Annotated in this window: 47 protein-coding genes and 9 pseudogenes (1 of these 56 only partly in view); 20 read left to right on the forward strand and 36 right to left on the reverse strand. The window is 57.7% G+C overall.

The features are described 5' to 3' along the window. On the reverse strand, positions 1–2,717 hold a 2,717-nt coding region (locus JFT80_RS10995; RefSeq protein ID WP_201147881.1), incomplete at its 3' end, for a multidrug efflux RND transporter permease subunit. A 15-nt stretch (positions 2,718–2,732) separates the two neighbouring features. Further along, entirely contained in the window at positions 2,733–3,890 is a 1,158-nt protein-coding gene (locus JFT80_RS11000; RefSeq protein ID WP_201147882.1) for an efflux RND transporter periplasmic adaptor subunit, read from the reverse strand. 291 nt (positions 3,891–4,181) lie between these two features. Between JFT80_RS11000 and JFT80_RS11005 the strand changes: the two genes are divergently transcribed. Next, positions 4,182–4,883 carry a response regulator transcription factor gene (locus tag JFT80_RS11005; RefSeq protein ID WP_187678934.1) on the forward strand — a complete coding sequence of 234 codons (702 nt, stop codon included), beginning with the start codon at positions 4,182–4,184 and terminating at the stop codon, positions 4,881–4,883. A gap of 4 nt (positions 4,884–4,887) precedes the next feature. After that, the gene (locus tag JFT80_RS11010) at positions 4,888–6,189 is read left to right on the forward strand and encodes an ATP-binding protein (RefSeq protein WP_201147883.1); all 1,302 of its coding nucleotides are present in this window, start codon (positions 4,888–4,890) and stop codon (positions 6,187–6,189) included. A gap of 67 nt (positions 6,190–6,256) precedes the next feature. On the opposite strand, the gene JFT80_RS11015 is transcribed toward JFT80_RS11010, so the two are convergent. The 5 genes and pseudogenes from JFT80_RS11015 to JFT80_RS11035 all read right to left on the reverse strand — a co-directional run bounded on the left by JFT80_RS11015 (position 6,257) and on the right by JFT80_RS11035 (position 9,861). Continuing rightward, entirely contained in the window at positions 6,257–6,790 is a 534-nt protein-coding gene (locus tag JFT80_RS11015; RefSeq protein ID WP_201147884.1) for a tetratricopeptide repeat protein, read from the reverse strand. Between the two features lie 115 nt (positions 6,791–6,905). After that, positions 6,906–7,860: pseudogene (locus JFT80_RS11020) on the reverse strand (D-2-hydroxyacid dehydrogenase family protein). A gap of 13 nt (positions 7,861–7,873) precedes the next feature. Next, a complete protein-coding gene (locus JFT80_RS11025; RefSeq protein ID WP_201147885.1) occupies positions 7,874–8,899 on the reverse strand; it encodes an alpha/beta fold hydrolase in 1,026 nt (341 codons plus the stop codon). Between the two features lie 82 nt (positions 8,900–8,981). Next, positions 8,982–9,416: a YqaA family protein gene (locus tag JFT80_RS11030; RefSeq protein WP_122840692.1), complete on the reverse strand. Its 435-nt coding sequence runs from the start codon at positions 9,414–9,416 to the stop codon at positions 8,982–8,984. Beyond that, positions 9,416–9,861 (reverse strand): annotated as a pseudogene (locus tag JFT80_RS11035) (DUF411 domain-containing protein). The gene JFT80_RS11030 and the pseudogene JFT80_RS11035 overlap by 1 nt, the downstream one beginning before the upstream one ends. A gap of 251 nt (positions 9,862–10,112) precedes the next feature. On the opposite strand from JFT80_RS11035, the gene JFT80_RS11040 reads away from it, so the two are divergent. After that, on the forward strand, positions 10,113–10,301 hold the full coding sequence (locus JFT80_RS11040; protein ID WP_045058337.1) for a hypothetical protein: 189 nt from the start codon (positions 10,113–10,115) through the stop codon (positions 10,299–10,301). 18 nt (positions 10,302–10,319) lie between these two features. Here JFT80_RS11040 and JFT80_RS11045 read toward each other — a convergent pair whose 3' ends face one another. Further along, positions 10,320–10,691: a fe2+ zn2+ uptake regulation protein gene (locus tag JFT80_RS11045; RefSeq protein ID WP_122840585.1), complete on the reverse strand. Its 372-nt coding sequence runs from the start codon at positions 10,689–10,691 to the stop codon at positions 10,320–10,322. A gap of 243 nt (positions 10,692–10,934) precedes the next feature. Here JFT80_RS11045 and JFT80_RS11050 point away from each other — a divergent pair, with 243 nt between their 5' ends. Next, positions 10,935–13,283, forward strand: coding sequence for an acylase (locus tag JFT80_RS11050; RefSeq protein ID WP_201147886.1), 2,349 nt, complete (start codon positions 10,935–10,937; stop codon positions 13,281–13,283). A gap of 29 nt (positions 13,284–13,312) precedes the next feature. On the opposite strand, the pseudogene JFT80_RS11055 reads toward JFT80_RS11050, so the two are convergent. Next, positions 13,313–14,316, reverse strand: a pseudogene (locus tag JFT80_RS11055) (FecR domain-containing protein). Positions 14,317–14,598: 282 nt separating this feature from the next. On the opposite strand from JFT80_RS11055, the gene JFT80_RS11060 reads away from it, so the two are divergent. After that, on the forward strand, positions 14,599–15,648 hold the full coding sequence (locus JFT80_RS11060) for an Ldh family oxidoreductase (RefSeq protein ID WP_201147887.1): 1,050 nt from the start codon (positions 14,599–14,601) through the stop codon (positions 15,646–15,648). Between the two features lie 55 nt (positions 15,649–15,703). Here JFT80_RS11060 and JFT80_RS11065 read toward each other — a convergent pair whose 3' ends face one another. After that, positions 15,704–16,021: a YqjD family protein gene (locus JFT80_RS11065; protein WP_201147888.1), complete on the reverse strand. Its 318-nt coding sequence runs from the start codon at positions 16,019–16,021 to the stop codon at positions 15,704–15,706. Positions 16,022–16,175: 154 nt separating this feature from the next. Here JFT80_RS11065 and JFT80_RS11070 point away from each other — a divergent pair, with 154 nt between their 5' ends. Continuing rightward, on the forward strand, positions 16,176–16,430 hold the full coding sequence (locus JFT80_RS11070; protein WP_201147889.1) for a hypothetical protein: 255 nt from the start codon (positions 16,176–16,178) through the stop codon (positions 16,428–16,430). A 75-nt stretch (positions 16,431–16,505) separates the two neighbouring features. On the opposite strand, the gene JFT80_RS11075 is transcribed toward JFT80_RS11070, so the two are convergent. The 6 genes from JFT80_RS11075 to JFT80_RS11100 all read right to left on the reverse strand — a co-directional run bounded on the left by JFT80_RS11075 (position 16,506) and on the right by JFT80_RS11100 (position 22,385). Next, positions 16,506–16,865 carry a response regulator gene (locus JFT80_RS11075; protein WP_122840581.1) on the reverse strand — a complete coding sequence of 120 codons (360 nt, stop codon included), beginning with the start codon at positions 16,863–16,865 and terminating at the stop codon, positions 16,506–16,508. 23 nt (positions 16,866–16,888) lie between these two features. Further along, complete coding sequence (locus JFT80_RS11080) at positions 16,889–18,331, reverse strand: ATPase domain-containing protein (protein ID WP_201147909.1); 1,443 nt, start codon at positions 18,329–18,331, stop codon at positions 16,889–16,891. Positions 18,332–18,493: 162 nt separating this feature from the next. Further along, positions 18,494–20,659, reverse strand: coding sequence for a TonB-dependent siderophore receptor (locus JFT80_RS11085; RefSeq protein WP_242482883.1), 2,166 nt, complete (start codon positions 20,657–20,659; stop codon positions 18,494–18,496). 209 nt (positions 20,660–20,868) lie between these two features. Next, positions 20,869–21,150, reverse strand: coding sequence for a DUF2946 family protein (locus JFT80_RS11090; RefSeq protein ID WP_307833072.1), 282 nt, complete (start codon positions 21,148–21,150; stop codon positions 20,869–20,871). Between the two features lie 141 nt (positions 21,151–21,291). Then, complete coding sequence (locus JFT80_RS11095) at positions 21,292–21,780, reverse strand: copper chaperone PCu(A)C (protein ID WP_122840578.1); 489 nt, start codon at positions 21,778–21,780, stop codon at positions 21,292–21,294. Beyond that, the gene (locus JFT80_RS11100; protein WP_163019502.1) at positions 21,780–22,385 is read right to left on the reverse strand and encodes an SCO family protein; all 606 of its coding nucleotides are present in this window, start codon (positions 22,383–22,385) and stop codon (positions 21,780–21,782) included. The genes JFT80_RS11095 and JFT80_RS11100 overlap by 1 nt, the downstream gene beginning before the upstream one ends. Before the next feature lie 253 nt (positions 22,386–22,638). Between JFT80_RS11100 and JFT80_RS11105 the strand changes: the two are divergent. After that, positions 22,639–22,995, forward strand: a pseudogene (locus JFT80_RS11105) (response regulator transcription factor); the annotation flags it as partial. An 87-nt stretch (positions 22,996–23,082) separates the two neighbouring features. Here the strand turns inward: JFT80_RS11105 and JFT80_RS11110 are convergent. Both JFT80_RS11110 and JFT80_RS11115 read right to left on the reverse strand, forming a co-directional pair. Continuing rightward, on the reverse strand, positions 23,083–23,532 hold the full coding sequence (locus tag JFT80_RS11110) for a PTS sugar transporter subunit IIA (RefSeq protein ID WP_201147890.1): 450 nt from the start codon (positions 23,530–23,532) through the stop codon (positions 23,083–23,085). Positions 23,533–24,086: 554 nt separating this feature from the next. Beyond that, on the reverse strand, positions 24,087–24,701 hold the full coding sequence (locus tag JFT80_RS11115) for an NADPH-dependent F420 reductase (RefSeq protein WP_242482884.1): 615 nt from the start codon (positions 24,699–24,701) through the stop codon (positions 24,087–24,089). Positions 24,702–24,823: 122 nt separating this feature from the next. On the opposite strand from JFT80_RS11115, the gene JFT80_RS11120 reads away from it, so the two are divergent. Next, positions 24,824–25,723, forward strand: coding sequence for a LysR family transcriptional regulator (locus JFT80_RS11120; RefSeq protein WP_201147891.1), 900 nt, complete (start codon positions 24,824–24,826; stop codon positions 25,721–25,723). Positions 25,724–25,773: 50 nt separating this feature from the next. Here JFT80_RS11120 and JFT80_RS11125 read toward each other — a convergent pair whose 3' ends face one another. Beyond that, positions 25,774–26,850 (reverse strand): LysR family transcriptional regulator, encoded by a 1,077-nt coding sequence (locus tag JFT80_RS11125; RefSeq protein ID WP_242482885.1) that lies wholly within the window; start codon positions 26,848–26,850, stop codon positions 25,774–25,776. On the opposite strand from JFT80_RS11125, the gene JFT80_RS11130 reads away from it, so the two are divergent. Next, a complete protein-coding gene (locus JFT80_RS11130) occupies positions 26,849–27,865 on the forward strand; it encodes an aldo/keto reductase (RefSeq protein ID WP_201147892.1) in 1,017 nt (338 codons plus the stop codon). The genes JFT80_RS11125 and JFT80_RS11130 overlap by 2 nt on opposite strands. 69 nt (positions 27,866–27,934) lie before the next feature. Here the strand turns inward: JFT80_RS11130 and JFT80_RS11135 are convergent, their stop codons facing one another. From JFT80_RS11135 to JFT80_RS11155, 5 genes and pseudogenes are all read right to left on the reverse strand, one after another. Continuing rightward, positions 27,935–28,381, reverse strand: coding sequence for a PAS sensor domain-containing protein (locus tag JFT80_RS11135; protein WP_045058345.1), 447 nt, complete (start codon positions 28,379–28,381; stop codon positions 27,935–27,937). 144 nt (positions 28,382–28,525) lie between these two features. Continuing rightward, positions 28,526–29,086, reverse strand: coding sequence for a GTP cyclohydrolase I FolE (folE, locus tag JFT80_RS11140; RefSeq protein ID WP_122840571.1), 561 nt, complete (start codon positions 29,084–29,086; stop codon positions 28,526–28,528). A 91-nt stretch (positions 29,087–29,177) separates the two neighbouring features. Then, the gene (locus tag JFT80_RS11145) at positions 29,178–29,642 is read right to left on the reverse strand and encodes a thiol-disulfide oxidoreductase DCC family protein (RefSeq protein ID WP_201147893.1); all 465 of its coding nucleotides are present in this window, start codon (positions 29,640–29,642) and stop codon (positions 29,178–29,180) included. Between the two features lie 194 nt (positions 29,643–29,836). Beyond that, on the reverse strand, positions 29,837–30,748 hold the full coding sequence (locus JFT80_RS11150; RefSeq protein WP_201147894.1) for a magnesium transporter CorA family protein: 912 nt from the start codon (positions 30,746–30,748) through the stop codon (positions 29,837–29,839). A 3-nt stretch (positions 30,749–30,751) separates the two neighbouring features. Next, positions 30,752–32,331, reverse strand: a pseudogene (locus JFT80_RS11155) (RimK family protein). A 94-nt stretch (positions 32,332–32,425) separates the two neighbouring features. Between JFT80_RS11155 and JFT80_RS11160 the strand changes: the two are divergent. Further along, on the forward strand, positions 32,426–33,520 hold the full coding sequence (locus JFT80_RS11160) for a GNAT family N-acetyltransferase/peptidase C39 family protein (RefSeq protein WP_122840567.1): 1,095 nt from the start codon (positions 32,426–32,428) through the stop codon (positions 33,518–33,520). 118 nt (positions 33,521–33,638) lie between these two features. Here JFT80_RS11160 and JFT80_RS11165 read toward each other — a convergent pair whose 3' ends face one another. Genes JFT80_RS11165 through JFT80_RS11175 form a run of 3 tightly spaced genes read right to left on the reverse strand, consistent with a single transcriptional unit; the run spans position 33,639 to position 36,668 of the window. Beyond that, positions 33,639–34,439 (reverse strand): ABC transporter ATP-binding protein, encoded by an 801-nt coding sequence (locus JFT80_RS11165; RefSeq protein ID WP_225570062.1) that lies wholly within the window; start codon positions 34,437–34,439, stop codon positions 33,639–33,641. Continuing rightward, on the reverse strand, positions 34,436–35,512 hold the full coding sequence (locus JFT80_RS11170) for an iron ABC transporter permease (RefSeq protein ID WP_201147896.1): 1,077 nt from the start codon (positions 35,510–35,512) through the stop codon (positions 34,436–34,438). The genes JFT80_RS11165 and JFT80_RS11170 overlap by 4 nt, the downstream gene beginning before the upstream one ends. 13 nt (positions 35,513–35,525) lie before the next feature. Then, positions 35,526–36,668, reverse strand: coding sequence for an ABC transporter substrate-binding protein (locus JFT80_RS11175; RefSeq protein ID WP_122840564.1), 1,143 nt, complete (start codon positions 36,666–36,668; stop codon positions 35,526–35,528). 307 nt (positions 36,669–36,975) lie between these two features. Here JFT80_RS11175 and JFT80_RS11180 point away from each other — a divergent pair. The 4 genes and pseudogenes from JFT80_RS11180 to JFT80_RS11195 all read left to right on the forward strand — a co-directional run bounded on the left by JFT80_RS11180 (position 36,976) and on the right by JFT80_RS11195 (position 41,048). Beyond that, positions 36,976–38,179 (forward strand): annotated as a pseudogene (locus JFT80_RS11180) (GGDEF domain-containing protein). Between the two features lie 277 nt (positions 38,180–38,456). After that, complete coding sequence (locus JFT80_RS11185) at positions 38,457–39,236, forward strand: EAL domain-containing protein (protein ID WP_201147897.1); 780 nt, start codon at positions 38,457–38,459, stop codon at positions 39,234–39,236. Positions 39,237–39,396: 160 nt separating this feature from the next. Beyond that, positions 39,397–39,762, forward strand: coding sequence for a PAS domain-containing protein (locus JFT80_RS11190; protein WP_122840561.1), 366 nt, complete (start codon positions 39,397–39,399; stop codon positions 39,760–39,762). Then, on the forward strand, positions 39,759–41,048 hold the full coding sequence (locus tag JFT80_RS11195; protein WP_163019499.1) for a sensor domain-containing diguanylate cyclase: 1,290 nt from the start codon (positions 39,759–39,761) through the stop codon (positions 41,046–41,048). The genes JFT80_RS11190 and JFT80_RS11195 overlap by 4 nt, the downstream gene beginning before the upstream one ends. Positions 41,049–41,137: 89 nt before the next feature. Here JFT80_RS11195 and JFT80_RS11200 read toward each other — a convergent pair whose 3' ends face one another. From JFT80_RS11200 to JFT80_RS11215, 4 genes and pseudogenes are all read right to left on the reverse strand, one after another. Further along, complete coding sequence (locus tag JFT80_RS11200) at positions 41,138–41,683, reverse strand: GNAT family N-acetyltransferase (RefSeq protein ID WP_201147898.1); 546 nt, start codon at positions 41,681–41,683, stop codon at positions 41,138–41,140. A gap of 24 nt (positions 41,684–41,707) precedes the next feature. Beyond that, positions 41,708–42,181, reverse strand: a complete 474-nt coding sequence (locus JFT80_RS11205) for an LEA type 2 family protein (protein WP_201147899.1) — start codon at positions 42,179–42,181, stop codon at positions 41,708–41,710. Between the two features lie 66 nt (positions 42,182–42,247). Further along, positions 42,248–43,713, reverse strand: a pseudogene (locus JFT80_RS11210) (nucleobase:cation symporter-2 family protein). Positions 43,714–43,831: 118 nt separating this feature from the next. Then, positions 43,832–44,734: a LysR family transcriptional regulator gene (locus JFT80_RS11215; RefSeq protein WP_201147900.1), complete on the reverse strand. Its 903-nt coding sequence runs from the start codon at positions 44,732–44,734 to the stop codon at positions 43,832–43,834. A 108-nt stretch (positions 44,735–44,842) separates the two neighbouring features. Here JFT80_RS11215 and speB point away from each other — a divergent pair, with 108 nt between their 5' ends. Continuing rightward, the gene (gene speB / locus JFT80_RS11220; protein ID WP_201147901.1) at positions 44,843–45,802 is read left to right on the forward strand and encodes an agmatinase; all 960 of its coding nucleotides are present in this window, start codon (positions 44,843–44,845) and stop codon (positions 45,800–45,802) included. Positions 45,803–45,892: 90 nt separating this feature from the next. Here speB and JFT80_RS11225 read toward each other — a convergent pair whose 3' ends face one another. Then, on the reverse strand, positions 45,893–46,945 hold the full coding sequence (locus tag JFT80_RS11225) for an aldo/keto reductase (RefSeq protein ID WP_201147902.1): 1,053 nt from the start codon (positions 46,943–46,945) through the stop codon (positions 45,893–45,895). Between the two features lie 145 nt (positions 46,946–47,090). Between JFT80_RS11225 and zapE the strand changes: the two are divergent. From zapE to JFT80_RS11240, 3 genes and pseudogenes are all read left to right on the forward strand, one after another. Then, positions 47,091–48,210, forward strand: a pseudogene (gene zapE / locus JFT80_RS11230) (cell division protein ZapE). A gap of 17 nt (positions 48,211–48,227) precedes the next feature. Next, positions 48,228–48,809 (forward strand): annotated as a pseudogene (locus JFT80_RS11235) (DinB family protein). Positions 48,810–48,922: 113 nt separating this feature from the next. Then, the gene (locus tag JFT80_RS11240) at positions 48,923–49,414 is read left to right on the forward strand and encodes a GNAT family N-acetyltransferase (protein ID WP_045061112.1); all 492 of its coding nucleotides are present in this window, start codon (positions 48,923–48,925) and stop codon (positions 49,412–49,414) included. 54 nt (positions 49,415–49,468) lie between these two features. On the opposite strand, the gene JFT80_RS11245 is transcribed toward JFT80_RS11240, so the two are convergent. The 4 genes from JFT80_RS11245 to JFT80_RS11260 form a co-directional block, all read right to left on the reverse strand. Beyond that, the gene (locus JFT80_RS11245; RefSeq protein ID WP_045061113.1) at positions 49,469–49,669 is read right to left on the reverse strand and encodes a hypothetical protein; all 201 of its coding nucleotides are present in this window, start codon (positions 49,667–49,669) and stop codon (positions 49,469–49,471) included. A 99-nt stretch (positions 49,670–49,768) separates the two neighbouring features. Continuing rightward, positions 49,769–52,006, reverse strand: a complete 2,238-nt coding sequence (locus JFT80_RS11250; protein ID WP_201147903.1) for a TonB-dependent siderophore receptor — start codon at positions 52,004–52,006, stop codon at positions 49,769–49,771. Positions 52,007–52,122: 116 nt separating this feature from the next. After that, on the reverse strand, positions 52,123–53,856 hold the full coding sequence (locus JFT80_RS11255; RefSeq protein WP_201147904.1) for a phosphoethanolamine transferase CptA: 1,734 nt from the start codon (positions 53,854–53,856) through the stop codon (positions 52,123–52,125). A gap of 236 nt (positions 53,857–54,092) precedes the next feature. Then, positions 54,093–54,266, reverse strand: a complete 174-nt coding sequence (locus tag JFT80_RS11260) for a DUF6026 family protein (protein ID WP_201147905.1) — start codon at positions 54,264–54,266, stop codon at positions 54,093–54,095. Positions 54,267–54,538: 272 nt separating this feature from the next. Between JFT80_RS11260 and gnd the strand changes: the two genes are divergently transcribed. Both gnd and zwf read left to right on the forward strand, forming a co-directional pair. Next, on the forward strand, positions 54,539–55,519 hold the full coding sequence (gene gnd / locus JFT80_RS11265) for a phosphogluconate dehydrogenase (NAD(+)-dependent, decarboxylating) (RefSeq protein ID WP_201147906.1): 981 nt from the start codon (positions 54,539–54,541) through the stop codon (positions 55,517–55,519). Next, positions 55,516–56,850 carry the 5' portion of a glucose-6-phosphate dehydrogenase gene (gene zwf / locus JFT80_RS11270; protein ID WP_201147907.1) on the forward strand. The gene runs 189 nt beyond the window's last position, so only the first 1,335 of its 1,524 coding nucleotides appear in the window; it begins with the start codon at positions 55,516–55,518; its stop codon lies off the right edge, out of view. Before gnd ends, zwf begins: the two co-directional genes overlap by 4 nt.

Here is a 56,850-nt window from a genome sequence, read left to right on the forward strand (position 1 = left end):
GCGCCCAGCACGCCGAGCGGTACGACCAGGAGCACTGAAGTCGGGATCGACCAGCTCTCGTACAAGGCCGCCAGGCACAGGAACACGATCAGCAAGGACAATCCTAAAAGGATCGGCGCCTGGCTTCCGGACAGCCGTTCCTGCAGCGACAAACCGGTCCATTCCTGGCCCAGACCCGCAGGTCCCAGCGCAACCAGGCGCTCGATCTCGGCCATGGCTTCGCCGGTGCTGTGCCCCGGCTTCGGTTCACCGGAAATGCTGATCGCCGGGTAGCCGTTGTAACGGGTCAGTTGCGCCGGGCCCTGGGTCCATTTGGCCTCGACGAAGGCCGACAGCGGCACCATTTTCCCGGCGTTGTTGCGCACGTGCATTTGCAACAGGTCCGCCACCTGGCTGCGCTGATCGCCTTCGGCCTGGACCACCACCCGTTGCATGCGCCCCTGATTGGGGAAGTCGTTGACGTAGCTGGAGCCGACGGCGGTGGACAGTACATTGCCGATTTCGGCGAACGACACGCCCAAGGCGTTGGCCTGCTTGCGGTCGACGATCAATTGTACCTGCGGTGCCTCGGCCAGGGCGCTTTCGCGCACGTTCATCAGGATCGGGCTTTTGTCTGCTGCCTCCAGCAACTCGGTGCGTGCCTGCATCAGCGTGGCATGACCGAGGCCGCCACGATCCTGCAGGCGGAACTCGAAACCACTGGAAGTGCCCAGGCCGTCCACCGGTGGCGGCAGCACCGAGAACGCCACGGCGTCCTTGATCTGGCTCAGGGCGATGTTGGCCCGGTCGGCAATCGAGCTCGCCGAATCGTCGCTGCCGCGTTCGGACCAGTCTTTCAACGTGGTGAATGCCAGCGCCGCGTTCTGCCCGCTGCCGGAAAAACTGAAGCCGAGGATCACCGTACTGTCGCCCACTCCCGGCTCCTTGGCGTTATGCGCTTCGATCTGCTCGACCACTGCGACTGTACGGTTCTTGCTCGCACCCGGCGGCAGTTGTACGTCGGTGATGGTGTAGCCCTGGTCCTCCACCGGGAGGAACGAGGAGGGCAGGCGTACGAAGCAAATACCCAGGGCGATCAGCAGCACGCCGTAGATCAGCAGATAGCGCCCCGTACGTTTGAGCGCGTAAGCGACCCAGGCTTGATAACGTTCGGTCAGTTGCTCGAAACGTCGATTGAACCAGCCGAAGAAACCGCGCTTTTCATGATGTTCACCCTTGGCGATCGGTTTGAGCAAGGTCGCGCACAGGGCCGGGGTCAAGGTCAGGGCGAGGAACGCCGAGAACAGGATCGAGGTGGCCATCGACAGGGAGAACTGCCGGTAGATCACCCCGACCGAGCCCTGCATGAACGCCATGGGAATGAACACGGCCACCAGCACCAGGGTGATGCCGATGATCGCCCCGGTGATCTGCTGCATCGCCTTGCGCGTCGCTTCCTTGGGCGACAGGCCCTCGGTGACCATGATGCGCTCGACGTTCTCCACCACTACGATGGCGTCATCGACCAGGATGCCAATGGCCAGAACCATGCCGAACATGGTCAGCACGTTGATCGAAAAGCCCAGCGCCAGCATGGTCGCGAAAGTGCCCATCAGCGCCACTGGCACCACCAGCGTAGGGATCAGCGTGTAGCGCACGTTCTGCAGGAACAGGAACATCACCGCAAACACCAGCAACATTGCCTCGCCGAGGGTGTAGACGACCTTGGTGATCGAGACCTTGACGAAGGGCGAGGTGTCGTAAGGGATCTTGTATTCGACGCCTGCCGGGAAATACCGCGCCAGCTCGTCCATCTTGGCCCGCACCAGGGTCGCGGTTTTCAGGGCGTTGGCGCTCGGTGCCAGCTGCACGCTGACGGCGGTCGACGGCTTGCCGTTCAGGCGGGTGCCGAACTGGTATTCCTGACTGCCAACCTCGACCCGTGCGACGTCACCGATGCGCACGGTGGAACCGTCGGGATTGGCCTTGAGCACGATGTCGGCGAATTCTTCCGGGGTCGAGAGCTGGCCTTTGACCAGAATGGTTGCAGTGATTTCCTGGGTGCTGCGGGTCGGCAAGTCGCCGATGCTGCCGGCCGAGACCTGGGCATTCTGTGCAACGATGGCAGCGTTGACGTCAGCTGGGGTCAGGTTGAAACCGATCAGCTTCTGCGGGTCGATCCAGATACGCATGGCCCGCTCGGCACCGTATAACTGCGCCTTGCCGACGCCGTCCAGGCGCTTGATTTCGTTCATCACGTTGCGCGCCAGGTAATCGCTGAGCGCAGTCTCGTCGAGCTTGCCGTCGCTGGAGGTCAGGGTGATCAACAGCAAAAAGCCGGAGGACACTTTTTCCACCTGCAAACCCTGCTGGTTCACCGCCTGGGGCAGTCGAGATTCGACTACTTTAAAGCGGTTCTGCACGTCGACCTGGGCCAGCTCCGGGTTGGTGCCGGGCTGGAAAGTGGCCTTGATCGTCGCGCTGCCCAGGCTGCTCTGGGACTCGAAATACAGCAGATTGTCAGCGCCGTTGAGCTCTTCCTCGATCAGGCTGACCACGCTCTCGTCGATGGTCTGCGCCGATGCACCGGGGTACACGGCATAGATTTCGATCTGCGGCGGCGCGACATCGGGGTATTGCGCCACCGGCAATTGCGGGATGGCGAGCGCACCGGCCAACAGGATGAACAACGCAACGACCCAGGCAAATACCGGGCGGTCGATAAAGAACTGCGGCATAGAAAAGCGTCCTGCTTACTGGCCAGAAACCTGGGCAAGTGGAAGAGGGGTGTCGTCGATCTGCACTTTCTCGCCGGGACGGGCGTGTTGCAGGCCTTCGATGACAATGCGGTCGCCGGGCTTGAGGCCGCCAGTGACGATCCAGCGATCGTTTTGCACCGCGCCCAGTTGCACCGGTTGCTGGGCAATGCGCATTTGCTCATCGACCGTCAGCACCTGCGCAATACCGGCGCTGTCACGCTGTACCGCGCGTTGCGGCACGGTAATGCCATCTTTGATGGTTGCCTGCTCAAGTCGCACGCGCACGAAACTGCCCGGAAGCAGATCGAGGTCCGGGTTGGGGAACTCGCTGCGCAGAATGATCTGCCCGGTGCCCGGATCAACCGTGATATCCGCGAAGAGCAACTTGCCCGGCAGCGGGTAAAGACTGCCGTCGTCCTGAATCAGTGTGGCTTTGACTTGATCCTGGCCAACCTGCTGCAACTGACCGGAGCGGAACGCGCGGCGCAGTTCGTTCAGCTCACGGGTCGACTGGGTGACGTCGGCGTGGATCGGATTGAGCTGCTGAATCAGCGCCAATGGTGTGGTTTCGTTTTGCCCGACCAGCGCGCCTTCGGTGACCAGCGCACGCCCGACACGCCCGGAGATTGGCGCGGTGACCGTGGCGTAACCCAGATTGAGGCGGGCGCGCTCGACCGCGGCCTTGTTGCCGGCGACGTCGGCGGCAGTTTGCCGCACGGCGGCCCGGGCGTTGTCGTAATCCTGGCCGCTGATGGCGTTGCCTTCCACCAGCTGGGCGTAGCGCTGCTCCTGCAAGCGCGCCTGGAACGCGTTGGCCTCGGCCTTGCGCAGCGCAGCCTCGGCGCTATCGAGGTCAGCCTTGAACGGCGCCGGGTCGATACGAAACAGTACGTCCCCCTGCTTGACGTCGCTGCCTTCGCGAAAGGTCCGTTGTAACACCACGCCAGGGACCCTGGCGCGGACCTCGGCCATGCGCGGCGCGGCAATCCGCCCGCTCAGTTCGCTGGTAATCGACAGCGGCCGCGCCTCGATGGTTTCGATGCGCACGGTAGCCAGTGGCGCGGTCTCCTCGGCGATCGACGACTTGTCACAGGCGCTCAGCGTCAGCGCAAGTGCAATCAGACTGAGCCTGGCGAGCAGTTTCTTCGACATGTATTACCCCAATAGTGACCCCCGGCATCCTACGGGGAGGGGGCGAGAGTAGAGGTGAAGCTTTGTAGGCGCTGTGTGAAATTGTGTAAGGGTTTTACTCAGGGACGGGTGAGGGCGTATATCCTTTACGCCTTGAAATTTATTGCGACAGTTGCATCGCCATCGCGGGCAAGCCCGCTCCCACGGGGATCGGTTGTGGACACGAATCATGTGAACACCCGAGAACACTGTGGGAGCGGGCCTGCCCGCGATGAGGCCTTCAATGTTGCCACTGCACTTTCTGGATCACCCATGCCCAACATCCTCCTGGTCGAAGACGACACCGCCCTCGCCGAACTGATTTCCAGCTACCTGGAGCGCAACGGCTATTCCGTCAGCGTCATCGGCCGTGGCGATCACGTACGTGAGCGGGCGCGGGTCAATCCGCCGGATCTGGTGATTCTCGACCTGATGCTGCCGGGCCTCGACGGCTTGCAGGTGTGCCGCTTGCTGCGTGCCGACTCGGCAACGCTGCCGATCCTGATGCTCACCGCCCGCGATGACAGCCACGACCAGGTGCTGGGCCTGGAAATGGGCGCCGACGATTACGTGACCAAGCCGTGCGAGCCCCGAGTACTGCTGGCGCGGGTGCGTACCTTGCTGCGCCGCAGCAGTCTCGGCGAGCCGTTGACGGTCAACGATCGCATCGTCATGGGCAATCTGTGCATTGATCTGTCCGAGCGTACCGTGAGCTGGCGCGATCAACCGGTGGAACTGTCCAGCGGTGAGTACAACCTGCTGGTGGTACTGGCCCGGCATGCCGGCGAAGTGCTGAGCCGAGACCAGATTCTGCAACGTTTGCGCGGCATCGAATTCAACGGCACCGACCGCTCGGTGGACGTCGCGATCTCCAAGCTGCGGCGCAAGTTCGACGACCACGCCGGCGAAGCACGCAAGATCAAGACCGTGTGGGGCAAGGGTTATCTATTCAGCCGCTCCGAGTGGGAATGCTGAGCTGATGTTTCGCATCCTCTTTCGTCTGTACCTGGTGACGATTGTCTCGTACAGCGCGGCGATCTATCTGGTGCCTGATCTGGTGGTCATGGCGTTCCGCGATCGATTCGTCACCTATAACCTGGATTATTCGCGCGGCCTGCAATCGCTGATCACCAAGCAGTTTCATGCTGCGCCGCACGATCAGTGGCCTGGCCTGGCCGAGCAGATGGACAAGGAGTTCGCGCCGCTGCACATCGTGCTGTCACCCATCGACGACGCTGATTTCTCTCCGGCTGAGAGCCAGCGCCTGCAGCGCGGCGAGAAAGTGGTGCGCATCGGTGACTGGGGCTGGCGCACCCTGGCGGTGGCGCCTCTGAACGAGCAAACCGTGGTCAAGATGGTGGTGCCGCCGGATCCGCTGGACGTCAACCTGTTGTACTGGAGCATTAACCTGCTGATTGGCGCGACCATGCTCGCCTGCCTGTTACTGTGGCTGCGCGCGCACTGGCGTGATCTGGAGCGCCTCAAGGGTACCGCCGAACGTTTCGGCAAAGGGCAACTGAGTGAGCGCACGAATATTTCGCCGCGCTCCAATATCGGCAGCCTGGCGAACGTGTTTGACACCATGGCCAGTGACATCGAAAGCCTGCTCAACCAGCAGCGAGACCTGCTCAATGCCGTCTCTCACGAACTGCGCACGCCTCTCACACGCCTGGATTTCGGCCTGGCGCTGGCACTCTCCGATGACTTGCCAGCGGCCACTCGCGAGCGCTTGCAAGGCTTGGTGGCACACATTCGCGAACTGGATGAACTGGTGCTGGAGTTGCTGTCCTACAGCCGCCTGCAAAATCCTGCGCGTCTGCCTGAGCAAGTCGAGGTCTCGCTGGATGAGTTCATCGACAGCGTGCTGGGCAGTGTCGACGAAGAGCTGGAGTCGCCGGACATCGTCATCGACGTGTGGCTGCATGGCCAGCTTGAGCGCTTCAGCCTCGACCCACGCCTCACCGCGCGGGCGCTGCAGAACCTATTGCGCAATGCCATGCGCTACTGCGAGAAACGTATCCAGGTCAGCGTGCAGGTGCTGGCGCACGGCTGCGAAATCTGGGTGGATGACGACGGGATCGGAATCCCTGACGACGAACGTGAGCGAATTTTCGAACCCTTCTACCGGCTTGATCGCAGCCGCGATCGCGCCACCGGAGGCTTTGGGCTGGGCCTGGCCATCAGCCGTCGAGCCCTGGAGGCCCAAAGCGGCACACTTACGGTGGAGGCTTCGCCCCTGGGCGGCGCCCGGTTCAGGTTGTGGTTGCCGAATGCGGCCTGAGATGGACAAACGACCCCGCCAGCGCCCAGGGCCTGGTGCGGATTCAGCCTGCGGCGTCGCTGTCGTTTCAGGTTTTCGATGAGGCGTTGATCGCCTCGGCCAGATCCTTATAAGCCTCGCAGCGGGTGTCGCCGCAGATGGACTTGATCTGCTGCAACTGCTCCTGTGCCAGGTCGACGCGGCCTTTGATCACATAGGCTTCGCCGAGGTATTCGCGCACCTGTGCATACTGCGGATCGAGTTTGACCGACTGCAGGTAATAGCCGATGCCTTCGTCGGTGCGCCCCAGTTTGCGCGTGGCGTACCCGCGATAGTTCAGTGCCTTGGCGGTGTGGGGTTGTTTCAGCGTGTCGAGCAGCGCCAGGGCTTCTTCGTAGCGGCCATCCTTGGCCAGGCGATAGGCGTAAGTGGTGCGGTCGGCGTCAGGCAGCAGGCTGCTGTCTTGCATCAGGCATTTTTGCTGCTTGCTGTCCCAGACCTGGTCTTTGGGACAATTGGGCTTGGCCGGCTCCTCTTCTTCGTCGGCGTTGGCGAAGGCAAGGGAGCTGGATAGCGCAGCGGCCAGCAGCAGGGGGGAGCACCAGGCAAGACGAGTATTCATGAGCCAATCCTCAGGGGTGATACTTATAGAACATCGCCGCGCCGGCAAATGTTCATTTCTTTGCAGCGCTCCCTGTAAGCAAAGCTCAAATGATGGTGTCCTGCCTGACTGCTGATCAGGTCAGCAGGCGGATCGGTGCTCCCGTTGACCAGGCCTGGATGTCTTCAATCATCTGCGAAAAGAACAGCTGATAGTTCTGCCGGCTCACGTAGCCCACATGCGGTGTTGCCAACACAGTGTCGAGTGTTCGGAACGGGTGATGGGCTGGCAAGGGTTCTTGTTCGAACACATCGAGTGCCGCGCCGCCCAATTGCTGTTTTTGCAACGCCTTGATCAGCGCCGCCTCGTCCACGATCGGTCCGCGTGCGGTGTTGACCAGCAGCGCGTGGGGCTTCATCCACCCTAGCGCCTCGGCGTCCACCAGCCCACGGCTGCGCTCGCTGAGTACCAGATGCACCGATAGTACGTCGGCCTGCTCGAACAACTGCCTGCTTGCTGACATAGGTCACGCCAGCCTGTTCGGCCCGCTCAGCCGTGAGGTTTTCACTCCAGGCGATCACCCGCATGCCGAAGACCTGCCCGAACTGTGCGACTTTCTGGCCGATGCTGCCAAGGCCAAGGATGCCCAGCGTCCGCCCATGCAGATCAGCGCCCAGACCTTGCTGCCATTGACCCGCGCGCAAGGCATTGGCCTCGTTCACCAGATTGCGTGTGGCGGCCATGATCAGTGCCCAGGTCAGTTCCGGCGCGGCGTGCTTGTAGCTGTCAGTGCCGCAGACCTGAATGCCGAGCGCTGCCGCCGCTTGCATGTCCAGCGCCGCGTTACGCATGCCACCCGTGACCAGCAGCTTGAGGTTGGGCAATCGCTTGAGCAGGTCTTCATCGAACTGCGTGCGTTCACGCATCACGCAAATCACCTGGAAGGCCTGCAGGCGCTGGGCGAGGGTGGCGTTATCGGCCGGGAAGTCGTGAAGGAAACTCACCTGGCCAATGGCGTCCAGTGCTGTCCAGTCCACCACGTCGCGCGCCACGTCCTGCCAGTCATCGAGCACCGCAATTCGCACAGCCATTGGCCTTACCTCATCAAGGAACGGAGTTGGTCTTGCTCAACCAGGCGAGCAAGGCCTGGTGAAATTTTTCCGGTTCTTCCATTTGCGGTGCATGGCCCATGCCGGGGAACTCCACCAGGGTCGACTGTGGAATCAGTTTGGCCACTTGTTTACCCAGCACTTCGTAATGGCCGATTTTCGCCTTGACCTGCGGCGGTGCGATGTCCTTGCCGATGGCCGTGGTATCGGACGTGCCTATCAGCAACAGCGTGGGCACTTTCAGGTCCTTGAATTCGTAGTACACCGGCTGGGTGAAGATCATGTCGTAGATCAACGCCGAATTCCACGCCACCTGGGTCTTGCCCGGCCCTTTGGCCAGGCCTGCATACATGTCGACCCAACGGTCGTATTCAGGCTTCCAGCGCCCGTCATAGTAGGTGCTGCGCTCGTAGTCGCGGATGCCTTGTGCGGTTACTTTCAGCTCACGCTCATACCATTGGTCCACGGTGCGATAGGGCACGCCGAGGGCTTTCCAGTCTTCAAGGCCAATGGGGTTCACCATGGCCAGTTGGTCGACTTGTTCGGGGTATTGCAGCGCGTAGCGGGTGGCGAGCATGCCGCCGGTGGAATGCCCCAGCAGGGTGGCCTTCTGGATGCCCAGGGCCTTGAGCAGTTGCTGGGTATTGGTCGCCAGTTGCTGGAAGCTGTACTGGTAATGTGCTGGCTTGCTCGAGGTGCAGAAACCGATCTGATCCGGCGCGATCACCCGGTAGCCCGCTTCGCTCAAAGCCTCGATCGAACTGTCCCAGGTTGCTGCGCAAAAATTCTTGCCATGCATCAGCACCACGGTGCGACCGTTGGCCTTGCCGTGCGCCGCGACGTCCATGTAACCCATCTGCAGGGATTTACCCTGGGATTGAAAGGCGAAGTGTTTAAGGGTGTAAGGGTATTCGAAGCCTTGCAGTTCCGGGCCATATTCCGGACCTTCGGCGTAGGCAAGAGCAGGCAGCGCAGCGCTCAACATCAGGCCGGGCAGCCAGCGGGAAAAGGCGAGGGGCATGGGTGAACTCCTTGGTAATCGACCAATCCTGGGACGGCCTCATTAGGGCAACATTAAACAGGCAATACGCGGGGCTGATCGTTCAACCGGCCCAGCCCAGGGTCGCTGCGGCCAGTACACCGTAACGCGCGCCCTTGGCGAAAGTGACAATCAGCAGGAATCGTCCCAATGGCTCACGCATGACGCCAGCCACCAGGGTCAGCGGGTCGCCAATAATCGGCAGCCAACTGAGCAGCAGCGACCAATGGCCATAACGCTGGTAGTGCACCCGGGCTTTTTCCAGGTGTCGGGGGCTCACCGGAAACCAGCGACGATCACGAAAGCGCTCGATACCGCGCCCCAGCCACCAGTTCACCAGTGACCCCAGGACGTTGCCAAGTGTCGCCACCGCCAGCAGTGCCCAGAGCCAGTACTTGCCACTGAGCAGCAAACCCACCAGCAGGGCTTCCGATTGCAACGGCAGCAAGGTGGCGGCGCCGAACGCGGCGAGGAAAAGCCCCAGGTAGGCCCCAACAATCACTTGGCCGGATAGTCCGCCACCACCACGTCAGCGCCAGCCTTGTTCAGGCCGATCACCTGATAGGCGTCGCTCATGCCGTCCATTTCCATTCCGGGCGAACCCATGGGCATGCCGGGGCGGCCACGCCCAGCAAATCGTCGCGCTTGCTCAAGGCCAGCACCTGATCGGCGGGAACGTGGCCTTCGACAAATTTGCCATTGATCAGGCCGGTGTGGCAGGACGCCAGGCGCGGCGGTACGCCATGTTGTTGCTTGAAGCTGCTCATGTCGGCTTCGACGTGGTCTTCGACTTTGAAACCGTTGGCTTCGAGGTGGCTGATCCACTTTTTGCAGCAACCGCAATTGGCATCGCGGTGGACTTCGATGGGGATCAGGTCGGCCGCTTGAGCCAGGGAGGAGATGAACAGGGCGCTCAGGGCGACCAGACGCAAATGGATTCGCATGGGGAGTCTCGTCTCGAATTGCGGCCGGAAACGTGCATTTTGACCTTTTTCGACGGCCAGGCCTTCAAGGAGTGTTTCCAAGTACTACAAAAATGCGCAGGAAGGATCAAGGCGGATCCATCCTGAGGCAAAGCTTGGGGTGCAACTGCACCGCAAACCATCGGTGCCGGCTGGAATCGAGTCCTGTAACATGATGAGCCGCCTGCGCCCCGACAGGCAGGCGGCTATATTTTCACGTTCAGGAATGACCCATGACCCAGTCACAACGTTTGAAGTATTCGATTTTGATCTCGCTGGTAGTGCTGGCGATCATGTTTGGCTTGTCTTATCTGCAGAACACCGGCGTCATCGGCGAAAAAACCTTCCAGTACATCGCCATTGGCGTGGCGGTGCTGGTGGTCGTGATCAACGGCGTCATGCGCCGCAAGGTCAAGCCCTGAACGACGCACACTGGATGATTATTCGCCGTGCAATGCGGCGAATGCCTGGGGATTGAGGCTGTAGCTCTTGTCCGGGTTGAGGCTGATCACCCCTTCGCTGCACAAGCGTTTCAACACTTCGCGCACGCTGAGAAAGGACAGGGGGATATCCAGGTCCAGCAGTTGGCTGTGCACCCCGCGCACGCCCAGCGAACGCTCCTGTTCGGCGGCGCTCAACAGGGCGTCGATGACTTTGAGGCGGATCAGGCTGGTGCGCAGGCCGAAGCTCTTGAGCAGGACCCTGATGCGTTCGTTGCCATGGCGATCGGTACGTTGATCGAAAACGCCGGCACCAATGGATGTTCCCATTGGCGCAATGCTACCGTCCGTTGGCAGTTGCGAGTTGTACATGCAAAAACTCCTTTTCCGAGCTTTGTCCGGTAAATGATGGGTGCTCTCATTTAATAAGACGGATGAGAGGGGCAAATCATGAAGGCTCAAATGTAGAAATTTTGTCGACGCCATGTCGGCAAGGTGTGAGCGGCCTTGCAGACCGTGTTGCAGGCGCTAAATTTTTGCCCGGGATTTTCGTTCTTGGGGAAGGCCAGTCGCGTACGTACAGCCAATGACTGGCATTTTCGATCAGGAGCGAGCGTGATTATTTCCAGGCAGTTGACCCGATTGAGCCTTGCGGGTGTATTGGCAGCGGTGAACGTTGCGGCAAGCGCGCAGCCGACCGAGGCCTTTGCAGATATCCGGCGTACCAGTTTTGGCGTACCGCACATCCGCGCCGACAACGAGCGCGGCCTGGGCTACGGGATCGGTTACGCCTATGCGCAAGATAATCTGTGCTTGCTGGCGAACGAGATTGTCACGGTCAATGGCGAGCGCTCGCGCTACTTCGGTCCGACCCAGTTGACCGTGGAAGAGCGGGAGAACCAGGTCAGCGACGTGTTTTTCACCTGGCTCAACACGCCCCAGGCGGTTGCCGCATTCTGGCAGGCGCAAACGCCCCCGGTGCGCGACCTGATGGAAGGTTATGTGGCGGGTTTCAATCGCTCCCTGAAAGAAAACCGGGCCAAGGGCCTGCCCCCGCAGTGCCAGGGCGAATGGGTGCGCGACATCACCGCGCAGGATCTGGTCAAGCTGACCCGGCGCTTGCTGGTCGAGGGAGGGGTCGGTCAGTTTGCCGAAGCACTGGCGGGTGCCTCGCCGCCCCAGGCAGGCGCTGCACAGGCCGGTCCGCCGGCTTCGTTCCAGGTGGCGTCCACGCGCCAGCAACGCTTTGCCCTGGATCGCGGCAGCAATGCGGTGGCCGTGGGCAGCGAGCGCTCGTTCAATGGCCGTGGCATGTTGTTGGCAAACCCGCACTTTCCGTGGGTGGGCGGTATGCGTTTCTATCAGATGCATCTGACCATTCCCGGCAAACTCGACGTCATGGGCGCCGCCTTGCCTGGCCTGCCAATGATCAATATCGGTTTCAACCAGCATGTCGCCTGGACTCACACCGTCGATTCGTCGAAGCACTTCACGTTGTATCGCTTGCAGCTTGATCCGAAGGATCCGACGCATTACCTGCTTGACGGCAAATCGTTGCCGATGAGCAAGCAGACCGTGATGGTAAAGGCAAAAACTGCGGACGGTCAGGTGCAGCCGATGACACGCGAAGTCTACAGCTCGCGATTCGGCCCCGTGGTGCAATGGCCCGGCAAGCTGGACTGGGATTCGCAGTTCGCCTACAGCCTGCGCGATGCCAATCTGGAAAACGATCGGGTGCTACAGCAGTGGTACTCGATGAACCGCGCAACCAGCCTTGGCCAGTTGCAAGCGTCGGTGCACAAGATCCAGGGTATCCCCTGGGTCAACACCCTGGCCGCCGATGATCAGGGCCAGACGCTCTACATGAACCTTTCGGTCGTGCCCAACGTGAATGCCGCGAAACTGGCGGCGTGCAGCGACCCGCGCGCCGGCCTGCAGATGATCGTGCTCGATGGTTCTCGCAGCGAATGCGCGTGGGACGTCGATCCCCAGGCTGTGCAACCCGGTATTTATGCCGCTGCCGACTTACCGCAACTGCTGCGCAAGGACTTCGTGCAGCACTCCAACGACTCGGCGTGGATGGTCAACCCTGCGCAACCGCTGACTGGATTCTCACCGTTGATCAGCCAGCAGGAGCAGCCGCTGGGGCTGCGTTCGCGCTTCGCGCTGCAGCGCCTGCAGGCCTTGGCAAAGGGGCGTATTGGCGCCGCCGACCTGCAACGCATGGTGCTGGATGATGAGGTCTACCTCGCTGGCCTGGTGATGCCGGATATGCTGCTGCTATGCGCTTCAGGCCAAGGGGCTGATGCGCAGCAACTCGCTGCGGTATGCAATAGCCTCAAAGCCTGGGACCGCAGGGCGAATCTGGACAGTGGTATCGGATTTGTGCACTTCCAGAACATCATGCAGGCGCTGCAGGAGTCGCCTGATGCATGGCGTGTGGGTTTCGATCCACAAGACCCGCAGCACACGCCGCGCGGGCTGCGGGTGGATGAGCCGCAGGTTGCCGAAACGATTCGTGGAGCAATGTTGGCGTCGTTGGAGAAGGCGGCCAAAATGGGCTTGAACGAGCACAGTCGCTGGGGCGACATCCAGGTGGCCAGCAGTGGCGGGCAGCAAACGCCGATCCATGGCGGGCCAGGCACCTTGGGTGTGTACAACGCGATACAGAGCGTGCCCAGGAGTGACGGCCGGCTCGAGGTGGTCAGCGGCACCAGTTACCTGCAGGTGGTGACCTTCGATGAAAAGGGGCCACACGCCCAGGGGCTGCTGGCGTTTTCGCTGTCGAGCGATCCCCAGTCAAAGCATTCGCGGGATCAGACCGAGGCGTTTTCCCGGAAGAAGCTCAGCGTCTTGCCGTTTACCCAACAGCAGATCGAGGCAGATCCGCAGTACCGGGTCGAGCGGATCAGCGAGGGGATGGCCGCTAGGCGCGACCCTGCGAGAGCAAGTCTTTGCACATGAGCCTGTGATAACAACTTTGTGGGCGAGTATCAGATTTTTGGGGCCTGTTGCGGCATGGCGTTGAGCACCGGGTTACCATCCTTGTTGCGGGTCACGTACACCGGCAGCACCTTGGGCAGCGAGGCCACCAAAGAATTGAGCTCCTTGATGTTGTAGATTCCGCCGATCCGCAGCGCACCGGTGTTGTGGTCGGCGACCGCCAGGGGTTTGCTTAGATAGCGGTTGATCAGGGGCAGGGCGTTGCTCAGCGTCAGGTCATCGAGTACCAGCTTGCCGCTGCGCCAGGCCAGCGAATTGTCGTTGTCGTAGGTCTGGCTGATGCGCGCAGTGTAGTCTCCGCGACCATAGCTGGCCTGCATGGCAGGACCCAGGCGCAGGCCATCACCTGGAAGGTCATCGTTACTGCTGACCAGCACCGAACCCTCGATCAGGTTGACCCGTACCTGATCCTCATACATCCAGACATTGAATTGAGTCCCGGTGACCCGAATCCGGCCGTCAGCGGCCTTCACGATGAACGGGTGGCTCGTGTCGTGGCTGACTTTGAAAAAGGCTTCACCCTTGTTCAAGGTAACGCGGCGCTGATCCTTGTAGTTGGTAAACGTCAGGTTACTGCCCAGGTTCAGCTCGACTTCGCTGCCATCACTGAGGGTCACATGGCGCACCGTATCGCCCGCTTCAATGTGCTCGTAGGCATTGGGCAGCCAACCCAGGTTCCAGCCGCTGTAGGCGGCCAGCGGTAGCGCCAGCCCACAGACCGCGGCTGCAATACCGAAGGTTCGCCAAGGGGAGGCAGGCTTGAAGGGAGGACGGCCGCACCTTCGGTGGCCGGACGCGGCAGGTCGCCAGCGACTTCCCAGATCTCCAGCATCGCTTCGTACTCAAATGCGTGCAGCGGATGAGCATCCAGCCACTGCTCAAACGCCAGGCGCTCTTGCGCGGTGCAGTCGATGGCATGCAGACGCATGCACCAATGCGCAGCGGCATCGGTAATGGCGTCATATTCGGCTTCCGAGAGAGTGTCTTGGGTCATTGACTCGTCCTGATTTCGCACATTCTAACCTTGAGGGGAAGTTGCCGAGAACATCCGTCATGGCAATTACCCATCAAACAGCAATGTTTTTCATTTAAACCTGCCGTTCAAAGGGCCGCCTGGTAAATAGTTATCGCCAAATTTCCCGCCGGGTCGGTTACATTGATCCGGTTGAACGCCGCCCGGTCGAAAGATTGACAGGCCGTGCAGCTCACTTTGTTTAATCGGTTTGTTTGTCATTACACGCTGTTGTTCCCTCCAATAATTAATCTGGAGCTTCAGATGTCTGCGCCACACGAACTTGCCACGCCCACGGCTTCGCAAAATCTGTCTTTTGATGAATTGACCCAGTTACTGGAAAAGATCTTCCTGCGCCATGGCACCAGCGCCGAAGTCGCCCGCACCCTGGCCCTCAACTGCGCGGGCGCCGAGCGAGACGGTGCCCACAGCCATGGCGTGTTCCGTATTCCCGGGTATGTATCGACCCTGCAAAGTGGCTGGGTCAACGGCCAGGCCATCCCGCTGGTAGAAGACGTGGCCTCAGGCTTCGTCCGGGTCGATGCCGGCAACGGGTTTGCCCAGCCTGCGCTGGCGGCAGCGCGCGCTTTGCTGGTGGAGAAGGCTCGCAGTGCGGGCATCGCAGTGCTGGCAATCCGCAACTCCCATCACTTCGCCGCGTTGTGGCCCGATGTTGAACCCTTTGCCTACGAAGGGCTGGTGGCTTTGAGCGTGGTCAACAGCATGACCTGCGTGGTGCCGCACGGTGCCGACCGGCCGCTGTTTGGCACTAACCCGATTGCCTTTGCCGCACCACGCGCCGACGGCGATCCCATCGTCTTTGATCTGGCCACCAGCGCGATTGCCCATGGCGACGTACAGATCGCCGCGCGCAAGGGCGAGCGTCTGCCAGCGGGCATGGGCGTCGACAGCCTTGGCCAGCCGACCCAGGACCCAAAGGCCATCCTTGAGGGCGGCGCTTTGCTGCCGTTTGGCGGGCACAAGGGCTCAGCACTGTCGATGATGGTGGAGTTGCTGGCGGCAGCGTTGACAGGTGGGAATTTTTCTTTCGAGTTCGACTGGTCCAACCACCCGGGAGCCAAGACCCCGTGGACCGGACAGTTGCTGATTGTGATCGACCCGAGCAAGGCCGCCGGGCAGAGTTTTGCCGAGCGCAGCCAGGAGCTGGTGCGGCAGATGCATGGTGCAGGGCTTAAACGTTTGCCGGGGGACCGCCGTCATCAACAACGGACCAAGTCAGCGGCTGGAGGTATCGAGCTGGATGCGCAGACCTTGGACAATCTGCGGGCGCTTGCGGGGGCTAGACCTGCCTGAGGCTGAAACGCCGAAGCAGCTGGCAACGCCAGCCGCTTCGGAGGTTGCGGTTGTATCAGCGGCGGCCGAGCAACAACCCCACCACCAGACCAAAACCGGCGGAAATAGCCACGGTCTGCCATGGATGGCCGCCGATGTAGCTCTCGGTGGCCTCGACTGCAGGTTTGGTGCGTTCGCGTACGTTCGACACCGATTCCAGGGCTTGCTCCAACTTCAGGGCTATTTGCCCGCGCAGGGTTTCCGCTTCCTCGCCAACCAGTGAGGCACTGTTCTTCAGCAGTTTGTCGGATTCTTCGATCAATGCCTGAAGCTCGCTGAAGGCTTGATCCTTGATTTGATCCTGGGCGGCTTGCACGGCGGATTTCCGGGCCATTGGGTGACTCCTTGCAGTTGAATGGACAGTGATCAATGGAGTGTGGCGCATCGCGAAAAGTTGCACTGAATTTAGGTCAGAAAGAAAAACCTGCGCGGGAGATTTCTGTCGAGCGTGTAAGATGTCGCCATTTTACGCAGCAGGATAATTCCCCATGAGTTTCAATCTGGCCGACAAATCCCTCGCAGAGCGCGCCGCTCTGGAAGACGAGAAATCCCGTCTGTTCGAACTCTGGCAGAACAATCTGGGCAAAGCCAAAGGTGAAGCTGCGCGGTTGTTCGGCGAGCGCGCCAAGCGCAAAGGCAAATGGGCGGAATGGGTTCGCGCGGAGCTGGATACCATGTCACCGCCTGAGTTCGCCAACATGGTGCGCAGTGAAGTCAACCGCTTGATGGCCGCGAGCAAGTAACCAAGCGGGCTCCCTGGCGTCGCTGATCGCCGCGCACTTGGGCGGCTCTCATTGCCCTTGGGCGGTTGCGGGCTGCTACGACCCCAAGAGTTTTCTGACTTCGGCAATGATCAAGTCGATGTTGAATGGCTTCGCCAATACAGCATCAAACAAATCCGACCTGTGCATTCCGATATGTGCCTGAGCACCGCTCATCAGGATGATCGGCAACCGATCAGCGCAAGGAAGGCCCCGGACGGCTGTGGCGAATTCCAGGCCGTCCATGACCGGCATCATAAAGTCGGTGATGATCAGGGCAGGCTGTTCTCTACCAAGAACCTCGAGCCCTTTTCGACCATTGCTGGCCGTTACCACCATGAACCCCTCATCCTCAAGTGCGATGCTGAGAATGTCGGCGATCAAATACTCGTCGTCGACGACCAGGATGGTGGTCATGTCAATTCAACCCGCTCATAAGCTTAAGACGTTGAACCGGGAGATGACTCAGTAGGTACTGATGGTTCATGTCTTGAAGCCTTTTTCAGGAAAACATCATGATCACGGATGACGACTTCAAATCGAGAGGGATCGTAAGAGCTGTCTCTTACTTTAAGAATGGATAGCGTCCTGCTTAGTTCAGAGTGATTCTCAGAGAACCTCATCAGCATCAGGTTGTCGACGATGCTGGACAGGTCAGAGTTTGGTGCGCTGACCTCGGAGCCAAAAAGATCGCGCATTTCCCAGGAGGCAAATACCGTAACGCCCCTGGATCGCAGCTCGTTCATCAAGGCGCTCAAGAAGTCAGTAATCCGCGCCGGATTTGTCGAGACTCTTGTCATGCCGTTAAGGCTATCGATGAACACGCGCTTGATGCCCTTTTCTTCAACCAGACTCAGCAGTCGTGCGCCCAGTCCATCCAGCAGGCCTTCAGTAGTAGGCTGCCAGGCAATGCTCAGGGCGCCGCTGTCTTCCATACCTTTGATATCGATACCCAGTGATTGGCCTTTGAGTCGCAACCGTTGTGGGCTTTCGTAGAAACCAAAATGCAGGCCCGGGTTTTCCACGGTCGACTCTGCCAAAAATTTGAGACCAAGGGTTGTTTTACCAATCCCCGAGGGGCCCATGACCAGAGACACACTCGAACTGTAAAGACCTCCGCCCAATATGCCGTCCAGCGACTCGATGCCACTGGCAATACGCGTCATGTCGGCGCTGTCGGGGGCGGACGGGTGGCTGTAGAGACTTTCGAGTCGGGGGTATACCACTAATCCGTTGTCGGTAATCTCACACTCATGAAGCCCTGTCATTGCTCCACTGCCGCGAGTTTTACGCAGTTGGATACGACGCACTGAGCGAGTGCCATAGAGCTCCTCACCCATCTCAATCACGCCATCAACCATGGTGTGCTCAGGGCTGCCGTCATCGAGTCGGGAGCTGGTAAGAAACAGTACGGTGCAACCGGCGAAAGCAGCGTGGCCTTGCAACTCCGAAATGAATTTCTTGGTGTCGATGTGTGAATCGGCTTTTGAGCGTGCGTTGAGCAAGCCGTCTACCACCATCACCGTGGCTTTCTGGCGGCTTATCTCGCGCCGCAGCAGCTTTACTACCTCACCCAGACCTTCGTTTTCCAGGGTGTCAAACGCGCTGACAAACTGAATGTCGGCGCCGACTTTGGAAGAGTCGAAAAAGCTCAGGGTAGAAAGAAACTGAAAAAGGCGGTCATGTGACTCGGCCAGCAGGGTGGCGACCAGAACCCGGCCTCCATTACTCGCGTGATGGAACCCGAGTTGGTTGGCCAGGATCGTTTTTCCAGACCCAGGGCGCCCCTGGATTATGTACGAAGCGCCTGCGACCAGCCCTCCCTTGAGCAGCGCGTCGAGACCTTCTATTCCACTTTGGAGGCGTTTTAGCTTTTCCACGATGCGACCCTGATCTGAAAAAACGGGCTGTTTAAGCCGAGTGGACTCAATGCTAACGCCATTTTAGCTCTGGAGCCATTTACGCCTGGAGCATGGTTGGCTAGCCGGCATGGAGCAACATTACCCCGACGCCAACCACAGCGCCATAACATCGCTGCACCTCGCTTAGAAGCGTGTATCCACTGCTATTTCGAAAGTTCGGGGTGCGCCCTGGTAATACAGGGTGCCGTACGCCTGCTTGGCATAGATTTCATCGGTCAGGTTGCGCGCGCGGGCGGTAACCGCCGTCTGTTCATCAACTTTGAAGCGGGCGAATGCGCCGTACAAAGTGTAAGAGGGCGCTTTCAACGTATTGGCGTTGTCGGCATAGACCGACGCCACGTAGCGCGCATCCATCCCTACCTGCCACGCCGGCACAATTTCGTAGGTCAGCCAGAGGTTTCCAACATGATTGGGCACGTTAGTCGGGGTGTTGCCTTTACGTGATACCGCCTGGCCGCCCACGTTCTCGGTAAACTCGTCGTACTGGGCATCGACGTAGGCGAAGTTAGCTTCCGCCATCAGCCTGGAGGTGACTTGCAGCTTGCCCGCCAGCTCGATTCCCTTTGAAGTCTGCTGACCGGCCTGCGTTGTATTGTTGATGTTGTCAGGGTCAGTGACCGAAAAGTCTTTACGAACGATTTGGTAAGCGGCGAGTGTTGCCGCGCCACGACCATCGAGGAAGTCGAACTTGCTGCCGACCTCAATCTGTTCGCCGGTGGTCAGGTCGGCGTTCTGCGCCTGGGAAAAGGTCGCCGAGGCCAGGTTGCCTCGCCGGCGGATCAGCGGCTGTGCTGTATTGCACGTAGACATTGAGTGCTGGAGTGAAGGCATAGACCAGACCGACCCGCCCGGTGACGGGTTCCCAAGTGCGCTCAAAAACGCCGGGCTGGTGGGAGTGACCGCGCCGTAGTTGTTCACCTCCATATGCAAGTGGTCGTAGCGCAGGCCGGTCAGGAGAGCCAGTTTATCCGTCAGTCCAAGGCGGTTTTCCAGAAAGCCAGCCAAGGTAGTGACCTGGTGCTTGCGCACTTTTTGTAAGCCGTTGTTGACGCCAGAGATGTCGTAAAAACTGCCGGGATCGAAGTTGTCCGGATCAACCGTATCGTATGGCGAACTCGAAAACTTGCTATTGGGGTACAACTTCTGCTGGTTTATCGAGTAGTCGAAGCCGGCAGACCACTGGCTGGTCATGCCGAACAAGGCGTTGTCGTGGCGCAATTCGAAGCGGTTACCGTCGACCTGTTGTTCATGCCGTTGCAGATAGGCAGAGCCGCGTCTCACCAAACTGTTATCGGTATTGTAGCGATAGTTCTCCAGGTTTCGATAATCACGCTGAGCGTCGTAGTGGTAGAGCGTATTTTGCAGGCTGGTGCTGTCGTTGACCTGATAATCGATGATCGAACGCACCCAGCGGACGCGCTGCTCGTAACGTCCATCGCCCACGTTATAGTTTTCAAAGCGTCGACTTTTGTCGATCTTCATGGTGTCGCCGACCGGGTTCAGAATCGGCGACCCCCAGTAGGGGCTCTCTTCTTTGTCTTCCTGGTATTCAAGCGCAAGGGTGTGACTGAGCTGCGGCGTCAGGTCACTGAGGATGGAGAACGCGGTGCTTGTGGAGTCGCGTTTATTGCGATCCATGTAGCCATTACTGCCGGTACGGCTGACATCCAGGCGAGCAAAGTGATGCGGATCCGCGCCGCTACTCAGGGCATGGTTGACCCCAAGCGAAAGCTCTGAGGAGTCATGGCTGCCATAGCGCACGCGGCCTTCGACTGCCTGTTCTTCCCGGCTGGCCAACTTGGTGATGTAGTTGATCGAACCACCCACAGCCCCGGCACCGTAGAGGAATGTAGACGGCCCCCCGATGAGTTCCACCCGATCATAAATCCAGGCATCCACCGGGCGTGTGGCACTGCTGTAGCTCATTCCGATGCCGTTGTAGAGCTGGGTGATTTGATTCTGAGTAAAACCACGGTAAGACACAAAGCCGCCGAAGCCCGGGTTTGCCGATGCATTGATCCCGGTCATGGAATTAATGACATCCTGAGTGTCCTTGGCGCCGCGTTCCTCAATGATCGAACGGTCTGCAACACTCACCGATGCGGGCGTTTCGCGGGCAGTCAGACCGAGGCGTGAACCGGTCTTGATTGGCTGGTCGAGAATTACGCCTGAGGGCTGTTCCTGGCGAGCGGAGATAGTAGTGGCCGGCAAGTCGAGGGCATTTTCTTCGGCCCAGGCCAGATTGCAGGCACCGATCATCAGCACCAACGAAGTGTTTCTTGTGTTCATGGACAACTTCCACGCAAAAGTGTGAGGGTCGTACCTGAAAACCCCTAAGGCTGCGCAAATGCACAGGCAGGCAATATCAGGCCGAGAGAGTCACTGCGAGTGAAGCGTCGGGAGATGCTCGAGGGTTGAGCGCAGGCCACACATAGCGTGGTGGTGGCTGCGCCAGGCTGCTTACGACTATCGGTCGCAGGGTGCCGCCTGGCACATAGTCAAGCGCCGAGGCCAAGGTGTTGATGGCCAGCGCGGCGGCAAAGGACGAACACAGGGGGCAGGGAAAACTGGGTCGCCAGATGTGGCGCAGGATCATCTGGATCGCTGGCATCCATATAGGGGCCGTGTTCGTTGCTGACAGAGCAAAAGCCGCCGTTCAATCCGCTCAAGCTCAGGGCGCCCATCTGCCCGTGATGAATTGCGCAGGCGAGCAGACTGAACAGGAGGCTGGCGTACAGCACCCATGCAATAGACGACAGGTCTTTGCGGGCAGTTTTCATGGGGGCGACTCTGGCACCGAGTTTTTTCAGGGGGAACAGTCGCCGGGGAGACGAATCGCCGCAGCTCGTTCCATGGCGCAACGTAACTTGGATCAGTGACGTTTTCCGGGTCAAACGTCACTGATTTTATTCTTCAGCTCATCAATTCATCTTGCTGTGATCGGGCATATTCAGTGCCCGTGCCGTTGCCTCAACCTTGATCGACTCCTTGGCGCCTGTGGCATTCTCAACCGTCAGCGTCAGCGGTACCTTGTCGCCTTCTTTGACCTGTTCAACCAGATCAATAAGCATAATGTGGTAGTTGTGGGGATCCAGTGTGACGGCTTTGCCAGCAGGCAACGCGACGAACTCAACTGGTTGCATGCTCATCACGTCGTTCTTCATGGTCGACTGGTGAATTTGCACGGTTTTAGCCACAGGTGACTGCGCACTGAGCAGCTTGCTGTCGCTGCCTGCCGTGATAGTCATGAACGCCCCAGTCGCCTGCTGCCCTGCGACTGTGGCGCGAACCCAAGCGTCGCCTACCTGCGTCTGGGCCGATACCTGACAAGCCAGGCCGAGGAGAGACAACCCGAGTACGACCTGTCTGACGCGTTGAGCAATGCTGGCTTGATTGAGAGTCGAGTTCATTAGCAGACCTCCATGACGGTGAGCAAATCTTCCGCACACTCTTGTGCAGAAAGCGAGTGAGACAATCCAAGGCGTAGCGTTCCCCTGGAGTCATAAACATAGCTCGTCGCGGTATGGGACAGGGTATATGTTGATCCGCTCGGGACTTTTTCGTAAAACACGCCGAACTCTTTGGCCGTAGCAGCCGTTTCTTCCAGTGTTCCGTAAAGTGCGACAAATGAAGGGTCGAAGGTTTTGACGTAGGCGTCGAGTACGGCAGGTGTATCCCGTTCGGGATCCAGTGTGATGAAGATGACCTGGAGGCGGTCACCATCCTTGCCCATCAGTTTCTTGATTTTTACTGCGCGAGCCAGGGCGGTGGGACAGATCGCCGGGCATTGGGTAAATCCGAAAAACACCATCGGCATCATGCCTCGATAACTCGAGAGCATTCTCACCTCGCCGTCAGTATCCTTTAACTTGAATGTGCGCCCAAGGATCTGATTGCTCAGATCTTTGCCGTATTTGTACGACAGCTCTCCTCTGGAATCGCAGCCGGTCAGGATGCCCAGACCGAGCAACCCCATACCAGCAACCACCTTGCGGCGAGTCAACAAAACACTCATGGATTAAGGCCTTTTGGATCGTCCAGCAGTTCAGTGAACCCTGTGGACGTATCATCTAAAAAATCCCATGGTATCAAAATGACGGTGATTGATACCGCCTGACTGGACGTTAGGTCATGCGTAGCCCAAATATGATGATTGAGCGCATGTGTCCTGCCAACCGAAGGTGAGTTGAAGAGTCTACCAATGCCTGTCGCCTTGTTAGTCTGCGACATTTTGGCGCAGGCGATGCCTTAAGCACATCCCCATGTAGGTGAGAGCCATGAAGGCGGGCGCTCTAGAGTTTTTGACGAAGCCGTTTCGCGAGCAGGACCTTCTCGACGCCATTGAACGAGGCCTGCGCCATGACCGCGAAAGGCGTGAGGCGGCCGCGGCTTTGAATGATTTGCAGGGTCGTCATGCCTGTCTCTCAGAAGGAGAGCGTGATGTCATGAACCTGGTGGTCACCGGGCTGTTGAATAAACAGATCGCCGCAAGGCTGGGCGTCAGCGAAGTCACTGTGAAGGTACGGCGCGGCGCCTTGATGCGCAAGATGAAAGCCGACTCCCTCGCCGAACTGGTCAAGTTGTCCGAACGTCTTAAGGAGGGCGGTCGCCAGAAAAATTTTTAGGCAGCGATGGGAAAAAAGAACTGCAACGCCTTATTCCCCACCGACTCATAATCTCTTGAGCCTTAAGTTGCGAGGGTTTTATGCTGATCAACTACGATCAAGAAGACTCATGATTTCCTGTTCATTTTCACACTGATCAAGCTCTTCGCGAAAATTATGATCGGAGAACAAACGTGCGATTTCTGCAAGCAGATCGAGATGCAGAGGCGCTGCGGGGGCGGGCACGAGAAGCACAACAATATCGGAAACCGGCTTTCTGTCGGAAGCATTAAAAGCCATAGGGCCCCTCGGCCGTAGATAAAGTGCATGAATCGTATCAAGTTCACTCAACCTCGCATGAGGTACCGCCACTCCATCCCCTAAGCCGGTGCTGCCCGCCTGCTCTCGTCGTAAAAGACTGGTCGTAACGCAGTGCCGAGGCAATTTATGTGTCTGTTCCATATGCTGGCCAACAAGTTCAAACAGTCCTGACTTATTAGGTACATCTACTCCGAGCAGGATGTCATTAACAGAGAGGTGTTCGGCGAGCTTAACCATTTGCGTGTCTCCCACTTAATAATTCCCATCGTTTTTTGTGAATTTAGATCGTCTCCGGCGTGGAGCCGCGCGCCAGGCCCACCCGGCTGAACAATAGCGCTCCGAGTACTAAAAAGATGAAGTCCATGGCATTCTCCCCAGCAATGAAGGTAGCCTGTCTCGATAGATGGTAAATTGTCAAAAGCATTGGCAGCGAAAGAATAAAGATCTTATAAAGATTAAAGTGGCGTGGTTAAATCAGGGTAATTTTTTAGTAATGGATATTTTTCTTTGACCGGGCTTCACGTTGTCGCTTTTCCATCGGGGATTTCTGATAGTTAGTTTTGGTTGAGCGGTTACGGCTCAAATGCTCAAAAACAAAAGATGCCAATCCGAACAATCCAATAATTGAAATGATCATGATTCCCAAGTCTGAGCTGCTCATAATGTTCTTCCGTCGAAATGTATTCCGGAGGATAAAATATCTATGGCGGAACTCAAGGCGATCTACGATTTCTTTACGATTTTTTTGCTACTGCGCAGCCATCGCCAAAGAGGGTCACTCAGCTGTCCGATTATTGATATTTGACGATATTTTGAAGGATGAGCGCGCCGCCTAGCCCTAACAGTTTTCCTCCTTCATCGATCGTACCAAGCGATATCGGGGCGAAGCCCAACTGATCGACCAGTTCGGTAACGATAATGTTGGCATCTTGATCTCGGCTCCAAACAAACATCACTCTGCGCCCTCCATCCTGCGTAGGGTGTTCGGCTAATCGTGCGGCAGGAAGCTGATTGAAGGTTTTGACTACCCGGGCTCCCACGAATGAGGTGGCGACAACGTCGGTTGATGCTCGATCACCGAGTTCCTGGGGCGGCACTCCATATGTATTCATCGCATCGATGACGATCTTATCGCCCCAGCAAGCCATCTTCCGACCGATGTCCCGATGAGCGCTGAAAGGGATGGCCAGAATCACAATGTCCGCGCTCAAGGCCTGTTCGAGGGGCTGCGCAACGATGCTGTCGCCCAGCTCGAGGGTGAGGGCTGCAAGGCTGAGTGGACCTCTTGTGTTGGCAATCCCGACCGGGATGCCGCTTCGGGCGAACTGGCGGGCGAGGGCGCTGCCCACTTTGCCGGAACCAATGATGGAGTAAGTCATGCTCGAATCGAGGTGGAGGATTTGCATGATGAAGTCACCAGGGTCGTGTGAATGAAAAGCTCACGGACAAGATGACCTTGTTGGTTGAATCTTAAAAGACGGTATATTGAGATACGATGTATCTCTTTTAGAGATGGTCCGGAGGAAAAATGCTCGACGGCGTATCGCTTGATCAGCTAAGAACCTTCATCGCTGCGGTGGATGAAGGGAGTTTTTCGGCCGCCGCCAGAAAACTCAACAGAGTGCAGTCGGCTGTCAGTGGCTGGGTCGGCAGTCTGGAGGATCAAATCGGCGTGGTGCTTTTCGACCGCTCGGGACGTTTCCCCAAGCTGACGCCGCAAGGGGCACTGTTGCTTATAGATGCGCGCAATATCGTTTCCGGCGTGGATATTCTGAAAGCGCGGGCCAAACTCATGGCGTCCGGCCTTGAGCCGGAATTGTCTGTGGTCGTGGACGTGTTTTTCCCCACCTCAGCGATCACAGCCGTCGTCAAAGAGTTTGCCGAGCGCTTCCCTTTGACCCGCTTGAAGATTTTCGTAGAGGGCCTCGGTGCCGGCTATCAGCCGATACTGGACGGCCGTTGCAGCCTTGGCATCCTTGCATCGTTGCCCATAAATTTTCCCACACTGTCCAGCGAGCGCATTGGCGAATTTTCCCTGGTCATGGTCGCAGCCATCGATCATCCGTTGTCACGACTCAGTGGCAAAATCTCCAGGCGCGAACTTTCCACGCACATTCAGTTGGTGTTAACCGATCGCTCGGAAATGTTGGCAGGACAAGATTATGGCGTGATGTCGCCACTGACTTGGCGTTTGGCCGATCTTTCAACCAAGTACGCTTTTCTGAAAGATGGTGTGGGGTGGGGCAGTATGCCGTTGCACATGATCGAGCAAGATCTGGCGGACGGAACGCTGGTGATGCTGGATGTCGAGACTATCCCCAGAGACGGTGTAAAGATCGATATTTCTGCGGTTCATGCAACCAGCACATTGCCCGGCCCAGCCGGGCGGTGGTTGATAGATCGGATAAAAATCAGTCCGATTGGCTAGCGTTTCCGCTTCGATTAAAGATGATTTTGTGAGTTCGACAGGAGAAGAACTCAGCACGCTGCAGACGTGTGAAAAATTGCCTGCATCAGGTTTGGAAGGGATTGCTGTTCTCTTATAATGTTGATCAGTATATGCAGTGCTGGGTGATTATATTTACGACTACCGTAATATATATGGAATGGATCTTCCGCGGATGCGTGCTGGGGAAGTATCAATCTCAGTGTTCCAGACTTTAATTCCGGTGTTATTCGTGCTTCAAGCACATAGGCGATGCCCACGCCCGCTTTAGCGGCAGAGATAGTTGTGGCTGTATCATTGATGGTCACCAATCCTGGAACACGAATTTTCCTGCGCTCACCCTCAACCTGCAGCTCCCAGCGAAAGCTCGAGTTATCTCCCAAAAGTAGTTGAAGACAGGTGTGATGCTCCAGATCTTCTATGGTCATTGGCGCTCCGTGTTGCTCGACGTAGCCTGGCGAGGCCACCAAAACCCAGCGCTGAGGCCCGCTCAACGGCAATGCGACCATATCTTTCGGAACATGATGACCGTAGCGTATACCCGCGTCGTATCCCTCGGCCACAATATCAATAGGCCTGTTATCGACCACTACCGTTAGACGCACGCCTGGGCAGCGTCGGACGAATTCAGGGAGTGCTGGTGCGATCAGCAGATCGGCAGCATCTGCAAATACATTGAGACGAATCTCACCCAGATTGCCGACGCCTGGCGCTTCAAACGTTTCAAGCGCGGCGCCGATCTTGTTGAAGCCATCTTCCAGACGCTCCGCTAAATCCAGCCCCAAAAAAGTGGGCGATACGGCTCGACTTGTCCTGTTCAGTAATTTTGCGCCCAAGCGGTCTTCGAGCCGCCGTATGGCATGGCTCAAAGCCGAAGGAGTCAGGCCCAATTCTTTAGCTGCTGATTTGAAACTTCCCCATCGGACGATGGACAGGAAAACTTTCAGGTCTGCGAAATCGATGCGATTTTTCTGAGTCATAGATGATTCGGCTTCACTGACTGGATGAACTGATTTCAGTTTAGCCTGTGCGATTATCACCACCCCGTCAACGAACCGATGGCATCGCCAAACGACCGCGTGATTGGGAATATCCGCCAGTGGCGTCATGCAGGGCTCAGAGAAGAGGAATCAGATATGCATCACCGAGTCATTGGACGCACGGGCAGAAAAAGTCTCAGAAATTGGATTTGGTGCATGGGCCATCGGTGGAGCCTGGGGTGAGGTTTCCGAGTCCGATGCCAAAGCGGCACTTCACGCGGCATTTGATCAAGGCACGACGTTCATCGATACCGCAGACGTCTACGGTGACGGACGATCAGAGCGCATCATTGCAGATGTGATGAAAGAGCGAGGCGGGGATCGGCCCTTTATCGCGACGAAAGCTGGAAGGAGGTTAAATCCTCATGTGGCTGAAGGCTACACGCGAGCGAATCTGAACGATTTCGTAGACCGCTCCCTCCGAAATCTGCAAACAGATTGTCTCGACCTTGTTCAACTTCATTGCCCACCTACCGAAATTTACTATCAACCCGATGTCTTTCAGGTAATGGAGGACATGATTACCGCGGGGAAAATACGTCACTACGGCGTTTCGGTGGAAAAGGTCGAAGAGGCGTTGAAGGCTATCGAATACCCTGGTGTCGTTTCGGTTCAGATGATCTACAACATCTTCCGTCAGCGGCCCGCTTCTCTGTTCATGCACGAGGCTAAAAAACGTGGAGTTGGGGTTATCGTTCGCGTGCCTTTGGCTTCCGGCTTGCTAAGTGGAAAAATGACGAATGCTACTACTTTCGCTGCGGATGATCATCGCTTGTTCAATCGAAATGGCGAGGCGTTCGATAAAGGGGAAACCTTCGCCGGCGTACCCTTTGATGTAGCGCTGGAAGCCGTCGAGCGACTTCGGCCCTTAGTGCCGCAGGGCGTCACAATGGCGCAATTTGCATTGCGCTGGATTTTGATGGAGTCCGGGGTGACGACTGTCATCCCGGGGGCCAAGAATCCACAGCAAGCCAAAGCCAATAGTGATTCGAGTGACTTGGCGCCCATTTCTGACGAGTCGATGCAAGCGGTTCGTGACCTGTATGAATCGAAAATCTCCTCTCATGTGCACCACCAATGGTAATTCATTGACTTCAAACTTCATTGGTCTTGAAAGGAGCAGCGGGCATCAATTCATTAGACGCAGTCAGGCTTAGCGTCGCAATTGCGCCAATTGTTCCTTTAATCGCGCCACTTCACTTTCAAGTTCACGGACTCGCTCGCGAGCCTCAACCTCAACGCTGACGTCCTTCTGGATACCGATGAAGTACGTCAGTTGATCTGCGTCGTTAAACACAGGGGTAATCGACAGTTCGTTCCAGAAAGCGCTGCCATCCTTGCGATAGTTGCGGATGATTTGCCGGCAGGGGTGAAAGTTCTTTATTGCCTCCCGGATTGTAGCCAGGCCGCTTTGGTCGCGGTCATTGCCCTGAAGAAAGCGACAGTCCTGATAAAGGATGTCGTCAACACCGTAGCCCGTCAGGCGCTGGAAGGCGGGGTTGGCGTAGATCAGTATGTTCTCGTCGCCTTCCTGCTCTGCTACCACGATGCCATCGTTGGATGCTTCAACCATCAGTTGCAGCAGTTCTGCATTGATCATTTTCTGAGCCCCAGTGAATGTCACATCATTTTAGGACAACTTGGGGTTTCAAAATGCTTTCGACACAATTCGACAGCATTCCCATGACTGACCAAGGCGCCGCCAGCAAGAAAGGTATGCGCGGAAAGGCGCGACCTTTTGGTGTCAAGCTGGTCGCCCGATCAGTTGCAGGAACTCGTGGCGCGTAGCGGACGACTCGCGAAAGGCGCCCAGCATCACTGATGAGGTCATCACCGAGTTTTGCTTCTCCACGCCTCGCATCATCATGCACATGTGCTTGGCCTCTATGACCACAGCCACGCCGGCGGCATCGGTGATGTGCTGAATGGCGTCGGCAATTTGTTTTGTGAGGTTTTCCTGAATCTGCAAGCGGCGGGCAAACATATCAACCACTCGTGCAACCTTCGACAGCCCCAGTACCCTTCCGGTGGGGATGTATGCGACGTGAGCCTTGCCGATGAAGGGCAGCATGTGATGCTCACACAGTGAATACAGTTCGATATCACGCACGATGACCATTTCATCGTTTAGCGATTCGAACAGTGCACCATTGATCACTTCTTCAAGGCTCATGGTGTAGCCGTTACACAGGTATTGCATTGCCTTGGCTGCGCGTTTGGGCGTGTCCAGCAATCCTTCACGCTCAGGGTTCTCGCCGACGCTGACGAGAATTTCACGGTAGTGCTCGGCTAATGATGGGTTCATTTCTATTCCTCGCAGCCATGCTGCGGTTCATGTGACGGCCATCCTTGGCTTTAGGGGCGTTCGGGCTGGGGAAGAACCTGAGCGAAGCATTCTAGGGCTGCTTAATTTTGCAGGTGAGATGCTCGTCGGGTTCGGGTTTTGATGCCGGCATTGTGCAAGAGCTGTCGACGCATCGACGGCGACCATCCGGATGAGGCAACCAGGCCAAATGGGGGCGTAATCGGCAGAAGAGGCGATAACCCACGGCGAGCAGAGGGCGGATTGCACGCCATGTCAGTGGCGTTGCCCAGAACCCCAGGCCGGCGGCTCGCCAGCTCCATAGAGTGGCGTCCAGTCCGGTTAACCAGCGGCCATCGGCAAAACGGGCATGCAGCGAGGACTGCATTTGCTCGAGCGTGAACCCGAGTGTCCTGGCGTCGAATGCATCACTGCTGATGTCTACAAACAGCAGTCGACTCTCTACGGCGTGTCGCTGCAGGATCTTGATTTCGCGCGCGCACAGCGGGCATGTACCGTCGAAGTACAGCGTCAGTGGCCAATGCTCTTTATTGTACATTGATGGTTATCTTGTATAGGTCTTGTACAAGATAAGCTTAAAAAAACGAACTGACAATCGTGGGCATTCCTTTGCCGTGAAATTGGTCCGCCTGCCCGCCGGGCAGCGTTCAAAGTAGGGATCATAAGCGCAGCAACAGCGCTGCGAGCGGCGGGCGGCATAGTCCTGCTCGGTCCAACTTCAAGCGTGGCTCATCAAGCCACTCGCCGCAGTGCTGCGGCCATGCCGCCGCCTATCGAAGCCATGCCAACAACCAAACAGGGGAACGACACCCACCAAGGCGTCCCGGCGGTCATCATGCTGAACTCCGACATCCCACCAATGCTCGCAATCAGGTTCAGCGGCAAAAACACCACGTTGATCAACGTCAGTTTGCGCAGCAAATTGTTCATGCTGTTGTTCATCAGATTGCCACGCGCGTCGATCAGCCCGGAAAACACCGTGGAATAGATCTCTGCCTGCTTGTAGCACTGGTTGTTTTCGATGATCAGATCGTTGAGCGAGTCCAGCTGACTTGGGCCGAACCCGTGGCGCTGGCCATGGCTTCGAAGCAGGGCGAGTACCGCGCCATTGCTCTGAATGGCGTTCACGTAGTACACAAGGCTTTCGCTCAAATTGTACATCTGCACCAGTTGCTGGTTATCCATTGTGCGGCTGACTTGTTGCTGTACCTCGCGGGCCATCTGCTTGACAACACGCAGGTGGCCCAAATAGTGATGCACGCTTTCAGCCAGCAGCGCCATCAGCACATCCAGAGGGCCGCTCAGCGCTGAGTCGCTCTCCAAACCTGCTAGAAGTGAGTTGCTCGCGCAGATCACCACCAACCTCTGCTCGCTCAACACCACTCCGAACGACGACACATTGAACGCTCGGCCATCGAAGCTCTCCGGTCGCTTCCAGATCAGGAACAGATGGTCTGGCTTGATCTCGATTCGCGCTACTTCGTCCGGGTCCAGGGATGACTCCAGCGCCTGGGCGCCGATCCCCAATCGTTCCCGGAGCAGCAACTGCTCGCCGGCATCCGGTGCGACGCACAGCCAGACGCTGGCTTGATCGTCGGGCGCCTGGCACAGGTTACCTTCCTGAATGCTGTAGGCTTCGATCATCGCTTACCACGCCTGGCCGCGATGTTTGAGTTCCAGCCTCTGGATAAATGCTTGAAGCACCCGCCGATACAGCTCATCGCCTAAAACGGCGTCTTCGGTTCCTGCATCCAGGTTAGGGTTGTCGTTGACTTCAATCACCAACACCCGGTCACCGGCTTGTTTAAGGTCGACGCCATAAAGGCCGTTGCCGATCAGCCGTGCGGTGTCGACTGCAAGTTGCACAACCTCTGGCGGCGCTTGCTCGATCGGGACGGCCTTGCACATGCCGTTTATTTCACCTGGCACGGCTTTGTGGTTGTAGATTTGCCAATGCCCCTTGGACATGAAGTATTGACAGGCATAAAGGGCTTCGCCGTTAAGTACGCCTACACGCCAGTCATACTCCGTGTAGCAGTATTCCTGAGCGAGCAGCAGCACTGAATGCTCGAACAATTCCTGTGCTGCCGACGACAGCGCCTGCGCATCGGCGACTTTGATGACACCCCGCGAGAAGCAGCCGTCGGGAATTTTCAGTACAAGAGGAAAGCCCAACCGACGGCCTGCCTGCTCCAGTTCCTGAGGTCGATCCTTGTAGAGGATTTCCGTCGCTGGCATTCCCAGGCCGCGTCGCTTGAGCAGGTCAGTCAGGTACACCTTGTTGGTGCAACGAAGGATGGAAGATGGATCATCGATGACCACCAGGCCTTCACTCTCGGCTCTTTTGGCAAAACGGTAGGTGTGGTCGTCTACGCGGGTAGTCTCGCGAATGAACAACGCGTCGAATTCTGCCAGGCGCGCATAGTCTTTTTCTCGATAAGTTCGACATCGATGCCAAGCTGTTTGCCGGTTTCAATAAATCGCTCCAGCGCCAATGAATTGGAAGGTGGCAGCGCCTCGGCGGGATCTTGCAATATTGCCAGGTCGTATCGAGCCATCCGCTTGGACGCCGGTTGTCGCCAAGTGCGCCGATTGAAGGCATCCAGGGCGTTGGCAAAAACATGCTGTTGCTCATCACGCAGTTTGTGCAATGCACCGGGTTTTATTCCGGCGATCTGCCACGTCTCACCACGGCGAAATTCCACCAGCAAAATAGGGCAGGGGAATGCCTCAAAGAGCTGACGGCCAATCTCTTGCAGTGACTCAATGGTGGCTTTGCCAAAATACAATGACAGGGTAAAGGCTTCGGTATTGCCATAAGGATGGTTGGCCAGCGCCCGCTCCAGGGTGCGCTCAAGATCATCCAGACCCACCCCGTACAGCGCCTTGCGCGACAGCTCGCTGATGATGCGCACCGACGGGAATACCTTGTGCCCGCGCGCTTCTGCAAGCAAAGAGCAGTAGTAGCCTTGGCCCAGGTACTTGTAGTTGCGGCAGAGGTTGATCACTTGCGTGCGACCTGGGAGGTCGTCGCTGTGCTCAAGGTAATCCTGGGCAAGCATCAGGCTTTCACTGGGGAGGTAGCTGGCCCAGTCTTCCTTGCGTTCGACGAGGATCAGCAACTGGCTGCCTGAACGCCCCGTGCTGGGAGGCTCCTCGACGAGAGATATTGTGGAACGTTCCGATTTGTCCAATACTTCGTTCACGTTGGTTTGCACCGCTGACATGAGTAATCGATCCCTATTGAAGAACACGCCGCTTCAATAAATCACGGACATCCGGGTCTGTCCCGGTTCGTTACTCAAACATTACGGTGCCACCATGCTTTTTAACTTTCGCGTTGCAGCGACGGACGATATCGACGAATTGGTCGCGTTGGAACAGGAGTGTTTTACGCTTGATCGGTTGAGCCAGCGCAATTTTCATTGGATGGTCAGCCGTGCCAATAGTTGTTTGATTGTCGCCGAATGCCAGGAAGAACTGGCGGGATATGCCCTGTTGCTCTTTCATCGTGGCACATCACTCGCACGCCTGTATTCAATCGCTGTCAGTCAGGCATGGCGAGGCCATGGCCTCGGCCAGAGGCTGCTGGAAGAGGCACAAACGCGTGCGCTTTCCCGGAACTGCGCATGGTTGCGTTTGGAGGTCAGAGCCGATAATCCCGCTGCCATCAGCCTGTATGAGGCCAATGGATACCAGCGCTTCGCAGTCGTTGAGGACTACTACGAAGATCATGCCGAAGCGCTGCGTTACGAGAAGCGAATTCTCCATCAAGCTCCGTCGCCGACACGTCAAGTACCCTATTACCAACAGACCACCGAATTCACATGCGGCGCGGCCTGTCTGCTGATGGCTATGGCTGCCATCGAGACGAGCCGGCCAATGAGTCGCAAGGAGGAAATTCAGCTCTGGCGAGAGGCGACTACCATCTTCATGACCGCAGGACACGGTGGCTGCAGTCCTCAGGGCTTGGCTTTAGCTGCCTGTCGGCGCGGTTTTGAGGTGCGTCTGGTGGTTAGCCAACTTGGCTCGCTGTTTCTGGAGGGCGTACGCAGTCCGGAAAAAAAGGCCATCATGAAGCTGGTAGAAGACAGCTTTGCTGAGGATTTGGCGCAAGCGGGCGTCATACAGGAGCAGGCTTCCAATTTTGATATCCGCGCAGCACTTGTGGCTGGATTCAAACCAGTGGTACTGATCAGTAACTACCGATTCACCCGGTTGAAGGCCCCTCATTGGGTACTGATAACAGGGTGCGACGACGAGTTTGTGTATCTGCACGATCCGGATGTGGATCACAGCCGCCACCGTCAGAGCATCGATTGCCAGCACCTGCCAGTGAGTCACGAAGAGTTCATGCGCATGAGCACGTTTGGCTCTCGCCGAGTGCGGGCTGCCGTCATGCTGCGTGCACGTTAAAGGGATGCTCGTCGGGTGAAACGGTAGCGTTTTGCTGGCCGGGTGATTGTTGTTTGAAGACATCACTCGCACCCTCCATGCTGCGCGGGGTCTTTGGCTAGCAAACGGTAATCTGAATTTAATGGGCTGCTCGTTGTTCAGGCGTCAGTACAGATACTGGATAGATCGCGGTGAATGTCCCAGCGTCGACACTCAATGCGCGGCAATCGACGCCATAGACGTGCGCAAGGTTTTCCGGTGTCAACGTGGCGCCTGTCGAACCGCTGCAATGCACATGGCCCTGGTGCAGCATCATTGTGTCGTCGGCATAGCGACTGGCCAAATTCATGTCGTGGAAAATCGCCAGCGTGACGATGTTATGTTTGCGCGTATAGCTGCTGACAGCATCAAGTATCTGTAACTGATTGGCCAGATCCAGCGCAGAAGTCGGCTCGTCCAGTAGCAATAACCGGGGACTGCGAACAAGGGCCAAGGCCAGGGATATCATCTGCCGCTCGCCTCCAGACAGTTGCCCTGGCTGATGCTCGGAGAAACGTTGCAGGCCCAGCAGTTCGAGCATTTCAGCGGCCTTTCGTCGAGCATTCTGACTCGTCCTCCAGCCTCGTGTAGTGCCTTGTTGAGCCAGCAGGAGTAACTCATAGGTGGACAATCTAACGTCGAGACTGGCGAGGTCTTGCGCGACATAGCCAATCAGTTGAGCGCGGCGGGCAGGGGAAGCATCCATTAACGGGGTGCCGTTGATGGTGGCCGAACCCTGCGCCGGTACCAAGCCACACAGGCCTTTCATGAAGGTCGATTTACCAGCGCCGTTAGCGCCTAGTAAAGCGAGTGTGCGGCCGCCTGAAACTTCCATGTCCAATCCCTTGAGGATGGGCCTTCCGCGTAGTGTGACCCGGTAGTTGCTGGTGCAAAAACTCATCGGGACGTCAGCCTCCGGTCGCGCAAAATGAGGATGATGAAAAACGGCAAACCGATCAGTGAGGTCACCATGCCAATGGGTAGCACGGCGCCAGGCACGATGAGTTTGCTGGCGAGTGAAGCCAGGGTTACGAAGATAATCCCGCAGGCGATCGTTACACCGATGGTGAAGCGTTGATCTTCACCCACCAGCAGCTTCGCCATGTGAGGCGCCACCAAGCCCACAAAGCCGATCACGCCAACCACCGAGGTGACCGCACCGGCCAACAGTGCGGCCAGCAACAGCATGGTTGTGCGCAACCGACGCACTGGAATTCCGAACAACACGGCCTGTTCACCGAAGCTGCGCAGCGCGGTCAAAGCCCAGGCTTGTGCCAGCGCGAGCGGGATGGCCACCCCTGCGATCACTGCGCACATCGTGACTTTGTTCCAGGTGGCGTGCTGAAGCGAGCCCATCAGCCAGAACACGATGCTTTGTAGCTGATCGGTGCTCGCCACATACTGGACCAGGCCCAGCAGTGAACTGAACACAAAGTGCACGGCGATGCCGAGCAATGTGATGGCTTGCAGGCCAACGTGGCCGCGCGACAACACAAGGATGATCCCGACCGTCAGCAACGAAAAGAGGAAGGCGTTGGCGGTGACGACCAGGTCGGCCCCGAAGCCTGGCAACGCGTGGCCGAGCGACATATTGAACGCCAGTGCCAGCGACGCACCAAAACCGGCAGCGGACGAAATGCCTAGCGTGAAGGGCTCTGCGAGCGGATTGTCCAGTACAGTCTGCATCATCAACCCGGCCAGCGATAAGCAAGTGCCAGCCAGCACGGCCATCAGCGTCATCGGCATCCGCAGTTCCCAAAGGATTACACGTACGCTGGTATCCACACTGGAAGGATTAAGCAGTCCTGATACCGCTTCATTGAACGTCAGTGTGCCCGAACCAACAATCAGATCGGCAACGAACGCCATGACAGCGAATGCCAGCAGAATCATCAGCAGTGCACTGCGTCGCCATATGGTGATTGTGTAGCGAACCTGCGAGGAGGGCGCCGCAAGGCCGGTTGGCATCGTCATGGCCGGTCGGTACTCAATCATTGGCAGGTGCGCGCGAGTAAAGGATGGCGGGTACGGTTTTCAATCCGGTGAGTGCGAACAGGGCTGACAGGCTGTTGCTCGTGTCGATGCGTTTAGCACTGTCGGGATAGAACGCCTGATTCAGATACTCGAGCCCGAGGATGTTCCAGGAGCTCGCATAAAACTGGTGATAGATACCAAACACCCGGCCGTTCTGGCTGGCTTTCAACTGAGCAAAACCTGGACGCTCCTGCAACAGGCTCATAGAGCGATCGATCATGGGTTGTTTCACGCTGTCGCCGAAGCCGAACCCAGGCGCAACTGAGGTGTAACCAGGAAACTGCGAACCGGTCATCACGTAGACGTCTGGCTGTTTGCCGAGCACTGTTTCCAGTGTCACGTCACCGGTCGCGCCCGGCAGTAAGCTTGAGCCGAGATTTTGTCCGCCGGCGGCTTCGACCAACTTACCCCAGTACACATCGCCATGAGTGAAGCAGCATGCCGAGGCACCACTTTGTCCTGCTTTCGCTTCTACGAATACGACTGGCCTATGTGAATGTTGCTTGATGATTTGATCGATACTCGCAAGACGGCTTCGGTAGAAATCCAGGTAGGCCCGGGCCTCATTTTCGCGGTTAAGAACTCTCCCGAGCAGTTCGACGGTCTTCTGGCTGTTGGTCACCGGATCGAGGTCGCTGTCGACAAATATTACCGGGATCTTCAGCGCTGCCAGTTTCGACGCAACGCCGGCATTCTCCAGAGATGCCCGAGCACGGGTCTGAAACACCAGCAAGTCGGGATGCGCAGCCACGATGGCCTCTAAATTGAGATCGCCCTCGTCGCCGAACTTCATGTCGGTTGCCCGGTTAGCTGACGCTGGCCACTGATGCTCAAACACTTCCCAGGTGTTGGGGTCTGCGCGCTTGACGATGTTGTTCCAGGCCACAATTCTCTGGAACGGATCCTGACGGTCAAGCAGGGCCAGCGTAAACAGGTCTCGACCGTCCTGAAGGACGATGCGCTTGGGTTCTTGAAGGATTTCTACTTGGCGATTGGCAACATCAGTGACGGTGACAGGGTAGGTCGTTGCGTATGCAAAGGTCTGACCTGCCAGCATTAAACCAACGCTTGAGATGAAGCGCACGAGGTGCTGCATGAGGAAATCCGTAGCCGCTGAAGGAGGGTGCGCTTTTCGTAGGTGTTCATACGGGGTAATTCAAAAACGCCCGGCAAGGCTATGGGAATAAATCTCATTCGTGTATTAAGAATGTTTCATGCTGCCTGTTTTGATGGATGCGGTTTGGAAACCTGTGCTCGAAGACTTTTCGCCAGCCTAGCCTCCCTTGGCGACATCTGAGCCCGTCCTCGCTGACCACCGTCGTCCGACAAACAGATACTGGCAGTCCGCCATCTCAGCTAAACTCACGATCAGAGCTATTTCCAGCAGCGTCTTGTGAGACTCCATGATTGCCCATACCCCCACGCTTTTCGCCTGTGTCGCGTTAGTCGCGACGATCATGGCGTTTTGTCTGATTCTGGTCGGCCAGTTCAATCAGCGTGACGGTCTGCTCACCATTGGCTTTGGTTTATTGGCCCACGCCTTGGCCTACGTTGGCTACACCTTCTACGGTCATGCCCCATTATGGTTGACCTACGGTGCCGCCAACACATTACTCGCGGTGGCGCTGGCCTTCTATGGTGCCAGCCTGTTCCGGATTATCGAGTTGCCAGTGGCTTGGTGGCGGGTTTTCGCACCGGCTGTACTGATGCTGACGTTGATGGCAAGCCTGATCGAGACCCTGGAGCCGAGAATGCTCGCTGCCACTGGAGTGTTGATGGTGCAGTGCGCATTGATCATCTACTGGACTCGCCGCTACATTCCCGCTCAGGGCCGTGCACGGATGCTGTTGATCATTGGGGCGAGTATCAGCCTGATTGGCCTGGGCATGCGGGTGGTGGCTGTGCTAGGCGGGGGCTGCCGAGATGCGCTACGATGTCAGCAACCTCAAGCAGACTATCTCGGTCAGTATCGGTACGTTTACCGCGATGATGATCTCTCTCGGGCTTGTGCTGCTGTCCAAGGAGCGCAGTGAGTCATTACTCCAGCAAATGGCGCTGCGGGACGTTCTGACAGGCATTCTCAATCGTCGAGCTATCCTTGAGCAGTTTTCCAAAGACCTGGAACGTTCACGCCGAGAGAATGCTTATCTTGCTGTGGCCATGGTCGATATAGACCACTTCAAACAGATCAATGACGTCCATGGTCATCTGGCGGGTGATGAAGTGATTTGCCACTGCGTTAACCATCTGACCGAGCGTCTTCGTCATTCCGACAGTATTGGTCGTTATGGAGGCGAAGAATTCCTGGTGCTGCTGCCTGGTACGAGCCCCGAAGGAGCCGTGGCTGTGCTTGATCAACTGCGTGCCTCTTTGGCCGAGACACCTGCGCAGTTCGGTGACGCAAGTATTGCGGTGCGCATCAGTATCGGTGTTTGCTCTGTGATGCCAGATGACGGCGATACCACCGCCAGCCTGCTTGCCTGGGCGGATGCGGCGCTTTATGAGGCTAAGGGCTTGGGGCGCAATACGTTGCGACTGGCGCAGCCTTGTCGCCTGCGCAGTGCTGCGCCGTTCAGTGAGATTCCACAAACGACAGAATCGTCGTGATTCCACGTGCGACGCTTCTATAAATACAAAAGATCAGCGGGGCTTAAATAAGGGTAAGTGCCTAAGTTATAAACGTTTTTGACCTCGTTGTAGTGTTCTTAGGACTGAAAATCGTGCAGTTATTCGTAGGGGAGCGCCGTTATGCAAATAAACTGCTACAATCAAATTTCCTGGGTAATCCTTGCCTCGTCGAAAGTTAATCTCGTATTTATTTGAATGCTCAAAGTTTTGTTAGAACAGCTACGGTGGAAATGGTAGTTGATTTTTGGAGCGCGACGTGAAAACTTTTCCTGGCTCATTAACTTTGTCAGATGGATGCCAAGGTTGCAAAAACACTCGCGAACTTGATCTGGAATTTTCGTTCGCTTTTCAGCCAATTGTGGATGTGCGCGATCAATCGATTTTTGCACATGAGGCGTTGGTTAGAGGCATCAATGGTGAGGGCGCTCGGAAGGTGCTTGAGAAAGTAAACGATAATAACCTCTATCGATTCGATCAGCTTTGCCGCATGCGGGCTATTTTCACTGCCGCACAACTTGGCATGACTCAAAATCTATCAATTAACTTTCTGCCCGGCGCAGTTTACCGTCCAGAAATGTGCATTAGAAGCACATTGGATGCCGCGCGAACTCATGGCTTTCCGATCAGTCGGCTGATATTCGAGACAGTCGAAAGTGAATATATTGATAACAATCATCATCTGACCAATATTTTGCGTCAGTATCGTGAGTTCGGTTTTCAGACAGCAATTGATGATTTTGGCTCAGGTTATTCAGGGTTGAAGCTGCTCGCAGACTTTCAACCGGACCTTATAAAGCTTGATATAGAACTTGTGCGTAATATCCATCGCGATCGCTCCCGTCAGGCTATACTGCGTGGTGTTGTCGTGATATGTGCAGAGCTGGATATTAAAATCATTGCAGAAGGCGTCGAGCATGCCGAGGAGCGGGATTTTCTTGCCGACTGCGGAGTTTATCTGATGCAAGGGTTTTGGTTCGCCAGGCCGGCATTTCAAAAAATGGCTCAGATTGCTCCTGATGCCTGGCAAAAAGCGTAGATCGTGCAGATTATTACCGTGAAGCCGAACTCTTTTCAAGAGGATAATCTGCGGTCAGTGTAATGTTCTCATTAAATGCCAAAGGGGCACTATTGCTACGCGATTGTGTAGGGGGCGGGCGCCCAAGGCGTTTTAATTTAATTTTGCGAGTGAGTAGGAAATGAACCTGACGTTTGAAGAGGCTTCAATTGAATCATTGTTAGACGCGCCTGATGAACTGGATACTCTGAACTTCGGGATTATTGGCTTTGATGACGCTGCAAAAGTAGTCATTTACAATGCTTTTGAGGCCTCAAGCGCGGCCCTGCGCCAGGCACGCGTTGTAGGGAAAAATTTATTCTTGGAAATTGCTCCATGCTTGAATAACGCCATGGTCGCTCAAAGATTTGAGAATGAACCTGAGCTGGATGTGATCATTTCTTACGTTCTGGCACTTAGAATGCGGCCAATCCCCGTTAGAATGAGACTACTTAAGAAAATGGATAACGACACCCGCTTCCTATTGGTTGAATGGGCAAGAAAATGAACAGTATTGAGCAGGATGCTGACTCAATCGAGTCAGAATACGAAGCATTGCTCTCATTCATGTATCTATCACCTGTGGGATTGGTAAGAACCAATCCCACAGGTGTCATTGATATGCTAAATCCCATGGCAACACAATTGTTGATGCCGCTGGTCAAGTTTTCCGGACTTGAAAATCTGTTCGAAACGCTTTCTTCCGTGGCGCCTGAGTTACGTAACCTGGTAACAAGTTTTAGAGAGTCATGCGGGTCAATATGTGTAAGTCACAGAATTCACGTGTCGCCCGCATCGGAAGGGGGTGTTGTTCTAGCGTGTACGATTGTGAAAGTCAATAATGAGGTTCTGATAACGGTTTTGACTGATATCTCCTGCCAGGTTGCGACTGAAAGGCGACTAAGGCAGACCGACTCATGGCTGGATGCGATCTATACCATAGTCAATGATTTTGCAGTGCTCGGCCTGACTAAACAGGGAGTAATCAATAGCTGGAGCCCTTCGGCAGAGCGTTTAACAGGTTACACGGAATCCGAGGCTATTGGAGAGACGTTGCGCCGATTCTGTAACTTGCCAGTCGTGGATGTTGATGTTTTTGATGAACATCTCACGTTCGCACGTGAAGAAGGTTGGCATTCACGAGACTATCTGTGCCAACACAAATCAGGACGCACTTTTTTTGCTCAAACCATGATCGCCGTTCTACGCGAAGAACATGACGAGTTTTCCGGCTATACCGTTGTGTGTCGAGATATCACCGAGCGGAAGGTGTCGAGTGACAACCTGGCCAACTTACTCACCAAAGACCATCTCACGGGCGCAGTTAATCGCGCTCACTTTTTCAACTTGGCGGAGAAAGAGTTTGCTCGGGCAAGCCGATACGGCCACTCAGTATCGATCATCATGCTGGACGCTGATCACTTCAAACATGTGAATGATAGTTGGGGGCATCCCATGGGTGACGAGGTTCTCAAGTCTATCGTTAAAATCGCCGAGGGCGTTCTTCGGCCCGGAGATACTATCGCCAGGTTTGGAGGCGAAGAGTTTGCCATTATGTTGCCTAAGAGCAATAGCCTCGAGGCTTCAGTCGTTGCGGAGCGACTCAGGAGCAGCATTGAAGCATCTAGTGTAAACGCAGCCGGTGGGGAAATAAAAATCACTGTCAGTATCGGGTGTGCCTCAATGAGTGAATCGCGATCCACTCTCAAGCAGTTGTTGGTCTCGGCAGATGCCGCGCTCTACCGCGCAAAATCCAAGGGTAGAAACTGTATAATTGATATCGATGACTTCTAATGGTCGGAATCATGTGTCTCCATGCCGCGATCTTCGCCCCGGTGTGGTTGAGCCATCGGTGGGTGAGCGGGTGAAGCCCGCGGTCCGATCTATTGCCTATTGCGCCATTCTTCTCGGGTGATCTCCCAGATCTCCCGCGCAAATAATCCACCCACAAATCGTCCTTCATCCGTGCGTACCAGGCGCATCCCGCCACGCTGCGAGAGTCTGCGCGAACCAATGTTCGGCGCCGCTTTTGGCACCCGCAACACTTCCCGCCCGAGGGTTTCAAACCAGTAATGGGTAACCACCGCACTGGCCTCGGCCATCAACCTCTGGCGCTGCCACTGCGGCGCGATCCAGAAACCGCGATTATTGTCCGGGTCGTCCATCAGGCTGATATTGCCGATCAATTGTTCGGGTGCGGATTTCAGGCGAATCGACCAATGCCACTCTTTGCCCGCGGCAATCGCCGGCAGCGCAATGTCTCGCAGATAAGTCAGTGCACCATCGGCGGGATAGGGCCAGGGCACCAAAGCGTTGAGGTACTGCACGACCTCCCAATGCGCGAACTGCTGCTGGATGCCAGCGGCATCGGCCAATTCCAGGGGACGCAAAATCATACGTTCGGTGTACAGCGTGGGTGCGGCATCCATGTTAATCGAGCTCCTGAGTGAACGTTACCAGGTGCCGGACGTCGTCCCTGGCAAACTGAGCTTGCCACTGTCGACAAAACGCATGGTGCCGAACACACCGCCCGCGAGTTTGCCGCGCAACACGTAAGGCAGGTTGTCGAGGGTTTGTGTCTGGCTGAGGCCAAGGGTCTGGCGCAGTACCGAGAACGCGGAAATGCTGACGGGTACGCTGACGATGGTTTCGGAAAAGCGAGGAATCGAACCGCTCTGATCGCTCACGCCCGACGCCAGCGAATGGCCGTTGACCTCCAGATCCAGAGCAATGCCGTTGTAGTCGATCGCGGTTTCATTGGGGTTTTGCACGCGCAACTTGATGGCGAAGCGCACTTCCAGGTCCTGGCTCGGCAACGGTTCGAGGCCGACCACATTGATGTTCACCGGATCACGGTTGGGGAACAGCGCGCAGGCGCTGAGGGACAGCAGAAGCAGCGACAGGATGACGGCATGGACACGGCGCATAAACGGTCTCTCAACGAAAAAGGGCTGAACCGTTGCCGGCTCAGCCCTTTTTGCCAAGGCCAGACGTTAGCGGTTCAACTGTGCGACAGCTGCCGCCGAGGCAGGTTCACCTTTGGCCGGCATGTCCGGATTTTCCATGACCTGAAGAATCGACGCTTCCGGGTCAAAATCATCTTCTTCCAGCTCGATGAATTCTTCCGGCAGGAAGACATTCAAGACGATAGCGCACAACGCGCCGACAGTGATCGGCGATTCGAAGATGTTGTGCAGCGCTTGCGGCAGTTCGCGCAGAACCTCCGGTACCGCCGCGATGCCCAGGCCCATGCCGAGGGATATCGCCACGATGAGCATGTTGCGTCGATGCAGGCCGGCCTCGGCGAGGATCTTGATCCCGGCAACGGCGACGGTGCCGAACATCACCAGTTCAGCGCCGCCGAGTACCGGTTTCGGCATCAGTTGCAGCACCGCGCCAATCATCGGGAACAGTCCCAGTATCACCAGCAGCCCGGCAATGAAAAACGCCACGTAGCGGCTGGCCACGCCAGTGAGTTGAATCACGCCGTTGTTCTGCGCGAACGTCACCATCGGCATGCTGTTGAACACCGCAGCCATGGCCGAGTTGAGGCCATCGGCAAGCAGGCCGGACTTGATTCGGCGGATGTACAACGGGCCTTTGACCGGCTGACGCGAGATCATCGAGTTGGCCGTCAGGTCGCCCGCAGCCTCCAGCGGCGAAACGAGGAAAATCACCGCCACCGGGACGAAGGCGACCCAGTCGAAGTTGAAGCCATATTTGAACGGCACCGGCACGCTCATCAGAGGCACGTCGGGCATGTTCGAGAAACTGACGTCACCCATCATCCAGGCCACGAAATAGCCAAGGGTCAGGCCGATGACGATGGCCCCCAGACGCAGGAATGGCACGTCGACCCGGTTCAGCACGATGATGGTGCCCAGCACCAGAGCGGCGAGCGCCAGGTGGTGGGCGCCGCCCAGGTCGGTGGCGCCGAAGCCGCCAGCGATATCGGTCATCGCCACCTTGATCAGCGACAGCCCCATGAGCGTGATGATGGTGCCGGTGACCACCGGGGTGATCAGCATCCGCAGTTTGCCGATGAACTGGCTCAAAACCACTTCGATGAAGGCGGCAAAAAGCACACGCCGAAGATCGTCGAAAGGATCTCATCGGTGCCGCCGCCACGGGCCTTGACCATGAAACCAGCGCTGAGAATCACGCTGATGAACGAGAAACTGGTGCCTTGCAGGCACAACAACCCCGAGCCGACCGGGCCGAAACGTTTGGCCTGGACGAAGGTGCCGAGGCCGGAAACGAACAGCGCCATACTGATCAGGTAGGGAATTTCGCTTTGCAGGCCGAGCGCGCCACCCATGATCAGGGTCGGCGTGATGATGCCGACAAAGCTTGCCAACACGTGCTGCAGAGCGGCAAACACGGTGGCAGTCAGGTGTGGACGGTCGTTGAGGCCGTAGATCAGATCGTTGTTGCGCGGGACTTTTTCAGAGGCGGTCATGGTGTTTTGCGCGCCGTGAGGCGGGGCCGGGTCAGAAAATGGAGGCGCAGGATGCCGGAAAGCTGTGAAAACAGTAACCAAGGGTTACAGAAATCCTGCTGCGGCGGTGCGAGAAACCTCAAGTGCCGGGTTTGAAAGCGGCCAGCAGATCTTCTTCGAACGCCTTTTGCGCATCCCCTGGCGACTGGGCGCGATGGCGGGCGAGCTGGAATGCCACTTCGAAACGGGTTCCATCATGCTGTACCGCGCGTAACAAGCCTTTTTCCTCCCAGCTTCGGGCGTAGTGGCAGGGTAGATAACCGATATGCCGGCCCGACAGAATGAACGCGAGCGTACCTTCCACTTGCTCCGACCGCGCCGAACAAGGGGTCCCTTGAAAGGGTTCGTCGCGGCGCAGGAAGCGGTAGGGGTGGTCCACGCGATCACTGGCCTGCAGCGTTTGGGCGAGCGGCGCGTTGGTGCTGAACAGTGGGTGGCCCGGGGCGCAGTACAGCTGCTGGCTCTCCCTGAACAGTTCACGGTAGTCAAACGCGTGCTGCGCCAGGGAGAAATAACCGATGGCCAGGTCCAGCCGCTGTTGCAGCAGCAAACGCTCCATCTCGCCGGGCATGGCGCTGATCAGTTCGATGCGCACCGATTCATCGCGCTCGCGAAACCGCCGGATCGCCTCGGCGACTCTTTGCAGTACCGCAGGCTCGACTGATTCGGAAATGCCCAAACGCACTTCACCGATCAAGCGCCCGGCGACGCCGTTGGATTGATGGCGAAAGGTTTCGATCGATTCAAACAGCGTGCGCACGGCGATCAGCAGTTGCTCGCCCTTGGGCGTGACGTTGAACCCGCCTTTGCCACGGCTGCATAACCGGTAGCCGAGCCGGGTTTCAAGCTTGGCCATCTGCTGGCTGATGCTCGACTGGCTCAAGCCAAGTTCGCCTTGGGCGGCACTGAAACCACCGCACTCGACTACGCGTACGAACAGACGCAGTAGCTGCAGGTCCAGGTCGTGAAGTTGGCCAAGCATCAAACATTACTCCGTGATAATGCCAGGATAACAAAGTTGGTATTTTGCCAATGTATCCGAACGCGCATTGTGGCGTCACTCCGTAGATGTCAAAACAAGGAATACGCGATGGACGTGCCAATGATCAACGATCAGGCGATGACCCGTGACAGCCTCTACGGTACTTCCGCCGAAAGTACCTACGCCGGTATTACCAGTTTCATGCGCCGTCGCTACAGCCGCGATTTGCGTGGCGTCGATGTGGCGGTCAGCGGCGTGCCGTTCGACACTGCCACCAGTAACCGTCCGGGCGCGCGTTTCGGCCCACGGGGCATTCGCGCCGCCTCCACCGGGATCGCCTGGGAGCGCCACTGGCCGTGGGCATTCGATCCGTTCGATCATCTGGCGGTGATCGATTACGGCGACTGCGATTTCGACTACGGCTCGCCGCACACCATCCCGGAAAGTATCGAGGCCCACGCCGAGCGGATTCTTCAATCCGGCAGTGCCATGCTGACGTTCGGTGGCGACCACTTCATCAGCTACCCGCTGCTCAAGGCCCATGCGCGCAAGCACGGCACACTGTCGTTGATCCATTTCGATGCACACAGCGACACCTGGCCAGACGAAGAGGGCAAACGCGTCGATCATGGCACCATGTTCTGGCACGTGGCACGCGAAGGTCTGGTGGATCCGGCGCGTTCAGTGCAGATCGGTTTGCGCACCACCAACGACGACCCCATGGGCTTCCAGATACTTGATGCGCGGCAAGTGCATCGCCGTGGCTGTGAGGCAATCGTCGAGGCGATCCGTGCGCGGGTTGGCGATAACCCGGTGTACCTGACGTTCGACATCGACTGTCTTGATCCGGCGTTTGCTCCGGGCACCGGCACCCCGGTGTGCGGCGGCCTGAGCACGGTGCAGGCGCTGGAAATTCTCGGCGGCTTGCGCGGGATCAATCTGGTCGGCATGGACGTGGTGGAAGTTGCTCCGGCCTACGATCACGCCGACGTCACTTCCCTGGCGGCCGCTACGCTGGCGATGGAAATGCTTTGCCTGTATGCGGCCAGACACAAGGTCGACCGGTGAAACAATACCCCGCAGGAGCAAGGCTTGCCCGCGATGGCGATAGTGCGTTCACCAGCGCTTCGCGAGCAAGCCGGTCAAACAGTGATTCGGTCAGGCGACCGGAATCTTCGGCAGGTCCAGGATCCGGTCGCCGCTGAAGCGTGAAAAGGAGCCCGCCAGGGTTTCATGCGGCACGCCCTTGGGCACGTCGCTCACTTCATCCAGCCGCGCCATTTGCCCGGCATCCAATTCCACCGCCAACGCCCCCAGGGTCGAGTCCAGCTGTTCACGGGTACGCGAACCCAGGATCGGAATCAACGCGGTCGTCGACTGCCGGGCTTTTTCCCGCAGCCATGCGATCGCTACATGGGTCGGGCTGGCAGCCAGTTCCCCGGCTACGGCGAGTAGCGTATCGAGCAGGGCGGTCTCGCGGGCGCCTTTTTCCGCGTGGATCAGCATGCCCAACTTGGCTGCGCGGTTATCCCCGTCGCTATTGCGGTACTTGCCCGTGAGGAACCCGCCACCCAGGGGCGACCACAAGGTCGCGGCGAGGCCCAGGGCCTCGGCCATTGGCAGCTGCTCACGTTCGGCGCTGCGTTCAGCCAGGCTGTATTCGACCTGGAGTGCGATAATCGGCGCAAACCCGCGAACCTCGGCCAGCAGATCGGCCCGGGCAATGCGCCACGCCGGGAAATTCGACAGACCCGCGTAGTGAATCTTGCCGGCACGCACCAGGTCGTCAAAACCTCGCAGAATCTCCTCCATTGGCGTGACGCCGTCGCTCATGTGCGCCCAGAACAGGTCAAGACGATCGGTCTTGAGGCGGGTCAGGCTCTCCTCGACAGCCCGGACCATATTCTTGCGATTGTTACCCGTGTGTGAAATGCCGTCTGCCGGAGTGGTACCCAAGGTGTATTTGCTGGCGATGACCAGCCTATCGCGCTCCGGCGCGATGAACTCACTGAGCATGCTCTCAGACTGTCCGGCCTGATAACCATTGGCGGTGTCGATGAAGTTGCCGCCGGCTTCCAGATAGCCGTCGAAAATGCGCATGGCCTCGTCGCGCTCCGCGCCGTGCCCCCAACCCGTGCCAAAATTGCCGGCCCCCAAGGCCAGCTCCGAAACACGCAAGCCGGTTTTACGGCCGAATACTTTGTAGTGCATGGCGGTGACTCCTGTAGCGAGCGGTGCGGCTCGACATGAATGTCGTGCGATATTCGGGTAATATTACGCACGTAATATTGCTCGTCAAGGTATTTTTCCACTGGCTGACGGCTAGCGCCCAAGCGCTCATGGCATACTGCCGCGCATGACTTTCGACGCCCCCCTCAGCGCTTGGCAGCACGCCATCGAACACAAGGGCTTCATCCAGGATGAAGCTCAGGAGCACGCCGTCTGGGCGCTGCAAAAATGCCACGAAGCCCTGCACGCCGGGGCCCGTGCCGTTACCGGCGTTTACTTGTGGGGCCCGGTCGGGCGCGGCAAGACCTGGTTGATGGACCAGTTCTATCAGAGCCTGCGCGTGCCAGCCCGGCGTCAGCATTTTCATCACTTCATGGGCTGGGTCCATCAGCGCTCGTTCCAGTTGAGCGGCATTGCCGATCCGCTACGCGCGCTGGCCAAAGAGCTTGCCGCTGAAGTGCGGGTGTTGTGCTTCGACGAACTGTTCGTCAATGACATTGGCGACGCGATCATTCTGGGGCGGTTGTTTCAAGTGATGTTCGACGAAGGCGTGGTGGTGGTCTGCACCTCAAACCTGCCGCCGGACGATTTGTATGCCGATGGCTTCAACCGTGATCGGTTTGTGCCGGCGATCGCCGCGATCAAGGCGCACATGCAGGTCATCGCAGTGGACGGCGCTGAAGACCATCGCCTGCATCCGGGCACCGGGTTGCAGCGCTACTGGGTCGCAGAGCCCAGGCAGCCCAGTGCCCTGCACGAGGTGTTCCGGACACTGACCCTCGGCCAGTCGGTCTCCAGCGAGCCGATCGCGGTCGGTCACCGGTCGCTGCCCGTGGTACAGGCCAGCAAAAGCGTGCTGTGGTGTCGTTACGCCGACCTGTGCGAGCAACCCTTCGCCGCGATGGACTTCATGGTCCTGTGCGACACCTTCAAGCGCTATTCTGTTGGGCGAGGTGCCAAACCTCAGTGCACAAAAGCGCGAAGGGCGAATCGCCCGAGGTACTGAAGACGGCGCCGAGCGAGTCGTGGCGGGTGATCGCGAATTACCGCAGCTGTCGGTACACGACGATGGCGTGCGCCGCTTCATCGCGCTGGTCGACGAGTGCTACGACCGCAAAGTGCCGCTGTACATCGAGGCGCACGTGCCGATGGACGCGCTGTACACCGAGGGCTATCTGGAATTCCCGTTCCGCCGCACCCTCAGTCGCCTGCAAGAGATGCAATTGCAGCGCTTTGCCGAAGCTTGATTGAAGAGGGCGCCGACATGACCCAGCCGCTTTCCCATCATTTGTTGACCATGGCGTATCAAAACGCCTGGGCCAATCACCGACTGGCCAAGGCCTGGGGCCGTTTGGCCCCTGAGGAATTGGCGGCACCACGGGTCAGCTTCTTCCCCAGTCTCACAGCCACCTTGAACCACATCCTGACCTGCGACTGGTTCTACGTGGACGCGCTGGAGCGCGAGTTGCGCGGTGACGATCCGCATCCCGATTGCCAGGTGTTCTTCAGCCTGGATGAGCCCTGTCACCACGGCTGCCGATCTGCAGCGCGAACAGGCGCTGGTGGACCGGCGGCTGATCGCTTATTGCGAGCAGATGCGCGATAGCGATCTGGGCAAGATCGTGACCATTGCCCGTGACACGCCGCAGCATGATTGCCGATTGCGCATGCTCTCGCACTTGTTCGAACATCAGATTCACCATCGCGGGCAGGTCCATGCAATGCTCAGCTCAACCTCGGTGCAGCCGCCGCAGCTGGACGAGTTTTTTGCGTGGGGGAGGCGAGCTTACGGGCTGAGGATTTTGCCGAGCTCGGATGGACCGAGGCATTGATCTGGGGGCATTGATCGGCAGGCTGGTATGCAATGCTGTGGGAGCAACATTGGCCGCATTGCTTTTGATTTGCGATCGCGCTTGATAGATTCAGAGGCTGCTACTTCACGTGTGATCGAGGATGGAAATGGAATCCGCAGAAATTCTGGTACTTCAGGCCAGCTACACCAATGCGCTGCATGCCGAGGCCATCAGCCTGGTATTGAACCACTATGCAGAAGACCCGATGGGAGGCGGACATTCGCTGCCGGTCGATGTATTGGAAAACCTTGCGGGCGAACTGGCGAAGCGGCCACACGCCTTCAGCGTCCTGGCTTTCGTCAACGGCGAGCCGGCCGGTCTGGTCAATTGCTTTGAGGGTTTTTCGACGTTTGCCTGCAAGCCGCTGGTCAATGTGCACGATGTCGCCGTCGTGAAGAAATTTCGCGGTTTGGGGTTGAGTCAGAAGATGCTGCAAAAGGTCGAGGACATCGCCCGCCAGCGCGGCTGCTGCAAGATCACCCTGGAGGTCCTGGAGGGTAACGCCATTGCCCAGGCGTCTTATGGCAAATTCGGATTCGCCGCCGGGATGTTCGATCCGGCCCACGGTCGCATGCTGTTCTGGACCAAGGCGCTGTAAGACCTGAACCAGGCGAGGCGGGGAGCAGGCTCCCTCGCCACAGCCTTGAGCTCGTTATGGTTTGTAGTGCTCCGTCATTTGTGCGGTCTGATCGTCCGGAACCCGCACCTGCGGCGCTGGCTGTTGCTGATTCGCCTGCTGGCTCAATCGCAAGGTCTCGTAGTAATAGCGCATGCGTTCAGCGCCGCCTTCCGCCCAGGCGGCTGTCGTGCCCAGCATCATCAAACTGGCGAGGATCAGGGTTGTAGATTTCATGGTGTGCCTCCCACTACAGGTTTCGGGTGCCCTTTCTTCCATGAAGCAATGTTGAAAGGGCATTATCCGCCGATTCCGTTAATTGGGAATTAACTGCTTTTAAATCTTCCAGTCCAGGCTCAGGGTCACGGTACGAGGGTCGCCCCAGTAGTTGCCGTTATAGAAGCCGACGTTCTCGTAGTACTTCTTGTCGAGCAGGTTGTTCACGTTGAGCGACGCCGACAGGTGCTGGTCGAACTCGTAGCGCGACATCAGGTTGACCAGGGTGTAGGCGTCCTGGCTGATGTTGGTGCGCTGGGTGATGATATTGCCTGCAGCGTTGCGCCCCACCGGGCGACTCGCGGCGCGGTAGATCTCGCTTTGCCAGTTAAGCGCTCCGCCCACCGTCAGCGCATGCCAGTTGCCTGGAAGCCGATAGGCCGTGGACAGGCGGAACATGTTCAGGGGCGCGGTGGTGTTGGTGCGGTTCTTTTCGCCGTTGACCGAGTGGGTATAGGTGTAACCGGCGGTCATGTTCCAGTCGGCCATCACCTCGCCGGACAGTTCGGCTTCGAAACCCCGGACCTTGGTGCCCTTGCCATTGGCCTTGTAGAACTCCTCTCCAGTGACCGGATCCGGTGGCACCGAATCGTCGAGCTCGGCGACGTTGTCCTGATCGCTCCAGAACAGCGCCGTAGCCAGGTTGAGGCGCTCCTGAAGCAGGCTACCCTTGAGTCCCAATTCATAGTTGCTGCCCACTACCGGTTCGAGGTACTTGCGGTTGGCGTCGCGATTGGTTTGCGGCTTGAAAATGTCGGTGTAGCTGACGTAGGCGGTGTACTCGGGTGTGATGTCGTAGAGCAACCCGGCGTAAGGCGTCCACATGTCGTTGTGTTTCTGGCTGGTATCGTCCACTGCGCTCAACACCTGATTGGCGTCGTAACTATTGGTGGTGCTCGACGATTTCCAGCTGCCATAGCGGCTGCCAAGTACGGCGTGCAACTCATCGGTCAGGCTCAGGCGTGTGGCCAGGTAACCGGCTTTCTGCTCGGTGCTGCTGGTGGACCCGGTGAGGCTGGTCACCGTGTCGGAGAATTTGCCGATATCGCCCATGTACTTCCAGTCCGGCACGATCGCGTAGTCATCAGCCATCGGACCGTCGGTGTAAGGGTTTTTGTCGCTGCGCTGCGCTTCGCCATAACCGAACATCAATTCGTGTTCACGACCGAGCAGCGAATAGGGCCCGGAGACATTGAAGTCATAGGCGTTCATGCTCTGGTCGCCGATCATGTGGCCCATGTAGGCGGTCATGCCGCTGCGGTCGGCCTCGGGAAAGCCTCCACCGCCGTAATAGGTTTTGCCGTCGGAGTCACTTTTGCGATGGGTATACGCCGCCCGGAGTTTCCAGCCTCCCGCCAGTTGTTGGTCGAGGGTGGCGAAGGCGGTTTTGTCGCGCAGCGGCCAGGAACTCCACGAGGTCGCCATGTTGGTCGAGCGCCCGAGACCGGCCTTGCTGCCATCGGCATTCCAGTAAGGCACGGTGCCCCAGGAACTGCCTTGGACCTGTTTGTTCTGGTAGTCGTAACCCACCGCCAGGGTGGTGGCATCGGTCAGATCAGCTTCGAGCACGCCGTAGCCGACTTCCCGTTGCTGCTGGTATTTGTCGCGGAACGAGTCGCTGTCACGGTATGCCAGCACGCTGCGGCCGCGCAGGCGCCCGTCGAAGGCCAATGGCCCGCCAACGTCCAGGTAGGTGTAGTAATTGTCATAGCTGCCGGCGCTGACACCGGTCTTGGCCTGCCATTGCGCAGTCGGGCGTTTGCGCACCATGTTGATGGTCGCGGACGGATCCCCGGCGCCCGTCGTCAGGCCGGTGGCGCCGCGCACGACTTCGATGCGGTCGTAGATGATGGTGTCGGAGTCGGACTTCATGTAACTGAAGGTGTTGAGCATCCCGTCGATCTGGAAGTTGTTGATCGAATAACCGCGTGACGAATAGTTCACGCGGTCCGAATCGAGGTGCTGCACAACGACCCCGGTGGTCTGACGCATGGCCTCGGACAATGTACCGAGTTTGAAATCGTCCATTTGCTGACGAGTGACCACGGACACCGATTGCGGGGTTTCCTTGATCGACAGGTTCAACCGCGTCGCCGTGCTCATCGCGCCGGTCGTATAAGAATCAGTGTTTTCAGTGGTGGTGCCCAAGCCTTCGGCGGTGACGCTGGTGGCGGTCAGCTCGAGGGCGCCGGCGACCGGAGCCTTTTCAATTTCGCTGTCGGCAAGCAGGTCCGGGCTCAGTGCAGCGCTGCACAGGCCCAGGGTTAAAGTCATGGAACGGGTAATAGGCGCGAACATCGCAGCCGACTCCTTGTCGTTGAGGGAAAATTCCGTTTGCTCAAAGACGAAGGAGGGCGGCGAGTATTTAGTGATAAACGATAATTATATTGTTTGCTGCGGGGTGCCTGGCAGCATTAATGCTGCACGACTTCCACGGTTTTGGGTTTCATCAGGCTGAAGTCGATCAACGCTCGCTGTTCACGCTCATACGGGTTGCCGATCAGCAACGGACGCGGCTTGAAGCTGTCGCTGACCAGGCTTTTGCTGCGATCAAGCTCATCAAAACTCAAACCGGCCATGTCCGCCCAAGTGTGGATCAACTGCGAGCTGCTATACGGCCGCCCGAGATCACCGGCGAAGCTCCAGTCATGGTTTTCACGCCACTTCGGCGAAGCCCAGGCCATGAAGGGAATGGTGTACATCGGCGCAGTCGGTTTGTTTTCGTTGCGTCCCAGCGTGCTGTGGCCGACCGAGTCAAAGACGTCTTCGCCGTGGTCGGAGAGGTACAGCAGGAAACCGTTCGGATCGGACTTGGCGTAGTCCTTGATCAGGCTGGAGACCACGAAATCGTTGTACAGCACCGCATTGTCGTAGCTGTTGTAGGTCGGCAACTGATCGTCACGCACGCCGGCCGGTACACCATCGCGATCCTGGAACTTGTCGTAGCTCGGCGGATAACGGTACTGATAGCTCATGTGCGTGCCGAGCAAATGCACGACGATGAGTTTGCGTTGCGCAGGATCGGTCAGGGCCTTGTTGAACGGCTCGATTACGTCGCCATCGTACTGCGCCGCGTTCTGGTTGCGGTTGTTGTTCAGATACACCTGCTCATCGGCCTGCTCGGAGAATGTAGTGAGCATGGTGTTGCGCTTGGTCATGGTCTGCTGGTTGGTGATCCAGAAGGTCTTGTAGCCGGCCTGTTTCATCATGCTCACCAGCGACGGTGTCGACAGGTACAGATCCGGGTGTTCTTCATCGGCAAACGTCAGCACCTGTTGCAGCGCCTCGATGGTGTAAGGGCGCGGAGTGATGACGTTGTCGAACACCGCGAGCTGGTCCTTGAGTTTGTCCAGTTCTGGCGTGGTCTTGCGCGGGTAGCCGTAGAGGCTCATGCGCTGACGGTTGGTCGATTCACCGATCACCAGCACCAGCGTGGAAGGCTGATTGGCACCGGCATCCTTGAGGTTGTGCAGCGGCGGGATCTTGCTGGCGCTGTGCAGCATGCCCTGCATTTCGGCGAGGGTGTCGAGGTAGCGGTGATACGCCACGGCCATCTGCCACGGCACGGCAGGCTCGATGCGTGTTTCGAATTTTTCGAAACCGCCGGCGAAGCTGCCGGTGCGCATGGTCTGCTTGACCAGCGGATAGCCGACGACGGCCACGATAATCGCCATGGCTGCCACGAACGCACGGCCACGGGGCAGGTACACCGGGCGCAGGCGAGTCCAGAGGAAGTAGGCGAACAAGGTGTGGGCAAGAAACGCTGGAATCATCCACCAGGCAAAGTACTGAGTCATGTACTCGCCCGCTTCAGAGATGTTCGACTCGAACATGATGAAGATGACGCTCTGGGAGAATTCCTGCTGATAGATGAAGAAGTAACCCAGGCTGGCCATCGAGCAGGCCCACAACACGATGCCGATCACGGCGGCGAGCAGTTTGGTGCGCTTGGGGAACAGCAACATCGGCGCCAGCCAGATCGCGCTCATCACGAACGCCTGGCGGAACCCGGTGAACCCGGAGGTGCCGGTCAACTGAATCAGCAGCTGGGTAATACCGGAAAAGTACCAGAAGAAAACGAACAGCCAGAGAAGTCCGGCCCAGTCGAAACCTGTCGCAGTCGTTTTGCTGCGTTTGAACAATGCCATTCAGCACTCCAGCCTAGATAATCGTCGACCGCCGCCAGTGGAAACTGGTGGACGAACGGGCGCGGCACGCCTACCGAGCGGCCACAATGGCGCAGGAGTATCAATGAGCGGGTGTGAAAAGTTTGTGAGTTGCAGGAGCCAGCTTGCCCGCTATGGGCGTGAACGATGACGCTGGGTGCCTGATGGCCCGCAGCGGCGTCTCGTTTTTCGTGAGCGAGCTCGCCCCTGCAGGGCGGTCAGGCGCGGTGGAGTACTGGCAGGGCCTGTGGCTGGTGGCCTTGGGTCAGCTGGCGCAATTGCGCAAGCTCCTGCTTCAGCAGGTCGCGCTCTTCTTTGAACTGGCGCAATTCATCACGACGGATCGTGACGTAGAGAGTTTGTGCTGGCCGTGCTGCTTGTACTGTGCCCATTGCTCACCTCGCAAATGGTGTTTCAACTGTGATCCTGCCCCCGACGTCGGGCGCTGACTTACTATCGGCTGCAATTTTGATTTCTTTTGCCCGCGAAGGGAACTTTTTTATTTTTCGTGGTCGGTGTGTCTTCGCCACGTTTCGGGGCGTTATCAGTCTGATTCGGGCACAATGCACGGAAACTTCATCGCAACCTGTCTGACTAACCTCCATCAGTCGCGTTGGGCTATAACCAATGACACACATTTATTTGTAGTAAGGAGCATCAGCACATGCAACTCGGGATTATTGGACTGGGCCGCATGGGCGGCAATATTGCGCGGCGTCTGATGCTCAACGGTCACACCACCGTTGTTTACGACCGCAATACCGCTTTCATCGATAACCTGGTCGCCGAGGGCTCCACCGGCGTCGCCGACCTCCCGGCACTGGTTGCCGGCCTGGCCAAGCCACGTGCCGTCTGGGTCATGCTGCCGGCCGGCGCGCCGACCGAAGACACCATCGCCACCCTGAGCACTCTGCTTGAAGCTGGCGATACCATCATCGACGGCGGCAACACCAACTATAAGGATGATATCCGTCGGGCCAAGAGCCTGGCCGAGAAGGGCCTGCACTACATCGACGTGGGTACCTCCGGCGGCGTCTGGGGCCTGGAGCGCGGCTATTGCATGATGATCGGCGGCGACGCTGAAACCGTGCAGCGCCTCGACCCGCTGTTCGCCGCACTGGCGCCTGGCATGGGCGATATCCCGCGCACCAAGGATCGCAAGTCCGACGACCACCGTGCCGAACACGGCTACATCCACGCCGGCCCTGCCGGTGCGGGCCACTTCGTGAAGATGATTCACAACGGTATCGAGTACGGCATGATGGCCGCGTTCGCCGAGGGCTTCGACATCCTCAAGACCAAGTCCAGCGAGCGTCTGCCGGAAGATCAGCGTTTCGACCTCAACGTCGCCGACATCGCCGAAGTGTGGCGTCGTGGCAGTGTGGTGTCGTCCTGGCTGCTCGACCTGACCGCCGATGCCTTGGCCAGCGATCCGAAACTCGACGGTTTCTCCGGTTCCGTCGCCGACAGCGGCGAAGGTCAATGGACCATCGAAGCGGCCATGGAACAAGCGGTGCCGGTACCGGTGCTGTCGAACTCGCTGTTCTCGCGCTACCGTTCGCGCGGTCAAGGCACCTTTGGCGACAAGATTCTTTCGGCCCAGCGCTTCGGCTTCGGCGGCCACGTGGAGACACCGAAGAAATGACCCATACGATCCGTAGAAAATCCAAGGCAGAACCCGCACCACCGACCACGCTGTTTTTGTTCGGTGCCCACGGCGACCTGGTCAAGCGTTTGCTGATGCCAGCGCTGTACAACCTCAGTCGCGACGGCCTGCTTGACGAGAATCTGCGGATCGTCGGCGTTGACCACAACGCCATTACCGATGAGGCCTTCGCGCAGAAGCTCGAAGACTTCATCCGTACCGAAGCGGCGGCGAAGGTCGGCAAGGGCGATCAGATGCTTGATCCGGCCTTGTGGGCCAAGCTCGCCAAAGGTATCAGCTACGTCCAGGGCGATTTCCTGGACGACAGCACCTATTCAGCCCTGGCGGCGAAAATCGCCGCCAGCGGCACCGGCAATGCGGTGTTCTACCTGGCCACCGCGCCACGTTTCTTCAGCGAAGTGGTGCGTCGACTGGGCGCGGCGAAGCTGCTCGAAGAAACCCCCGAAGCGTTTCGCCGCGTCGTGATCGAAAAGCCTTTTGGCTCCGACCTGCAGACTGCAGAGGCCTTGAACGCGTGCCTGCTCAAGGTGATGTCGGAAAACCAGATTTACCGGATCGATCACTACCTGGGCAAGGAAACCGTACAGAACATTCTGATCAGCCGGTTTTCCAACAGCCTGTTCGAAGCGTTCTGGAACAACCATTACATCGACCACGTACAGATCACCGCCGCCGAAACCGTCGGCGTCGAAACCCGTGGCAGTTTTTACGAACACACCGGTGCGCTGCGTGACATGGTGCCCAATCACCTGTTCCAGTTGCTGGCCATGGTTGCCATGGAGCCGCCGGCCGCTTTTGGTGCCGATGCGGTGCGTGGCGAGAAGGCCAAAGTGGTCGGTGCGATCCGCCCGTGGACCGTCGAAGAGGCTCGGGCCAACTCGGTGCGCGGTCAGTACAGCGCGGGTGAAGTCGGCGGCAAGCCGTTGAACGGTTACCGCGAAGAAGCCAACGTTGCACCCGACAGCAGCACCGAAACCTATGTCGCCCTGAAGGTGATGATCGACAACTGGCGCTGGGTCGGCGTGCCGTTCTACCTGCGCACGGGCAAACGCATGAGCGTGCGCGACACCGAGATTGTCATCTGCTTCAAACCGGCGCCGTACGCGCAGTTCCGCGACACCGAAGTCGACGAGCTGCAACCGACCTATCTGCGCATCCAGATCCAGCCCAACGAAGGCATGTGGTTCGACCTGCTGGCCAAACGGCCGGGGCCGGCGTTGAACATGGCTAACATCGAGCTGGGGTTTGCCTACAAAGACTTCTTCGAGATGCAGCCGTCGACCGGCTACGAAACGCTGATCTACGACTGC

Source organism: Pseudomonas sp. TH10 (assembly GCF_016651255.1).
Taxonomy (GTDB): Bacteria; Pseudomonadota; Gammaproteobacteria; order Pseudomonadales; family Pseudomonadaceae; genus Aquipseudomonas.

Coding starts and splice junctions, on each gene's coding strand:
- JFT80_RS11000 (WP_201147882.1), bottom strand. CDS start 3,890: ATGTCGAAGAAACTGCTCGCCAGGCTCAGTCTGATTGCACTTGCGCTG.
- JFT80_RS11005 (WP_187678934.1), top strand. CDS start 4,182: ATGCCCAACATCCTCCTGGTCGAAGACGACACCGCCCTCGCCGAACTG.
- JFT80_RS11010 (WP_201147883.1), top strand. CDS start 4,888: ATGTTTCGCATCCTCTTTCGTCTGTACCTGGTGACGATTGTCTCGTAC.
- JFT80_RS11015 (WP_201147884.1), bottom strand. CDS start 6,790: ATGAATACTCGTCTTGCCTGGTGCTCCCCCCTGCTGCTGGCCGCTGCG.
- JFT80_RS11025 (WP_201147885.1), bottom strand. CDS start 8,899: ATGCCCCTCGCCTTTTCCCGCTGGCTGCCCGGCCTGATGTTGAGCGCT.
- JFT80_RS11040 (WP_045058337.1), top strand. CDS start 10,113: ATGACCCAGTCACAACGTTTGAAGTATTCGATTTTGATCTCGCTGGTA.
- JFT80_RS11045 (WP_122840585.1), bottom strand. CDS start 10,691: ATGTACAACTCGCAACTGCCAACGGACGGTAGCATTGCGCCAATGGGA.
- JFT80_RS11060 (WP_201147887.1), top strand. CDS start 14,599: ATGTCTGCGCCACACGAACTTGCCACGCCCACGGCTTCGCAAAATCTG.
- JFT80_RS11065 (WP_201147888.1), bottom strand. CDS start 16,021: ATGGCCCGGAAATCCGCCGTGCAAGCCGCCCAGGATCAAATCAAGGAT.
- JFT80_RS11070 (WP_201147889.1), top strand. CDS start 16,176: ATGAGTTTCAATCTGGCCGACAAATCCCTCGCAGAGCGCGCCGCTCTG.
- JFT80_RS11075 (WP_122840581.1), bottom strand. CDS start 16,865: ATGACCACCATCCTGGTCGTCGACGACGAGTATTTGATCGCCGACATT.
- JFT80_RS11085 (WP_242482883.1), bottom strand. CDS start 20,659: ATGAACACAAGAAACACTTCGTTGGTGCTGATGATCGGTGCCTGCAAT.
- JFT80_RS11090 (WP_307833072.1), bottom strand. CDS start 21,150: ATGAAAACTGCCCGCAAAGACCTGTCGTCTATTGCATGGGTGCTGTAC.
- JFT80_RS11095 (WP_122840578.1), bottom strand. CDS start 21,780: ATGAACTCGACTCTCAATCAAGCCAGCATTGCTCAACGCGTCAGACAG.
- JFT80_RS11100 (WP_163019502.1), bottom strand. CDS start 22,385: ATGAGTGTTTTGTTGACTCGCCGCAAGGTGGTTGCTGGTATGGGGTTG.
- JFT80_RS11110 (WP_201147890.1), bottom strand. CDS start 23,532: ATGGTTAAGCTCGCCGAACACCTCTCTGTTAATGACATCCTGCTCGGA.
- JFT80_RS11115 (WP_242482884.1), bottom strand. CDS start 24,701: ATGCAAATCCTCCACCTCGATTCGAGCATGACTTACTCCATCATTGGT.
- JFT80_RS11120 (WP_201147891.1), top strand. CDS start 24,824: ATGCTCGACGGCGTATCGCTTGATCAGCTAAGAACCTTCATCGCTGCG.
- JFT80_RS11130 (WP_201147892.1), top strand. CDS start 26,849: ATGCAGGGCTCAGAGAAGAGGAATCAGATATGCATCACCGAGTCATTG.
- JFT80_RS11125 (WP_242482885.1), bottom strand. CDS start 26,850: ATGACGCCACTGGCGGATATTCCCAATCACGCGGTCGTTTGGCGATGC.
- JFT80_RS11135 (WP_045058345.1), bottom strand. CDS start 28,381: ATGATCAATGCAGAACTGCTGCAACTGATGGTTGAAGCATCCAACGAT.
- folE (WP_122840571.1), bottom strand. CDS start 29,086: ATGAACCCATCATTAGCCGAGCACTACCGTGAAATTCTCGTCAGCGTC.
- JFT80_RS11145 (WP_201147893.1), bottom strand. CDS start 29,642: ATGTACAATAAAGAGCATTGGCCACTGACGCTGTACTTCGACGGTACA.
- JFT80_RS11150 (WP_201147894.1), bottom strand. CDS start 30,748: ATGATCGAAGCCTACAGCATTCAGGAAGGTAACCTGTGCCAGGCGCCC.
- JFT80_RS11160 (WP_122840567.1), top strand. CDS start 32,426: ATGCTTTTTAACTTTCGCGTTGCAGCGACGGACGATATCGACGAATTG.
- JFT80_RS11165 (WP_225570062.1), bottom strand. CDS start 34,439: ATGAGTTTTTGCACCAGCAACTACCGGGTCACACTACGCGGAAGGCCC.
- JFT80_RS11170 (WP_201147896.1), bottom strand. CDS start 35,512: ATGACGATGCCAACCGGCCTTGCGGCGCCCTCCTCGCAGGTTCGCTAC.
- JFT80_RS11175 (WP_122840564.1), bottom strand. CDS start 36,668: ATGCAGCACCTCGTGCGCTTCATCTCAAGCGTTGGTTTAATGCTGGCA.
- JFT80_RS11190 (WP_122840561.1), top strand. CDS start 39,397: ATGAACCTGACGTTTGAAGAGGCTTCAATTGAATCATTGTTAGACGCG.
- JFT80_RS11195 (WP_163019499.1), top strand. CDS start 39,759: ATGAACAGTATTGAGCAGGATGCTGACTCAATCGAGTCAGAATACGAA.
- JFT80_RS11200 (WP_201147898.1), bottom strand. CDS start 41,683: ATGGATGCCGCACCCACGCTGTACACCGAACGTATGATTTTGCGTCCC.
- JFT80_RS11205 (WP_201147899.1), bottom strand. CDS start 42,181: ATGCGCCGTGTCCATGCCGTCATCCTGTCGCTGCTTCTGCTGTCCCTC.
- JFT80_RS11215 (WP_201147900.1), bottom strand. CDS start 44,734: ATGCTTGGCCAACTTCACGACCTGGACCTGCAGCTACTGCGTCTGTTC.
- speB (WP_201147901.1), top strand. CDS start 44,843: ATGGACGTGCCAATGATCAACGATCAGGCGATGACCCGTGACAGCCTC.
- JFT80_RS11225 (WP_201147902.1), bottom strand. CDS start 46,945: ATGCACTACAAAGTATTCGGCCGTAAAACCGGCTTGCGTGTTTCGGAG.
- JFT80_RS11240 (WP_045061112.1), top strand. CDS start 48,923: ATGGAATCCGCAGAAATTCTGGTACTTCAGGCCAGCTACACCAATGCG.
- JFT80_RS11245 (WP_045061113.1), bottom strand. CDS start 49,669: ATGAAATCTACAACCCTGATCCTCGCCAGTTTGATGATGCTGGGCACG.
- JFT80_RS11250 (WP_201147903.1), bottom strand. CDS start 52,006: ATGTTCGCGCCTATTACCCGTTCCATGACTTTAACCCTGGGCCTGTGC.
- JFT80_RS11255 (WP_201147904.1), bottom strand. CDS start 53,856: ATGGCATTGTTCAAACGCAGCAAAACGACTGCGACAGGTTTCGACTGG.
- JFT80_RS11260 (WP_201147905.1), bottom strand. CDS start 54,266: ATGGGCACAGTACAAGCAGCACGGCCAGCACAAACTCTCTACGTCACG.
- gnd (WP_201147906.1), top strand. CDS start 54,539: ATGCAACTCGGGATTATTGGACTGGGCCGCATGGGCGGCAATATTGCG.